The following is a 56306-nucleotide window of genomic DNA, read 5'->3' as shown; positions in this document are numbered from 1 at the left end:
CGGGCGCCGTCCCATCACAATCCCCTCCACACACCCCGCACGGAAGAACAGACATGAAGACCATGGAAACCACGATCACGCCGCTGGTCGTCCCGGCCAGCCTCCAGAGCGAGGATGCCGCCGAGTTCCTCGCCTTCGGCGAGCTCAACAGGCGCGTCTGCGATGAGCAGGTGGGCCTCCCGGACCTCGCACCGGATGCCGCGCAGATGCTGCCGAACTGGCAGGACGACACGGATGCACTCGACGTGGGCTTCGTCGCCCGTATCGACGGCGACATCGTCGGCATGGTGACGATCTCCTTCGCCCAGGAAGCCGATGCTCACGCCGCGGAGATCGACCTGCTGGTTCCGTCGGCCCACTGGGGCCGTGGCGTCGAAGAGGCGCTCCTCGACACAGCGGAGGCGGAAGCGCGCGCGCACGGTCGGAGTGTCCTGCAGATCTGGAGTCTGCACCGTCCCGAGGAGAGCGAACGGATGCTGATTCCCCGCACGGGCTGGGGGCGCGTACCGGCGACGCCGCTCTCCGACCTCGTGGAGGCACGCGGTTTCGTCCTCGAACAGGTGGAGCGCAACAGTGAGTACGACCTCCGAGGCGACTCGGACCTGCTTCGCACGGCTCTGAGCGACGCGATCGCTCTGGCTGGCGAAGACTACGCGCTGCTCGAATGGGACATGCCCACGCCTCCGGAGCTGAGGGCAGGGTTCGCCGCTGTGCTCGCCCGGCTGTCCACGGACGCACCCAGCGGCGACATGGACTTCGTCGAAGAGGTCTGGGACGCCGAGCGGGTGGTGCGGCGTGAGGCGCGACTGCTCGGCGCCGGGCAGGCTGTCTCCGTGGCGGCAGTGCGTCATGTCCCGTCCGGGACCATCGTCGCGTACAACGAACTCCTCATCGCCGCCGATCGCACGGGTGTGACGCACCAGTTCGGAACGCTGGTGAGCAAGGACCACCGTGGCCATCGTCTGGGAACCATCGTCAAATGCGCCAACCTGCTCCGCTGGCGCGAGCTGATGCCGGAGTCGACCGTCGTCTCCACTTTCAACGCCGAGGAGAACCGGCCGATGCTGAACATCAACGAGGCCATCGGCTTCGTGCCGGTCTCTTACGCCGGGGCATGGCAGAAGAAGCTCTGACGAGGGTGCGGGCACGATCTCATTCTCCGGGATGACGTCGAGCCCGCACCGTCATCCGCCCGGGCGACGACCGAGCCGGGCGGGACGGCGAGGCTGGAATCATGAACATCCCCGTGATCGAAGCCCACGCCCTCAGCAAGAACTTCGGGTCGACACGCGCCCTCGCCGGCGTCGACCTCGCCATCCATCGCGGTGAGTCCGTCGCCATCATGGGAGCCTCCGGTTCCGGGAAGACCACTCTCCTCCACGTCTTGGCGGGGATCACCGCACCTGACGCGGGCGGAGTCGTCTTCCGCCCCGCCGAGGGATCCGCTATCGAGGTCACCGCGCTCGGAGAGTCAGCGCGCTCACGACTGCGACGCGAGAAGTTCGGGTTCGTCTTTCAGCAGGGCCTTCTCATCCCCGAGCTGACCGCGGTGGAGAACGTGGCCCTCGCCTCGATGATCAACGGCATCCGACGTCAGGACGCCGTGCAGCACGCGGCATCCTGGCTGGCGGCTCTCGGACTCGCCGGGATGGAGGACCGCCGGATCGGCGAGCTGTCGGGTGGGCAGGCACAGCGCGTCGCCATCGCACGCGCCCAAGCCACCGGCGCGGAGGTCGTCTTCGCGGACGAGCCCACCGGAGCGCTGGACTCCACCACGTCCTCGGAGGTCATGGACGCGCTCCTGTGGTCCACGACCGGACAGGGCCGCACCCTCGTCGTCGTCACCCATGACGCCGAGGTCGCCGCTCGGTGCACGCGAACGATCGCAGTGCGCGACGGACGGATCATCTCGTCGGCGGTGACCGCATGAACCGCAATGTGCTCGCCCTCCTGCTTCGCCCCGCTCCCGGTCAGGGCAGCGTTATCGCTCTGCCGGTCGTCGCCTTCGCCGTGGTCACGACGCTGGTCCTCACCGTCATCGGCGGGGCGCAGTCGTTCTGGGGATGGACCGACGAGTTCGCTCCTCTGTATCAAGCCCTTGCGGCCATCGCCCTCGTGCTGCTGGTCGTCCCGCTGATGTCCGTCGGCGGAGCGGCAGCACGACTCTCCGCGCGTCGACGCGACGAACGACTCTCCACGCTCCGTCTGCTCGGTGTGTCGCCGGCGGGTGTGACCGTCGCCACCGTGGCGGAATCCGTGCTCGTCGCCGCGGCCGGTGCCCTGGTCGGTGTCGTCGCGCACGTCGCCCTCAGCCCCCTCATCGGACTCATCCCGTTCCGCGGCGAAGCCCTCGGATTCGGTGCCGTCGTCCTCCCGCCGACGCAGACGGCCCTCGTGGTGGCGGCCGTGCTCGCCCTCGCGTCGACGAGTGCGATCATCGGTCTGCGTCGTGTCGTCATCTCACCGCTCGGCGTGCGCACACGCACCGATGTTCCCAAGGTGCACTGGATCCGGGCGGTGTTCGCCGTCTGTGCGATCGCCGTCGCGTTCGTGCTGATCAAGGTCTTCCCTTCCGTGGGCGGACTCGTCCTCACGATCGTCGTACTCGCCGGCCTCTTCGGCGCCGTGCTGGCAGTGCTGAACCTCGTCGGGCCGTGGGTGCTCAAGGTGGTCGCCTCAGGGCAGCTCCGTCGAGCCGAGCGACCGGAGCGACTGCTCGCAGCCCGCATCGTGCTGGACTCGCCGAAAGCGGCCTGGCGGCAGGTCGGTGGTATCGCCATGGCGAGCTTCATGGCCGTCTTCGCCGGCACCGGAGTCGCGCTCATGAGCATGATGAGCACCTCCGATGCCGCTGCCGCCGACATCGCGCTCGCCGATGACATCCGGACCGGTCTCATCATCACGCTCATCGGCTCCTTCCTGATGGTCGCGGCGTCGGTCGGGGTCAACCAGGCCTCAGACGTCCTCGACCAGCGCGAGCTGCACCGCAGTCTGCATCACCTCGGCATGCCGCTCGAGACCGTGGACAGGGCGCGGCGGCGGGCGATCATGTCGCCGCTGCTGGTGACCGCGATCGGCTCCGCGCTCGTGGCCGCGATCCTCGTGTTCCCGTTGGTCGGCATCGCGCTGATCACGGCACCAGAGTCGCTGCTGACCATCGCGCTCGTGGTGTCCGTCGGGATCGGTGTCGTCTGGGCGACGACGTGGGCGACCCGTCCGCTCCTGCAGCGTTCCTTCGTGGCTACGTGAATACCGTGCCGCCTCGATGGGGTTTCGGTGAGCCTGCCGGGGTGTGGCGAGAACTGTCGCCGCGGGCTGTGGTATCCGTGGGGGATGACGTTCAGAGGTCGACGCCGAGCACAAGCGAGATTCGAACAGAAAGTAGCGACTCTTGCGTCGGCCATGAAGCACGAAGCAGGCAAGAACCACGCGCTGCAGCAACAAGTGGCTGGCCTGGTCGCGGAAGTCTCGAGCATCAAGAGGTCGCGTACATGGGTGTGGGTCGGCGGCGTGACCGCGATCGGCAGCGCCCTCGCTGCTCTAGGAACGCTGTTCTTCTCAATGGCTCAGCTCGCCCCCCTCTACGCTCAGGCAGAGTCAGCCCAAGCACAGACTCAAGCGCTTCAGCGCACATCTGATTGGGCGACGGTCGGTGCTGTGACGGTGTCGGTCGAGGAAGGCATGTTCGTCCTGGAGAACCGGTCCCGCAGCGCGATCATGTCCACGACGACCTGGCTCGTGGGAAGCACCGAGGGTTGGGATCGGTTCGATGCGATTCGCTTCGACCTGGAGGGGATTCCGGCCTGCAGCAGCGTCTCCGTACCGGTCGCCGAAGTCACGCGATGGCCCGAGCCGATCCGGGAGCTCACCTGGGTCGAACCACGGAAGAGCTGGGACTGGCCCGACTTCGTCGACGCCTACACGTACATCATCGCCCCTTCAGGCGGGCTGTACTCGACATCGTGACGGGGCGGCGTCGTGGATCACGGAGTGGTGGGCATGGTGGATCAGGCCTCGGCGAACTACGGAGAACGCGAGTCACCCATGCCGGTGAACGTGGACGATCCGACGACTCTCGTGTGGGTCCCGGACACCTTCTGGGAGTTCCGCGACGTCCAGGTCGCCCATGCGGGCGAGCCGCTTTGGGCAGGCGCCCCGCTCATGGGCGCTGATAACGATTCTGTGATCACGCCACTCAGCTGCTATTCCTGATGAGCCTCTCGATCCGCGCTATCTCGGAAGCCGCTGGCAGCGCGGGCAGAAGTGAGAGCCGCGGTTCATGAAGCTCTCGCGCACGATGGGCGTTCCGCACCGCGGGCAGGGCTTGCCCTGCTGCCCGTAGGCGTTGAGCGAGTGCGCGAAATAGCCGGCTTGGCCGTTGACGTTGACGTACTGCGCATCGAAGCTGGTTCCGCCCTCGGCGAGGGCTTTCGCGAGCACGAGCCGGACCTCGGCGAGCAGCCTGCGGACGGCCTGCGTCGACAGACGATCGGCCGGCGTCTCGGGGTGTATCCGCGCTGCCCACAGCGACTCGTCTGCGTAGATGTTGCCGATCCCGCTCACGACACCCTGATCGAGGAGAACACGCTTGATCGCACTCCCCCGTCGCCCCAGAGCTGCTCGAAAGCCACGGTCGTCGAATGCCGGATCCAGGGGGTCACGAGCGATGTGCGCCACCTGAGTCGGGATCCGCGATCCGCCGTCGTCGATCAGCGCGTCGACGGCGAGGGATCCGAAGGTGCGCTGATCGGCGAAGACGATCGCGAGCTCGCCGTGCCGGGGATGCTCGATTCCGATCCGCACCCGCTCATGTCGTTCGGCCCCCGCGTCGGGCGCGCGCAATAGCATCTGACCGCTCATTCCGAGATGCCCGATCAGCGCAGAATCCTCGTCATCGAGCGGCAGCCACAGGAACTTCCCGCGGCGCGATGCGTCGGTGAACATGCGTCCCTCGAGGCGAGCGACGAAGTCAGCGGCACCGGCCACGTGACGAGTGAGGGCGCGCTCATCGAACACGCTCACCGCGGTGATGGTCGATCCGATCACGGCCGGTGCGAGGCCTGCGCGGACGACCTCGACCTCGGGAAGTTCAGGCACGCTCGCTGAGGGTACGCCACACGCTGAGGGCTGCTGCCATCTCGGCGGTCTTCTTGCTGCTGCCGGCACCCGTCATGCTCACGTCGCCCACGCTGACCGTGGCCAGGAAACGACGGTCGTGGTCTGGTCCGCTCGCCTCGACCGAGTAGCGAGGCGGGGTGGCGCCGAGCCGGGCGGCGAGCTCCTGCAGGCTGGTCTTCGGATCCATGGCCGCACCGTAGCGCTCCGGGTCAGCCAGCAGGGGCTCCGTCAGTCGGAGCACCAGTTCCGTGGCAGCGTCAGGACCTGCCGAGAGGTAGGTCGCGCCGATGACGGCTTCCATGGTGTCGGCCAGGATGGAGTCCTTGTCCCGACCGCCGGTCTGCTCCTCGCCGCGGCCGAGCAGCAGATGGCTGCCGAGGTCGATGCCCCGAGCCACCTCGGCGAGGGCGACGGTCGACACGACGCTGGCTCGTCGCTTCGCCAGCTCGCCCTCGTCGAGATCAGGATGCGTGGTGAAGAGCATGACGGTCACCGCCTGCCCGAGCACCGAGTCACCGAGGAACTCGAGCCGCTCGTTGTGCGGGATGCCGCCGTGCTCGTACGCGTAGGAGCGGTGGGTGAGGGCCAACTCCAGAAGCTCCGCGTCGATATCGACGCGGAGCTTTTCTGGGAGAGGTCTCGTCCCCCCGGGGACCTCCGTCACGGTACGCGACTCAGACGTCGGCGACCTTGCGGCCCTTGTACTCCAGGAAGAGCTCGGTGCCCTGCGAGTCGGTGACGACCTTGGCCTGGTGAGGACGGCTGTAGACGACCTGGCCGTTCTCGATGGTCTTGACGAGCGCGACGGGCGCCGCCTTCCACTGCGCGCGACGCGAGCGGGTGTTCGAACGGGATACCTTGCGCTTCGGGGGGTTACCAGCCATGACTAGCTCTCTTCTTTCTCGGCGGCACGAGATTCTTCCGTGCCGTCTTGGTCTGTGATGTTCTGGAGCGCACTCCACCGAGGATCGATGGGAGCGGCCTGCTCCGTTCCGGTGCTCACGGTCAGTCGTTCACCCGTTTTCGGGTCGAGACCCGGGCAATCCGGCTGACACACCGGCTGAAAAGGAAGTGCCAGTACGGCCGCATCCCTGACGAGAGTTTCAAGATCCACGTGGTCGTCTTGAACCTCGAAGTCAGTTTCTTCCTCACCAGGATACGCGAAAAGCTCCTGGAACTCGACTTCGACGGGCCGAGTGATGTCCATCAGGCATCTTCCGCACACGCCGGCGTACTCGGCCTCGGCGATTCCCGACACGAGGATGCCCTCGTGCACCGACTCGAGGCGGACATCGAGATCGAGCTCGGAGCCGGCCTCGTACGACACGATCCCCTCACCCCATGACTCGGCGAGGGCGACGGTGAACTCGTGTTCCCGCATCTCCCCCGGACGCCGGACGATGTCACGGACGGGGAGCACAAAAGGGCCGTTCATTCGAGAGCGCACACTCCCATGCTACCGGCCGCTGCACGCTGTCGTCCTGAATCCGCGTCCAGGCGAGAGGTTCAGATCCCTCGGGATCCCGTGTCCAGGAATGCAGCGACCGCGGGCGGAACGAAGGGACTCACATCGCCACCGAGAGACGCGACCTGGCGGACGAGGGAACTCGAGACCATGGCGTGCGAGGGGTCGGGAAGGAGGAAAACCGTCTCGATGCCGGCGAGGTGTCTGTTGACGATCGCCATCGGTGACTCATACGCGACATCGATCTGCGAGCGGATGCCCTTCACGAGCACTCCCGCGTTGACGTCACGGGCGTAGTCGACCAAGAGCCCCATGCTCCACGAACCGATCACGATCTCGCCCTGCATGCCGTCGTCGGCGATCGACCTCTCCAGCAACGAGAGCCGCTGCGCGATGGGGAGCATCGCCTCTTTGCCCGGATTGTGCACGACCAGCACGTGCAGCTCGTCGTAGAGGGCCGCGGCGCGCCGGATCACATCGAGGTGACCCAGGGTAGGCGGATCGAAGGAACCCGGGACGACGGCGATCCGGCTGCTCATGGTTCCAGCCTAGGGCACGCCGGTTCCCCGTCAGTTCTTCGCCAGCGCCGCCCGATCCTCGTCGCTCACCCGACGCCCGATGGCCTCGCGGAGACCCGGGTGATCAGCCAGCTGCGGGTCGGCGGCGAGGATACCTTCCGCGACCTCGCGTGCACGGGTGATCAGCCCTGCGTCCTTCACCACCCTGAGCAGCTTCAGAGAGGAGCGAACGCCCGCCTGCGCGGCGCCCAGCACGTCGCCTTCGCCGCGCAGCTCGAGATCGACCTCCGCCAGGGCGAACCCGTCGAGAGTCGCCGCCACCGCGTCGACGCGCTCACGGGCCAGCGTGCCCGCCTCGGCCTCGGTCACGAGCAGGCAGAGCCCTGGCACGCCGCCTCGACCGACCCGGCCGCGGAGCTGATGCAGTTGAGAGACCCCGAACCGGTCCGCGTCGAGGACGATCATCGTCGACGCGTTCGGCACGTCGACGCCCACCTCGATCACGGTCGTGGCCAGGAGCAGATCGATGTCACCGCGTGCGAACGACTGCATCACGGCATCCTTCTCATCCGCTGGCATACGACCGTGGAGCACGGCACGCCGCAGTCCGCCCAGTGTCGGATGGGTCGCCAACGCCTCATCGAGCTGCACCACGCCCCAGCGCGGCCCTGACGCTCCCTCCGGAGCGAGTGCCTGCTGCTCCCCCGCCTCTGTCGTCTTCTTGGCCGTGTCGATCGCGGCGCACACCGCGAAGACCTGCCGTCCCTGGGCGATCTCCTCGGCGGCGCGCTCCCACACACGGTTGAACCACCCCGGGTGTTCTGCGAGCGGGGCGACGAAGGACTCGATGCCGGCACGCCCGGCTGGCATGGTGCGGATCACGGAGGTGTCGAGATCGCCGAAGACGGTCATCGCGACCGTTCTCGGGATCGGAGTCGCGGTCAGCACCAGCGCGTGCGGACTCGATCCCTTCGCGCGCAGCGCCTCGCGCTGCTCGACGCCGAACCGATGCTGTTCGTCGACGGCGACCAGACCGAGATCGGCGAAGGTGGTCTTCTCGCCCAGCAGCGCATGAGTACCCACGACGATCAGTGCCTGACCCGAGGCGACCCGCAGGGCTGCCTTGCGGCGATCGGCCGCCGGCATCTGACCGGTCAGGAGTGTCGGCATCAACAGCGGCGCGAGATCGGGACCGAGCATCTTGGTGATCGAGCGAAGGTGCTGCCCCGCGAGCACCTCCGTCGGCGCGATCAAGGCGGCCTGGCCGCCGCTCTCCGCCACCTGCAGCATCGCCCGCAGAGCGACCAGGGTCTTGCCGGAGCCTACTTCTCCCTGGACCAGACGGTTCATGGGCCAGGCGCCCACGAGGTCCGCGGCGATCTGTCGTCCCACCGTCTCCTGGTCGGCGGTGAGCGTGTACGGGAGGCTTGCATCGAAACGTTCGAGCAACCCGCCGGGCATCGAGGGGCGAGACGTGGCGGCCAGCGCCCGGATCGCGTCGCGCTGCTGCAGGAGCGCCGTCTGCAGGGTGAGGGCCTCATGCATTCGCAGCGTCCGCACGGCCGGATCGATGTCGTTCCGTGTCCGCGGTCGATGCACGAGCTCCAGCGCCTCGCGCGCGGTGAGCAGTTCTTCGCGCTCCCTGATCTCCGCGGTCAGGGGATCGGGCGCGTCTGCCAGGTCGTCGAGAACCCGACCGACGAGTCGGGCGATCTGCCATGTCTGGATCGCGGACGTGGCGGGGTAGATGGGGATCGGCACGGTGGCGCGCGCGTCGGCGCTGCGACGGGCGGCGTCCTCATCATCGAACAGCTCGTACTCGGGGTGGGCGAACTGCGTCACGCCGTTGAACTCCCCGACCTTGCCGGAGAACACACCGCGACGACCGACTGCCAGATCCTTCGAGCGCCACTCCGCCGCGCCGACGTTCTTCGCGAAGAACGTGAGAGACATGCGTCCGATGCCGTCGCCGATCACGACGTCGACCATCGCACCGGGACGGTTCCGCATCCGTCGGAAGCTCGAGGAGAGCACCTCGGCCACGATGGTGACTGTCTCGCCGAGCGGGAGGTCACGGATGGGCGTCAGCTCTCCCGGATCGGCGTAGCGGCGAGGGTAGTGGGACAGGAGGTCGCCGACGCTCTTCATGCCGAAGGCCCGACCGAGCGTCTTGGACGACGCCGCACCGATGGCGTCCTCCAACGAGGAATCGAGCGTGAGCGACATGCTCCGAGTCTAGGGAACACGACGGACACGGCAGGCACTCGAGCTGTCGTATCGTGAACGGGTGACGAGGATCATCGCAGGCAGCGCCAGAGGGGCCCGGCTCGAGGTTCCGGGCTCGGGAACCCGACCCACGAGCGACCGTGTACGCGAATCGCTGTTCGGCGCGCTGGAGTCCCTGAGCGCCATCGCCGGCGCACGGGTTCTCGACCTGTACGCCGGTTCGGGCGCCCTCGGACTCGAGTCGCTCAGCCGTGGAGCAGCGAGCGTCGAGTTCGTGGAACGCGGCCGCCAGGCCGCAGCCATCGTCCGACGCAACGCGGAAGTCGTCGCGAAGGCGGGGAGCCTCCCGCTCGGGCGCGTTCACGAGAGCACGGCGCATGCCTTCCTGCATCGCGCCGTCGGACCCTACGACCTCGTGTTCAGCGATCCGCCCTACGACCTCGACGACGCGGCCATGACGGCCGACCTCGTCGCTCTCGCACCGCTGCTGTCCTCGGACGCCGTGGTGGTGGTGGAACGAGCTCGTCGGTCCACGCCTCCGGACTTCGGCGCCGCGAACCTGGAGCAGTTCCGCGAGAAGTCGTACGGCGACACCACCCTGTGGTGGGCCGAGCCGGCGACGGAGGACGAGGACCCTGGCCCCGTGGGTCAGCCCGCGGCCGAGTCCCAGTCCCGATAGGGATCCCAACCGCTGAGGTCGACCGGCTGCTCATCGCACAGCAGGTCCTCATCGCCGGCGGCGCGCACCCTGCCGATGGCTCGGAACGCCGGCGGCAGGAGCCCCTCGGGAAAGGTGGCGAGCAGCGCGTGATCCTCTCCCCCGGCGAGAGCTCGCGCCGGATCGGTGCCGAGGAGCGCACTGTCGAGGGCGATCGATACGCCGGACGCGGCAGCCATCCGTCGCGCATCGAGTGCCAGCCCGTCGGAGATGTCCATCATGGCGGTCGCGCCGGCCGTCGCCGCCACCGCGCCGAGACCGATCGGCGGCGACGGGCGCAACTGTGCGTTCACGGCTTCGCGCTCGCCCGCAGCGAGAGCGGCAGGATCGACGGGCACCGGCACCTCCCCGTCCCGGAACCTCCCGAACAGAACGGCGAGACCGCGTGCCGCATGACCGAGCTCCCCGGCGACGGCGACCACGTCACCGGGACGTGCGCCGCTCCGCGACACCGCTGCGCGTCCCTCCAGGTCACCCAGGGCCGTGACGGCGACGGTCAACGTGTCGGAGACCGTGAGATCGCCGCCGACGACCGCGCAGCCCGGCGCGAGCGCGGCACAGGCATCCCGGAAGCCATCGGCGAGTCGCTCGACGAAGGAGAGCCGCATTTCACGCGGCACCGCGAGTGCGACCAGGAGCGCCGTCGGGCGCGCGCCCATGGCAGCGACGTCCGCGAGATTCACCGCCGCGGACTTCCAGCCGAGGTCGTATCCGCTGGACCAGGCGAGGCGAAAGTCGGGGCCGTGCACCAGTGTGTCGGTCGTCGCCACCACGGAGCCCGACGGGGTCGCTATCACTGCGGCGTCATCGCCCGGCCCGATGAGCGCGTGCGAGGCCGCCGGCGTGCGTGACAGTATCGCGCGGAGAATGCGCCCTTCGCGCACATCTCCCAGGCGTGGATCGTCGGCGTCGGGTCGGGAGGGCATGCTGTCAAAGGTAGCCTGGAAGCATGCCCCGTTCCCGTCGCCTCGCTGCCCTCGCCGGAGCAGCGGCACTCAGCGCTGTGCTCGCCGGCTGTACGACCACCGTGCATCTCGAGCCCGCAGCGGATGCGAACAACCCCGCATGCGCGAACGTGTCTGTACTGCTCCCGGAGAGCGTCGGCGGTCTCGATCGCGTCTTCACCGATGCGCAGGCGACGGGTGCGTGGGGAGACCCCACGGTCGTTCTGCGCTGCGGCGTAGAACCCCCTGCTCCGTCCGCGCTGGTGTGCACGACCATCGGCGGAGTCGACTGGCTTGTCCTCGAGCAGGAGGAGGAGCGTCAGCGCCTCGTCACGTTCGGGCGCGACCCTGCGGTGGAGGTCACGATCAAGCGCGGCGAGCAGATCGACTTCCAGACCATCGTCGACAAGATCTCGGCCAGCATCCAGTCGGGGCTTCAGCCTGCCACCGGGCAGTGCACGGATCGCGTCGAGTTCCCCGCAGGCTGAGCCCCCGGGGAACCGGACGCTCAGCGGCGAAGGCCGGCTTCGACGAGCTCGGTGATGAGATCGCCGTAGCTCAGACCCGACGCGACCCAGCACTTGGGGAACATCGAGATGGGCGTGAACCCCGGCATCGTGTTGAGCTCGTTCACCACGAGTTCGCCGGAGGGTGTCAGGAACATGTCGACACGCGCGAGCCCGCGCCCGTCCACCGCCTCGAAGGCCTGGACGCCGATCTCCTGGATGGCGGTGCGCTCCGCCTCAGTGAGGTCCGCAGGACACACGACGTCCACACCGTCCCCACCGAGGTACTTGCCCTCGAAGTCGTAGAAACCCCGCGACGTCAGCACGATCTCCCCGGGGAGCGATGCACGGACGCCGTCGACGCCCTCGAGCACGGCGACCTCGATCTCGCGTCCGCTCACGCCGGTCTCGATCAGCACCTTGTCGTCCTCGGCGAACGCCACGGCCAGCGCCGCATCGAGCTCGTCGGCATTCTCGACCTTGGAGACGCCGACACTCGAGCCCGCCCGCGCGGGCTTCACGAACACAGGAAGACCGAGGCCTGCGGCCCGCGTGCGCACGTCGGAGGCGTCACGGTCCCAGTCCTTTCGCCGCACCGTCACCCAGGGCGCGACCGGGATCCCGGCCGCCTCCAGGGCGATCTTCATGAAGTGCTTGTCCATGCACAGTGCGGAATCGAGCACGCCACCACCGGCGTAGGGAACCTCGAGCGTGTCGAAGTATCCCTGGATCGTTCCGTCCTCGCCGTGCGGTCCGTGCAGGATCGGGAGCACGACATCGATCTCACCGAGGCCCGCGACGGAGCCGTCGGTCTGCACCACACGGAGTGTGCGATCGCCTCCCGGCTCGGGCCACAGGACACGCGTGCCGTTGTCGACGACCTCCGGGAGGTGCTCCGCGTCCAGGGGGAACTTCGCCGGGTCGTCGTCCTCGAGCACGAAAGCGCCCTCGCGAGTGATCCCGACGGGGATCACGTCGTATCGGTCGCGATCAATCGCCCCCAGAACGCCCCCCGCCGTTGCGGAACTGATCGAATGCTCGCTGGAGCGCCCGCCGAAGAGCACCACCACCGTCTGCTTGTCCATGGTTGGTCCTCTCACCCTGCGGGGTGTCGTCGTCCGTCGTCAGGTGGGGTGCGATGTCCCGCGGATCCATCTTGCCGTCGAGCACCATCTTCACCTGCTCGACGATGGGCATGTCGATCTCCGCCTCGCGCGCCAGCTGGAGGATCGGCGCGACGGACGCGAGCCCCTCTGCGGTCTGCTGCATCTGCTTCACCACGTCCTGGAAGCTGTATCCCTGTCCGAGCAGACGCCCGGCGGTGTTGTTGCGACTCAACGGGGACTGGCATGTGGCGATGAGATCGCCGAGACCCGCGAGACCCTGGAGAGTCTCCGGATGCGCGCCGTTCGCCACGGCGAAGTCGGTCATCTCCACCAGTCCGCGGGTGATGATCGACGCCTTGGTGTTCTCGCCATAGCCCACGCCGTCGACGATCCCGATCGCGACCGCGATCAGGTTCTTCAGGACGCCGCCGAACTCGGTCCCGATCACGTCGGTGTTCACGAAGGTGCGGAAGTAGCTGTTCCGTGCTGCGCGTGCGACGATCTCCGCCGTCTCCTGGCTCCGCGAGGAGATGACGGCTGCGGTCGGCTGCTCACGGGCGATCTCGAGCGCGAGGTTCGGCCCGGACGCCACGGCCACGCGATCGGGGTCGCAGCGCAGCTCCTGCTGGATGACCTGACTCATCCGCAGCCCGGTGCCGCGCTCGACACCCTTCATGAGGCTGATGATCTTCGTGTCGCTGTCGGCGATCAGCGGCCGCAGCGCCTTCAGGTTCTCCCGCAACGACTGGCTCGGCACGGAAAGGTAGACCTGGTCGACGCCGTCGAGCGCGGTCGCGAGCTCATGCGTCGCAGCCATGGTGCGTGGAAGGTTGATCCCTGGCAGGTAGCGGGAGTTCCGCTTGCCCTCGTTGATCTCCTGCGCGAGCTCGGCTCGGCGCGCCCACATCGTCACCTGCGCGCCGCCGTCGGCGAGGATCTTCCCGAAGGTCGTGCCCCAGCTGCCCGCGCCGATCACGGCGACTCGTGGACCGACCGGCGCGGTTCTCTTAGGAGTCAAGGCGTCCCGTCTCCTTCTGGCCGTAGGTTGCGGGATTCCAACGTTCGGCCGGTGCCTTCTCGTCGCGGATCTCCTCGAGGAGCGCCGTGATCGCGTTCATGAGCCGAGTGGTCGCTTCGTTGAGGGCTGCCGGCTCCCCGGCGCGCCCTCGCAGATCGGACACGTCGACCGGGTCGCCGATGAGCACCGTCACGGGCTTGCGCAGCGGCCAGAGGCTCAGACCCTTCTGGTAGCGCCCCATGATCTCCTGCGTGCCCCACTGTGCCATCGGGATCAGCGGGATGCCGTCGGCGAGTGCCAGTCGCACCGCGCCCGACTTGCCGCGCATCGGCCACAGGTCGGGATCCCGCGTCAGCGTGCCTTCCGGATAGACGATCACGCCGCGGCCGTGCTCCACGAGCTCTTCCGACTGCTTCATCGTCTGACGCGCGGACGCCGCAGAAGACGTCCGGGCGACGGGGATCATGCCCGTGCGGTGCAGGAACCAGCCGAGAACGGGAACCTTGAACAAGCTCTCCTTGGCCATGAACCGCGGCGCACGACCGGCACGCCACACGGCGACCGCGACGATCAGCGGATCGAACTCCGAGTAGTGGTTGGGCGCCAGGATGTAGGAACCCTGCTGCGGCAGCTTCTCGGCCCCGCGGATCCGGATCTTCGCGATCAGCGACACCGGGGGGATGACGAGCGCCGCGAGCGGCCAGAAGATGCTCGGACGCTTCGTCTCCGATGAACGGGACGTCACGGCGGTCACCGGATGACGTCGAAGTCGGCGCCGAGCGCGTCGAGCTTGGCGAGGAACTTCTCATACCCCCGGCTCAGGATGTCGACACCCGACACCTTCGATTCGCCCGTGGCCGTCAGGGCTGCGATCACGTGGCTGTATCCCCCGCGAAGGTCGGGGACCACGATGTCAGCACCGTGCAGCGGTGTGGGGCCGGTGATGACGGCGGCCTGTTCGAGGTCGCGACGCGGCACGCGGCGCGGTCCGTCCTGCAGACCCCGGGGGTGCACGACGATGTCGGCACCCATCTTCACGAGCGCGTCGGTGAAGCCCATGCGGTTCTCATACACCGTCTCGTGCACGACCGAGCGACCGTGCGCCTGGGTCAGTGCGACCACGAGCGGCTGCTGCCAGTCGGTCATGAAGCCGGGGTGCACATCCGTCTCGATCACGACCGGCTTGATGTCGCCGTCGCGACGGAACAGGATGCCGTCCTCCTGGATGTCGAACCAGCCGCCAGCCTTGCGGAAGATGTTGAGGAAGGTCAGCATCTCCTGCTGCTTGGCGCCGCCGACGAAGATCTCACCGTCGGTGGCCAGCGCTGCGGAGGCCCACGATGCGGCTTCGTTGCGGTCGAAGATCGAGCGGTGGTCGTAGCCGCGGAGCTTCTCCACGCCTTCGATCACGATGACCCGGTTCGGCTCGTAGGAGATGATCGCGCCCATCTTCTGCAGCACCGCGATCAGGTCCATGATCTCGGGCTCGATGGCCGCGTTGCGCAGCTCGGTGACGCCTTCGGCGCGGACCGCGGTCAGCAGCACCTGCTCGGTCGCGCCGACGCTCGGGTACGGGAGGTGGATGTTCGCGCCGTGCAGGCGGGTGCCCCCGGTCGAGAGGCGGATGCCGCTGGGGAGCTTCTCGACGATGGCGCCGAACTTGCGCAGTGCGTCCAGGTGGAAGTCGATCGGACGGTCGCCGATGCGGCAGCCGCCGAGGTCGGGGATGAACGCCTGGCCGAGACGGTGCAGCAGCGGGCCGCAGAACAGGATCGGGATGCGCGATGCCCCCGCGTGCGCGTCGATCTCCTCGAAGTGCGCGGACTCGACATCGCTCGGGTCGAACACGAGCGAACCGGGCTCATCGCCCTCTGAGACGCGGACGCCGTGTACTTCGAGCAACGACCGCACGACGGCCACATCGCTGATCGCCGGCACATCGCGCAGGGTGCTCACGGTCTCGCCGAGGAGCGAGGCGACCATGGCCTTGGTGGCCAGGTTCTTCGCGCCCTTGACGTCGACGCGTCCCCGGAGCGGGCGTCCGCCGCGAATGGCGAGGACGTCTCCGGTGAGTGCAGGGACTCCGTCCGGAAGAGCGTCGCGCACAGGTGTCGTCATTCGGAGCCTCACTTCATCTACGGATCTCGGGGGCGGGTTGCCCCTGGCTCCCCCGCCCCCACCGTCTACTGAACGGGAAGGGTTCGGGGCCGCCACGACTCGCGACGGGCCTCGAACTGCGCGATCTTGTCTTCGTTGCGCAGCGTGAGCCCGATGTCATCGAGCCCTTCGAGGAGCCGCCATCTAGTGTAATCGTCGATCCCGACCTCGGCCTGGACGTCACCGATCGACGCGGTGCGCGCCTCGAGGTCGACGGTCATCTGCGCACCGGGATTCCGGTCGATCTCGGCCCAGAACCGCTCGAGATCCTCTTCCGAGATCGTCGCGGCGAGCAGGCCCTGCTTGCCCGCATTGCCGCGGAAGATGTCGGCGAAACGCGGGCTGAGCACGACCTTGAAGCCGAAGTCGCGCAACGCCCACACGGCGTGCTCACGGCTGGAACCGGTGCCGAAATCAGGACCGGCGACGAGCACGGAGGCACCCTGGAAAGACGGCTGGTTGAGCACGAACTCGGGGTCCTGGCGCCAACCGTGGAACAGCGCGTCTTCGAAGCCGGTCTTCGTGACGCGCTTCAGGAACACCGCAGGGATGATCTGGTCGGTGTCGACGTTCGAACGCTTCAGCGGAGCGGCGATGCCGGTGTGGGTGGTGAACTTCTCCATGGGTCAGAACCCTTCCGTCAGGTCGCTCGGGCTGGACAGGGTGCCGCGGATCGCCGTCGCAGCGGCGACGAGGGGCGACACGAGGTGAGTGCGCCCTCCCTTGCCCTGACGACCCTCGAAGTTGCGGTTCGATGTCGATGCGCAGCGCTCCCCCGGGGCCAGCTGATCGGGGTTCATGCCCAGGCACATCGAACAGCCGGCGAAGCGCCACTCCGCACCGAAGTCCTTGATCACCTTGTCCAGGCCCTCGGCCTCGGCCTCCAGGCGCACTCTGGCGGATCCGGGCACCACCATGACGCGGACGCCATCGGCCTTCTTCTTGCCCTGGATGATCGATGCGAACGCGCGCAGATCCTCGATGCGACTGTTGGTGCACGAGCCCATGAAGACCGCGTCGACCGGCACCTCCTTGAGAGGAGTACCCGGAGTCAGATCCATGTACTCCAGGGCACGCTCGGCGGCCGCGCGCTCGTTCGGGTCGGCGATCTCGGCGGGATTCGGAACCGCGGCGGAGAGCGAGCTGCCCTGTCCGGGGTTGGTACCCCACGTCACGAAGGGCTCCAGCTCGTCGGCGTCGATGAAGACCTCCGCGTCGAACGTCGCCCCGTCGTCGGTCGGGAGCGTGCGCCAGTAAGCGACGGCATCGTCCCAGTCCTGGCCCTTCGGGGCGTGCGGGCGGCCCTCGAGGTAGGCGAAGGTCGTCTCGTCCGGCGCCACCATCCCGGCGCGGGCACCGGCCTCGATCGACATGTTGCAGATCGTCATGCGACCCTCCATGGAGAGCGCTCGGATCGCACTGCCGCGGTACTCCAGGACGTAGCCCTGACCTCCTCCGGTCCCGATCTTCGCGATCACGGCCAGGATGATGTCCTTCGCCGTGACGCCGGCACGCAGAGTGCCCTCGACGTTGATGGCCATCGTCTTGAAGGGCTTGAGCGGAAGCGTCTGGGTCGCCATGACGTGCTCGACCTCGCTGGTGCCGATGCCGAACGCCATCGCACCGAACGCGCCGTGGGTGGACGTGTGCGAGTCACCGCAGACCACGGTGATCCCGGGCATCGTCAATCCGAGCTGAGGACCGACGACGTGCACGATCCCCTGCTCCGCATCGCCGAGCGAGTGCAGACGCACACCGAACTCGGCAGCGTTGCGTCGGAGCGTCTCGATCTGCGTCCGGCTGGTCAGGTCGGCGATCGGCTTGTCGATCTCCCACGTCGGGGTGTTGTGGTCCTCGGTCGCGATCGTCAGGTCGAGGCGCCGCAGTGGACGCCCCTCGCTGCGCAGGCCGTCGAACGCCTGCGGGCTGGTGACCTCGTGCACGAGGTGGAGGTCGATGTAGATGAGGTCGGGCTCCCCGTCCTCGCCCTTCACGACGAGGTGGTCGTCCCAGACCTTCTCGGCGAGTGTCCTGGGGCGTGCGGAATCCGCACCGGCAGTGGTGGTCATGGCGTGTCTCCTGTGGCTGGCGGTTCGGCCCACGATGGACTCCGCGACGAGGAGGGGCTCAGAACGAGGTCTCGTCGCGGCGCCTAAGAAGAAGGAGCACGGTCCGCATGACGTCAGATTACCACCGCTCCGACATGCCCCGACCCGTCATGACACTCTGAGGACACCCGCACCAGCTGCGCATCGACCGACCGAGAGGCACCGCATGACCGTCGACACCGCCCGCTTCGCCACCCGCGCGGTCCATGCGGCGAGAAGCAGAGAGACGGCCGCCTCTCGGGCCACGCCGATCTACCTCACTGCGGGCTTCGAGTTCGACGACTTCGACCACGCGGCGGATCATTTCAGCACCGGTACCGGATTCGGGTACACCCGAACGGGGAACCCCACGGTGCGCGCGGTGGAGCGCCAGCTCGCCGCTCTCGAGTCGGGGGCGGACGCGGTTCTGGTCGCGAGCGGGCAGGCCGCCGTGGCGACGGCTCTGCTCACCGTCGCGGGTGCCGGCGATCACATCGTCTCCTCCACGCACATCTACGAAGGGACGAGGGGTCTCTTCCTCGACAACCTGGCCCGACTCGACATCGAGACCACGTTCATCGACGACATCTCCGACCCGGAGGCCTGGCGTGCCGCGATCCGCCCGAACACGCGGGCACTGTTCGCGGAGTCGCTCGCGAACGCCCGCAACGACGTTCTCGATGTGCGCGGCGTCAGCGACATCGGCGACGAGCACGCGATCCCGCTGATCGTCGACAACACGCTGGCGACGCCGGCGCTGCTGCGTCCGATCGAGCATGGTGCGGCCATCGTGGTGCACTCCGCTTCGAAGTTCCTCGCCGGGCACGGATCCGTCCTCGGCGGTGTGATCGTCGACGACGGCCGTTTCGACGCAGACCTCGCCGGCCACAATGCACCCCACCTGGTCCTTCCCGGTCGTGGTGACACGCCCAGCGTCTTCGCCCGCCACGGCGGACGCGCACGGATCGGGTACGCGCGAGAGTCCGTGGCCCCGCGATTCGGCGCTTCCCCCTCGCCTCTCAACGCCTTCCTGATCGGGCAGGGCGTGGAGACCCTGGGGCTGCGTGTGGAGAGGCAGTCACGGAATGCACTGCAGATCGCGCAGTGGCTGGAGCAGCACGCCGAAGTCGAGAGCGTGGACTACGTCGGGCTCCCCTCCCACCCGGATCACGAACTCGGGCGACGGTATCTCGATGGTGGCTCCGGCTCGATCTTCACGTTCACGTTGCGAGGAGGGCTTCCGGCGGCTCGAAGATTCGTCGAGCACGTGCAGGTCTTCACGCACATGACCCACATCGGCGACGTGCGCTCTCTGGTGCTGCACCCAGGAACGACGAGTCATGCCCAGCGCACCGAAGAGGAGCGCGAGGTCCTCGGCGTCCGTCCGGGAACTCTGCGACTCTCGATCGGCATCGAGGACGTGGACGATCTCATCTCCGACCTGTCCCACGTGCTGCAGCACGTGCGGGAGACGGTGGCATGAGCCGCCCACAGCACTTCGGCTGGTTCCTCGCGCGCGGCTTCGGGCCGCAGGGGTGGGGCTACCCCGCGCTCGATTGGGACTACGACTGGACGCGCCCCGACGTCTATCAGCACGCCGCACGCACGCTCGAACAGGCGGGGTTCGATCTCGTCATCATCGAGGATGCGCCGTCGCTGGGATCGCCCTCGACGATCGACCTGCGCGTGCGGCATGCGTTCGGCGGCCCCAAACACGACCCTCTTCTCCTCGCGCCCTACCTCTTCCAGGCCACCAGGCACCTCGGCGTGGTGCCCACCGTCAACCCGGCGGCCTACCTCCCGTACACCGCGGCGCGGCAGTTCGCGACGCTGCAGCACCTGAGCGGACACCGGCTGGGCCTCAACGTCGTCACCGACACGGGCAGCGCACGGCACTTCTCCGACGCGGCGCAGCTCGGTCACGACGAGGCATACGACCGGGCAGAGGAATGGCTCTCCGGTATCCGCGCCCTGTGGCGCAGCTGGGATGACGGCGCCTTGATCGCCGACCGTGAGACCGGTGTCTTCGCGGACGGCAGCCGGCTGCGGGCCACCGAGCATCGCGGCGAGTACTTCGCCTTCGACGGGCCGCTGAACGCCGTGCCCTTCACCGACGGGGATCCCGCGATCGTCTCACCCGGCGGTTCCGGCCGCGGGCTCGGCTTCGCAGGCGCCAACTCCGATGTGCAGCTCGCGCTCGCTCCGTTGCACGAGAAATCCGTGCGAGAGTATCGCGCCAAGGTGCACGATGCCGCGCTCGCGAAGGGAAGGCGACCCGAGGACATCAAGATCCTCTTCGCCATCCAGCCCGTGATCACGTCGTCGAGCGAGGAGGCCGATCGGATCGTCGCGGCGTCGGCGCAGCCCGACGATTCCGCCCTCGTCCAGATCGCGCGCAAGCAGTCGAGCGACCTCGAGACCGATCTGACCTCCCTCGACCTCGACGAGCCACTCGACATCTCCATCTTCGGAGCGCACGTCTCCCGTGGGAGCATCCAGCGTCTGGTCGGCGATCGCGACCAGGATGCCCCGTTGCGCGCTCACCTCACAGCCCTCGCCCGCACCGGCAGGATCACGGACCGTACGGGGTTCGTCGGGACCGCGCACGAGTTCGCCGATCTGATCGAGGAGCTCGGCGAATGGGGCAACGACGGCGTGCTGCTCTGGGGCGACTTCCATCCGGTGACCCTCCACCGCACGCTCGACGAGCTCGTCCCCGTCCTGCGTCGACGCGGCATCCTCCGGCGCGAGTACGCGGAGGGCGGCCTGCAGGCGAACCTCCACCAGTTCTGACCGATTCCGACCGAGCCTCACCAACCCCGCGAGCCGGGAACGCCCTTGAAGGGGCCGACGACCCACGAGGTGACCCAGCCGCCGTAGAACCCGCCCGGCTGCGGAGAAGCGACCTCGTCGCCGACGGTGCACTCATCCATCTGCCCCGCGTACACGGCGACCCGATCGGACAGGATCTCGAACCCGCGAGCCGGCTGCGGGTAGGTCCAGGCGGCTCCTGGGCGCACCGTGTCGCCGGCGCGCACATCGAAGTATCGTGCGGAGCCCTTGAACTCGCAGAACGACGAGCCGGCGGCGTCGACGAGAGCACCGGGGACGAAGTCCGCGATCGGAAGATAGTAGACCGGAGGATGACTCGTCTCCAGCACGCGGACGGCGTCCACCGTGTCGGCGATCAGCTGGCCGCCGAGCCGGATGGTGATGCGCACCACGACTGCCTCGACACGCGGTGGCCTCGGGTAGTCCCAGACGGATTCCTGCCCAGCGGCGGGGACGATGGGGCGCGGCGTGTGCATCTGCTCACCCTACGTCTGCTCGCGATATGTCGCGCGATGCCGTGCCACGTCATTCGACGGGGGTCGTGGTCCTCGCCGCCCGCTTCTCACGCGCGGAGGCGATGAGGCTCGCGACCGTGGCGATGGTCATCGACGCCAGGATCACGCCGAGCGAGACCATGTTGCTGATGTCGGGGACCCATTCCACGTGCTCCCCGCCGTTGATGAACGGCAGTTCGTTGACATGCAGGGCGTGCAGGATCAGCTTCACGCCGATGAAGCCGAGGATGACGGCGATGCCGTAGTGGAGGTAGCGCAGGCGATCGAGCAGATCGCCGAGCAGGAAGTACAGCTGACGCAGACCCATGAGCGCGAAGATGTTCGCCGAGAAGACGAGGAAGCCGTTCGTCGTGATCTCGAAGATCGCGGGGATCGAGTCGATCGCGAAGATCAGGTCGGTCACACCGATCGTGATGAAGACGATCACCATGGGCGTCCACATCCGCTTGCCGTCGACCGTCGTGCGGATCTTCGAGCCGTCATAGGTCTCGCTGATGTCGACTCGACGACGCAGCAGACGGACGATGAAGTTCTCGCGCTGCACCTCTCCCTCGTGGTCACCCTCCGGCATCGCCTGACGGATCGCGGTCCAGATGAGGAACGCGCCGAAGATGTAGAAGATCGGCGAGAAGTTCTCGACGATCGCGACACCGGCCAGGATGAAGAGCCCGCGCAGCACCAGCGCGATGATGATGCCGATCATGAGCACCTGCTGCTGCAGGCGCCGCGGTACGGCGAACTGCGCCATGATCAGCACGAACACGAACAGGTTGTCGATCGAGAGGCTGTACTCCAGTGCCCACCCGGTGATGAAATCGCCCGCGTTCTGCCAGCCGCCGACGTTGCCGAGGAGCACCGCGAACAGCAGCGCGAGGCCGACGTAGAACACGACCCAGAGGGTGGACTCCTTCGTCGACGGGATGTGCGGCCGAAGCCGGATGAGCAGCAGGTCACCGATCAGGATGATCGTGAGGACGACCATCGAGGTGATCTCGAACCAGACGGGGATTTCCAAGGGCGCACTGGACCTTTCGCGGAGGGGTCGGGAAGGAGTCGAAAGTCTCTCCCCCGCACGGATGTGCGTCGCGCGCCCGGAGCAACGATGACGGTGCTCGTGATGACGGACGCGTGTTTGCGGGATACTCCCTCTCGCCCGGGCAATGCTACCCGAGGCACGGGGCGAGCGGGAACGGGTTGCATTCGAATCTCATCCGCCCGCTCGGCATGGACCACCGATCTGAGACGATGGGGCGGCGATCGACACTCTCCTCGTGAGAGACACCGAACGGAACCAGGATGCCCCTGCACACAGATGATCAGAGATGGGCGGCGCAGGCCGCGGGCGGCGACGAGAGCGCCTTCCGCGAGCTGTACCGCGCTCACGTGCGACCCGTGTACTGGATCGCTCAGGGAATCCTCGCCTCGTCGGCGGATGCCGAGGACGTGACACAGGAGACGTTCGTCGTCGCCTGGCGGAAGCTGCCCGACCTCGAACTCCGGGGCGAGTCGATCCTTCCGTGGCTCGCCACGATCTGCCGGTTCCAGGCGGCGAATCGGCTCCGGCAGCGTCGGCGAGACCAGGCGCACACCGCCGAGGCCGTCGACGAGACACTGCTGGCGGACACGGTGAGCGTCGAGGAACAGGTCATCACCGCGGAGCTCGCGGCGCGGATCACCCGCGAGGTGGGCACGCTCAGCGAGTTGGATCGTGAGGTCTTCCGTCTGTGCGCCACGGAGGGATACGCCTACCAGGTCGCTGCGGATGAGCTCGGGGTGACGCACGCCGTCGTCCGGAACCGTCTCTCACGAGTGCGCACGCAGCTGCGAGGCGCCGTGACCGAAGCGAGGGACGCATGAACGACCAGACCACCAGCGGCGACCTGCCAGAGCTCTCGGACGAGACCATCGCCCGCATCGAAGATGCCGTGTTCACAGAGATCGCCGCAGAGCGGGCGCGGGCACCGCGCACCGCGAAAGAGACGCGGTCGCGGCGACGCGGCTGGCTCACGGCAGGCGGTATCGCTGCAGCCTTCGCTGTCGGAGTTCTCGTGACCCCGCCCATCCTCAGCGCGGTCGGCGGGGCGAGCTCCGTCACCGCCGACGGCGTCAGCATGTCCGAAGACTCCGCCACGGATGCCGCACCGTCGGGTCCCGAGCGGATCACGGGTCTGACCGCCGAGTCGGCACCGGACGGCGCTCTGAGCCCGGACGCGAGCGCGGGTGTGCTTCCCGGCGTTGCGGCGAACGACAGCGGTCGCGAGATCATCGCCACGGCGCAGGCGACCGTTCAGGTGAAGGACATCTCCGAAGCAGCAGCTGAGATCGCCGCTCTCGCCGAGGAGCACGGCGGCTACGTCGAGAGCACCGAGATCGGGAAGTCGGTCGCCGTCGACGGCTCGTCCGAGCCCGTTCCAGATCCCGCAGACTCGGCATACGGCTGGATCAGCATCCGAGTGCCATCCGCCGACCTCCCGAAGGCGATCGCCGCACTCGACGACACCGGCGAAGTACTCTCCTCTTCCACCTCGAAGCAGGATGTGACCTCCGTCGCGATCGACCTGCAGGCCAGGGTCGACTCCACCAAGGCGTCCGTCGAGCGGCTCACGCAGCTGATGGCGCAGTCGGGCAGCGTGTCCGAGCTGATCGAGGCCGAGGTGGCGCTCACCGACCGTCAGGCGCAGCTCGAATCGTACGAACAGCAACTCGCCGCGCTCGACGACCAGGTCGCCATGTCGTCGCTGCAGGTGCAGCTGACGAAGGCGACCGCACCGACGACTGCCGACCCTGCGGGCTTCGGGGACGGTCTGATGGCGGGATGGAACGGACTCGTCGTGTCGCTGAATGCTCTGGTGATCGCGGTCGGCTTCCTCCTCCCCTGGCTCGCGATCGCGGGCGCCGTCGTGCTGCTCGTCTGGCTCATCCGCCGCGCCCGGCGGCGCCGGCGTCGTCGCGACCAGCAGGTCCCGTCCCATCCCGAGGCCGCCGAAGGCAACTGATCGCCCGACGTGGAATGGGCCGGTTCTCCTGACGTGAGGAACCGGCCTGTTCCTTGATTTTCCGCGGTATACAAGAACCCTTGTGCGTTTGACGCCGTGAGCCTAGCGTCGTCTTCCGTGGAAGACATCTCCGTTATCACCGCTGTGCACCATCCGCTGCGCCGCCGCATCTACGACTATCTGCTCCTGTACGGAACGGCACAGGTCACGGCGATCGCCCGCGCGCTGGACAGTCAGGTCGGCAGCATCAGCCATCACCTTCGCATGCTGGAGCGCTCCGGCGTCGTCGAACGCGCCCCTGATCCCGACGGAGACAAGCGCACGAGCTGGTGGAGAGTGGCACGTCGGGGTCTCACCTGGTCGACAGACGATTACGCGGACTCGCCCGCCGATGCCCTCCTCGCCCGTGAGGCGCAGCGTCAGGGTATCCGTATGCAGATCGACCGGCTCCAGCGCTGGCATCGCCATCGTCATGACCCCGCATACGCCGAGTACGACGGATCCAACACGGAGACCACGGCGTGGGCCTCACCCGACGAGCTACGGGATCTCTCCGCGCGGCTCCTCGAGACGATCAGGGAGTGGCAGGACGGCATCGATCTCGACGACGGCCGACGCCGTGCTCCGGTCTTCGTGTTCGCGCACGCGTTCCCGACGGAGCCCTGATGTCCGCCGTCAGCGACCCGGAGGAGATCGTCGCCCCTCCCCCTTTCCGTCGCGATCGTCTCGTGCACGCCTGGATCGGAGTGAAGGCGCTGTCGGATGCCGGCGATGCGCTGTGGACCATCGCGCTCGCCTGGACGGCCGTCCAGGTGGCCTCCCCCGCTGTCGCCGGTCTGATCGTCGCTGCCGGTACCGTGCCGCGTGCCGTGATCCTGCTGTTCGGAGGGGTGATCGCCGACCGCGCCGACCCGCGCCGCATCATGCTCGTGTTCAACGTGCTGCGCGTGGGCGTGCTCGTCGCCGTGGCGCTGTGGGTGCTCGCCACCCCGCCCACCGTCTCGGTTCTGCTGTTCGCGGCGATCGCGTTCGGGGTGTGCGACGCGTTCTACGAGCCGTCCGCCGGGACGATCGCCCGTCAGCTCGTGCGAGCCGCCGACCTTCCCTCCTACGGCGCAGCAGCTCAGACGGCCTCGCGGCTGGGGACCATGGGAGGGGCGGCGATAGGCGGATTCATCGTGGCCCATGCCGGCCTTGCGGGAAGCGCGTCCGTGAACGCCCTGACCTTCACACTGGTCGTCGCCTTCATCGCGATCTGGCTCCGCCCGCGCTTCCGCCTCGCCAGAGCGGAGAAGGAGTCGGCACTGCGCGGGATCGCACGCGGGTTCGCGCACCTCGCCGAGAATCCCACGACCCGCACGCTCGTGATCGCCCTCTCCGGGCTCAATCTGGCGGTCGGCCCAGCGATCGGAATCGGACTCGCCCTCCGCGCCCATGCGGAGGGGTGGGGCGCGCAGGCCGTCGGACTCTTCGAAGCGCTGCTCGGGCTCGGTGCAGCGCTCGGCGCGATCTCCGTCGCGAAGTGGCGTCCGAGCCACGAGGCCCGCGGCGGGTTCCGAGCGCTGGTGCTTCAGGGCGCCGGGATCATCGCGCTCGGAATAGGGCCGGCGTGGAGCGTCGCTGTGGCGGCCTTCGTCATCGGCGCGACAGCTGGTTACGCATCGGTGCTGTTGAGCGCGACGTTCTCGGCCACCGTCGACACCGCCTACCTCGGCCGGATGAGTTCGCTCACGCGCCTCGGCGACGACTGTCTGATGCCGCTGGCGATGGCCGGATTCGGTGCTCTCGCGTCGTCGACGGCGCTCTGGGTGCCGTTCGCACTCTTCGGAGGAGCCATGATGGCGCTGATGATCCTGCCCCTGAGCAACCGTTCATTCCGGTCGCTGTCGTTGAGGCCCGCTGTATGAGCGACGACCACCCTGGGAAACGAGAAAGCCTCCGGCGAACCGGAGGCTTTCTCTGTTGTGTGACCCCAGCGGGATTCGAACCCGCGTTACCGCCGTGAGAGGGCAGCGTACTAGGCCGCTATACGATGGGGCCGTCTGGCGGAATGCTTCCGTTCCGCGACAACCGTTCAAGTATGCCACGGCGATTCTCACTGCGCCAAATCGACGCCTCCCCGTCACGAATCCCGGGCGTGGCGCACCGGATCCGTTTGCCGTGCGCGTTCCGAAGGAGTTGACTCTTCCCATGCGCGTCACCAAGTTCGAACATGCCGCCCTCCGTATCGATGCGAACGATGAGACCCTCCTGGTCGATCCCGGGTCGTTCACCGCTCCGCTGAACGACCTCACCGATCTGGTGGCCATCGTGATCACCCATGAGCACCCGGACCACTGGACATCCGAGCACTTCGACCGCCTCCTGCGCGACGCACCGGGGACGCCGATCTTCGCGCCGGCCGGTGTCGCCCGCGCCGCCGAGGGCTACGACATCACGGTCGTCAACCCCGGGGACTCGGTGGAAGTCGGCAGCTTCACACTGCGGTTCTTCGGCGGCACCCACGAGGTCATCCACTCCTCGCTTCCGACGGTCGAGAACGTCGGCGTGCTGATCAACGACGAGCTCTACTACCCCGGCGACTCGTACGCGGTCCCTGAGGGCGTCTCCGTCGGCACCCTCGCCGCTCCCCTCGGCGCACCCTGGCTGAAGATCGGCGAGGCCATGGACTATGTGCTGGCTGTCGCGCCGCGCCGGGCGTTCGGAACCCACGACATGACGCTTTCCGTGATCGGCAAGAACATGCATCGTCAGCGGCTGCAGTGGGCGACCGAACAGGGCGGCGGCGAGTTCTTCGTGCTGGAACCCGGCGACTCCCTCGACCTCTGAAACATGGTCGACTCCCCCGCCGCGGAGCTCACCCTGGACGAGCACGGCGTGAGACGGCTCGTTCGGACGGTGGCTCCCGAGCTCGGCGACCTCCCGCTGACGCGCTTCGCGGAGGGCTGGGACAACGTCACCTGGCGTCTCGGATCGGACCTCGCCGTGCGCATGCCCCGCCGGCTCAGGGCAGCGCCGCTCATCCGTCACGAGCAGCACGCACTCCCCCTCTTCGCGATGCATCTCGCAGCCGTGAACATCCACACGCCTCTACCGGTGTTCGCAGGCGCCCCGACGCCGGAGTTCCCCTGGCCCTGGTCGATCGTGCCCTGGCTGCCGGGGAGGCAGGCGCTCGGGCTCCCCCGCCGCGACAACACCTCGTGGGCCTCCGAACTCGCGACAGCCCTCCGCCTGCTCCACCGCGAAGCGCCCGCCGACGCACCCGTGAACCCTGTGCGCGGCGTCCCGCTGGTGGCACGCGACCAGAGCATCAGAGATCGACTCGCCGAACTGACCGCAGCGATCGCCACGCCTCTCGGAGAACTCTGGTCAGCGGGACTCGAGGCCGAGCCCGCCACGGAGCCGGTCTGGATCCACGGCGACCTGCATCCCGGAAACATCCTGATCGACGGCGACAGGCTGTCCGCCGTGATCGACTTCGGCGACGTGACCTCCGGCGACCCCGCCTACGACCTCGCAGCAGGATGGCTCGCCTTCGACGCCGAAGGTCGACATGTCTTCCGCCGAGCCACCGGCGGAAGGTACGACGACGCGACCTGGGTCAGGGCACGAGCCTGGGCTGCGGCCATGGCCGCGATCCTCTGCCACTCGAGCGATGATCGCGCGGATCTGCGCGCGCTCGGTCAGCAGACGGCCGCCGAACTGATCAGCTGACCGAAGCTGCACGCACACGGAGATCGCGCGCGAGATGGTCCCGCTGCTCCATCACGAGCCGCCGGAGGGCGGCAGGCGCTGCCGGATTCGCGGCCAGCCACGCATCCACCGGCTCCACCGACTCCGACGCGGGGAAGAGCCCGATGACCAGGCGCCGCGCGATCTCGATGCTGCGCTCTGACCAGGCTCGGCCGATCCGCACGAAATACTCGTCGTCGAACTCGGAGATGAGATCACGGCGTCCCCCCGCACGGAAGCCGCCGATCACCGCATCGAGATGATCATTGCTGAGCGAGAGGTCGTTCCACGCGGAGTCCCATGCGTCGCGCCGCACATCCGCGTCGGGCCGTGAGGCACGGGCGCGCCGTGCAGCCGTGCGTCCGTCGCCGGTGTCGTCCCGCTCCTGCTCCGCCGTCACGTCTTCGTCATCAGCCTGCCCCACGGTCACGAGCGCGGTGAGGAGCTGCCAGCGCAGGTCGGGGTCGATCACGAGCCCCTCCGGGACATTCCCCTCCAGCAGCGCGCGCACCTCTTCGTGACGACGATCGTCGAAAGCGGACGCGGTCGCGAACGCTCGGGCCCAGGAGAGCTGCGCGTCGCTGCCGGCATCGGCGGCCTCCAGTGCGCTCCACACCGTGTCGGTCCAGCGGCGCTGCTCCTCGTCGCGACTCGCGTCCGGCACGAAGTGACGGATCGTGTAGATCGCGTTCGGCAGCACGCCCGTCAACAGCCCGATGTTGGACTCGTCCGCCGCATGGCTGCGCACGATTCGGAGGTAGCGCAGCGCGTCGAGCTCGCCGTCGCGGGTCGCGTTCCACAGCGAGGACCACACGAGGGCACGTGCCAGCGGATCCTCGATCGCGGACAGGGACTCCTCGACCGTGCGGAGGGAGCGTGCGTCCAGACGCGCCTTCACATAAGTGAGGTCGTCGTCGTTGAGCAGCACCAGATCGGCGTCGGGCAGCTCGATCGCGGTGCGCTCACCGATCACGTCGAGCTCCTGCTGCTCGCGACGGAGCACACGACCGTCGAGACGTTCGTACATGCCGATGCGGAGCCGGTGGGGCCTCGGGTCGGTCTGCACCAGGACGGAGCGTCCCTCCTCGTCCGTCTCCGTCGACAGCGTCGACACTCCGGAGGTCTGCAGCCATGCCGCCGACCAGTCGCTCATGTCGCGGCCCGAGACCGCGCTCAGCTGCACCAGGAAGTCGTTCAGCGTCGTGTTGCCGAACGCGTTGGCGGCGAAGTACCGGCGGGCGCCCTCGAAGAATGCGTCATCGCCGACGAATGCCACGAGCTGCTTCAGAACAGCCGCACCCTTGGCGTAGGTGATCCCGTCGAAGTTCAGCTTCGCCGCCTCGAGATCGGTGATGTCCGCGACGATCGGGTGGGTCGTGGGCAGCTGATCCTGCTGATAGGCCCAGGCCTTCCGTCGCGCGGCGAACGTCACCCAGGCGTCCTGGTAGCGCGTCGCCACCGCCGACGCGTGCGCGCCCATGTAGTCGGCGAACGACTCCTTCAGCCAGAGGTCGTCCCACCAGGTCATGGTGACCAGGTCTCCGAACCACATGTGCGCCATCTCGTGCAGGATCGTGTTCGCCCGCGCAGCGCGCTGTGCATCCGTGGCCGCCCCGCGGGAGAGATACGCCTCCGTGAAGGTCACGAGACCCGGATTCTCCATCGCGCCCAGGTTGTACTCCGGCACGAAGATCTGGTCGTACTTACCCCACGGGTACGGGTAGGCGAACGCCTCCGTGAAGAAGTCCAGCCCTTGCCGGGTGACCTCGAGGATCTCGTCCGCGTCGAGGTGCGAGGCGAGCGAACGCCGGACGAGCACGCCGAGGGCGATGTGCTGCTCATCGCGCCGCCACTCGCCGTCGACGCGCGAGTACGGACCGGCAGCGACCGCTGTGATGTAGCTCGAGATCGGCAGAGTCGGGGCGAACTCCACACGCTGCACGCCGACACCCAGGTCGGTGTGCGCAGGCGACTGATTCGAGAGCACCTGCCACCCGGTGGGAGCGTCCACGACGAACGTGTACTCGGCCTTCATGTCCGGCTGCTCGAAGCATGCCATCACCCTGCGCGCGTCCGCCGGCTCGTACTGCGTGTAGAGATAGGTCTCGTCGTCCACAGGGTCATGGAAACGGTGCAGTCCCTCACCGGATCGGCTGTACGCCGCGACCGCCTCGACCCGCACGACGTTGGCGGCCGCGAGACCGGAGAGCGAGATGCGCGCGCCGTCGTAGACGACCTCCTGATCGACGCCGTTCATCGAGACACTCCGGACCTCTTCGCCGATGAAGTCGAGCCAAGTGCTCTCCCCCGTCGCATCGAACTCGAGGGTCGTCACCGTCGGGAACCCGGTACGGGCGCGCTCCGGCGCACCGGTCAGGTCGAGCTCGACGCGGATGCGATGCACGGTGACGGCGGCGGATCGCGCGGCCGTCTCCTCGCGGGTGAGGTTGGCTGTGTCCATGCATCCATCCTGTCACCCGGATGCCCGACGGATCGTCCTCACGCTCACGTCGGTCGGAGCCGGTGTCCGATCGCCGAGTACACCTGTGCGGACGCGTGCGACCGGGCCGCTGCTGCGTCGTCGTCGTGACGTGCGAACGCGATGCGCGACAGGATCGCGTCGCTGCGTGCGACTTCGGCGCGATCTCCGGTCGCCTCCGCGACGCTCCGCGCCTCTTCTGCGTGCCGCTCGGCCTCGGCGAGGAGATGCGGGGACGCGGAGTCGCTCGCCGCAGCGAGGACCAGGATCTCGGCGAGCGAATTCGCAGCCTCGGTGGCGATCAAGGGCGACCCCGCGCGCTCCGACTCCCGGAGGATCCGCTGCGCCGTCGTCCGCGCGCGGTCGGACTGGCCGTTCCGCCCGTCGATCCGGGCGCCGAGGAGTTCGAGATCGGCCGATGTCGCGAACTCTCCTGCGGACTGCAGGGCGCCCATCGCGTCGGCGCACAGTGCACGGGCCCGCAGGTCGTCACCCCGTGCTTCCGCGATGAGCGCACGCGTCCGGCGGACGAACGGCAGCGGTTCACCGTTCGATTCGTCCATCAACTCCTGCAGTTCCTCGTCCGCAGCATCGAGGTGTCCGATCGCGAGGAACAGCAGCGGGCGATTGCCGCGCACGACAGCCACGTTCAGCTCGTCCCCCTCCGCCTTCGCCATGCTCAGCGCAGCGGTGTAGCCCTGCAGCGCCTCCGGGTAGCGGGCGAGGATGCGAAGGGTGTCCGCATGGTTGCCGGTTGCCCGCCCTTCGACGACCCTGTCCCCCGCGTCGCGCGCGTGTGCGATCGCCCGTTCATAGGAGACCAGCGCCTGCTCGAGATGACTCATCCAGCGCTGCACGTTGCCGATCTGGTTCCAGGTGCGGGCGAGAGCCGCGCCCGAAGCGATACGACGCACGCGGTGCAGGATGATGAGCGCTTCGTCCAGCCGCCCGAGCTTCTCCGCGCAGTGCGCCACGCCGAGAGCGATGTCGGGCACCAGGTCGAGGCCGTCTCCGCGGGCTGCCAGATCGTGCAGCTGCAGCGATTCGCTCCAGAGCGACCAGCGGGACAGCACCGGGTGCGATGTGATCGCCAGCCGTTCCACTTCGGAATCGAGACCGTGCTCGCGAGCCGCCGACGCCACCGCGAGCACCGTCCCCACCTCACGCGCGGCGAAGTCGGGATCCTCTTCCATCCGGACCAGCACGGCGGACGCGGAGTCGCGGACGAAGTCCCTGCGGACGGATGACGGGCGGAGGGAGCGCGACCGCTCTGCGGCGAAGGAGAACACCGTGTCGTGCATCCGCACCCGTCCCTGGCGCAGCTCCACGAGGTGCCGGGCATGCAGACGGTGCAGATCGCGTGCGGCGGCGGGGCCTCCGGCTGCGATGAGCACACCTTCCTCCACCTCTCGGTCGAGCAGCGCGGCGTTCGCGAGGAGATCGGCTTCGCCCGTCGGCAGGGATCGTGTCGCCGCCTCCAGAACAGGTCGGATGCGCACGTCGCGTGGCTCATGCTCGAACCGCGATGCCAGGTCCGCGAACGACCACCCCTCGTGTTCACGGATGATCCCGGCGAGCATCACCAGATCGAGCGGCAGGCCACCCGCCACGGTGACGATGCGCCGCAACGCCGCCGCACGCTCATTGCTCCCTCTGATCACGGTCGAGGAGGCCCCGTCGAGGGAGAGGAGGTGATCGAGCAGGCGCTCGGCTTCTGCGTGCGACATCGGCGGGACGACGACCCTCTCCACGCGCAGAGCCGTCGGGGACAGACGCTCCTCGAGGCCCCCGAGGTCGACGCGCGCCGTCACGATGAACCGCACACCGGGAACCAGCAGCGCAGCCAACCGCACCGGGTCACCCGCGTCCTCGATGACGACCGTCAACTCGCGCGCGCTGATCCGCAGCTGCTCACGAAGACGCGGCAGCTCGTAGGGAAGGGAGCGGACTCCGAGAGCCCCCAGCATCCGCCGCAGGACGTCGATCGGATCCGCCGGAGGGCGTTCGGTGTCGGATTCGCGCAAGTGCACGGTGAGCACCGGCGAACGGCCGGCCAGCGCCGAGGCGAGAGTGGTCTTCCCCGCCCCCGGCAGACCGGTGAGAACCAGCACGTCGGCATCGGGAAGAGCGGTCAGCAGCTCTTCGCGTCCGATCTCCGCGCCCGCGGGATCCCGGATTCCGAGTGCCACCTCGACGTGCACCCCCGATCGCGCACCGTTGAGAAGCCGCGCGGTCTCCCGCCACCGCGCAGCCTCCTCGTCGTCGCCCCCGAGCACGCGGACGATATCGCCCACCAGACGATGGTCCACGCGTCGCCGTCCCGGACGGAAGCAGTCGTAGACGGTCACCTTCGGCGGTTCGGCACCGTGACGCACCCCGCCGATCCGACGGGCGATCTCGGCATACGACGGCGAGCCCGCGTCCACACGCATCCGCCCGAGGCCCAGGCAGAGCTCGTCGAGGGTGCGGGGCACGGGCATGAGTCGAGCCTAGGACACGCGGTCGGCGGGTTCGGCGCCGTGCGTTCGGGCTCGTTCGGACTCCGACGGGCCCGCCCAGCGCACACCTAGGCTCTCTCGACGGAGAGGCCACCCGACCTCCCGGAAGAGGAGAGAATCCCCATGACGACACGTGCAGAGATCGCGGCCAAGCTCGACGACTTCTCGTACCAGAAGCTGAATTTCGGCGGGTTCCTGATGAACAAGCGCGCCAAGAACTCGCATGCCCTGTGGACCCGCACCGCCGACAAGGGCGTCACCGAGCTGGCGCTGCTCGCCACAAGGGACTTCGGCGAGGGGAACGTCTACGACGTCGCCGCCTTCACGCTCGAAGGGGCCATCCCGACCGAGGTCCTCGACGAGCTGAAGCAGCAGGCCGAGGCGCTCGTCGACCGCGTCAATCTGCGTGCACACGGATACGTGTACACCTGCCTGGAGCCGTGGGACGGCGGCGGCACCATCTGGATCTCCAAGAAGCCCGAGTTCCGCGAGCTCAGCCGCCTCGATCAGGGCATCCACGTCGTGCCGATCCAGCGGCTCACCGGTCCGGGCGAGCCCCGGTGGCTCGCCTGGGCGCGCGAGGGCGGACAGCTGAACATCGCCATCGTGTACAAGCCCTGACGTGGCACCCTTCTCGGCCGGTCGGGCCGCCCCACTCGCGACGGCTCGCGGATGGGGCAGCCTGACACTGGTCGCGTCGTCGGTCGCAACGCTCGTCATCGCCGGAGCCCTGGCCTTCTATCTCCTGCCGGTCGGATTCGCGCTGTCCGGGACGACGCTCGTGTACGCCCAGGTCGCGACGATGCTGCTCGGCGCCGCACTCGTCGCGTGGTCGACGATGTCCATCAGTCGGCATCGTCGACGGCGCACCGCCCTCGCCGAGATCGCCGCGGCTTTGGGCTGGCGGTATCGCGCTGACATCGGCGACCACCCGTGGGGCGGCTCCATCGACGAGCAGGTCGATCGCGGCGACCGCACCGCGCAGGACCACCTGGACGCCCGACACAGCGCCGTCCCCTTCGACAGCGTCGAACGCACCTTCGTGGTCGGCGATGGAGAGGGCGCGACGATGCACACCGTGCGCGCTGTCCGCATCCCGCTGCCGTCCGAGGCTCCGAGGATCATGCTCCGGTCGCGGCGCGGTGGCGGGGCGCTCAGCGTGCTCCCTCGGCGTCCGACCGGCCGAACCCGCATCCGGCTCGAGGGGGACTTCAGCGACGTGTTCGACGTATCAGTGCCGCCGGGATACGAGACGGACGCGCTCTATGTGCTCACCCCCGACCTCATGGCGATCCTCGTCGACGAGAGCGCCGACCTCGACCTGGAGATCGTGGACAGCACGTTGCATGTCTACTTCCCCGCCGTCGATCTGACCGATGGGGAGGAACTGCGGCGCTTCCTCACCGTGATCGCGGCGCTTCACGATCGCGTCGGGCGACGAACCCTGCTGTACCGCGACGAGGCCGCGACGCCTCTCGATCCGGGGACCTACCGGCGTGACGGCGACACGCTCGCCGGTCGCGCACGCCACGTCGACACGCGTACCCGGTGGTGGCCCGTGATCGCAGCCGTGGCCACGCCCCTCGTGCCGATGCTCATCGCCGTCGTCTGGCTCCGGATCGCCGGGTGACCTTCCTCGAGATCTCCGGACCACCGAGGAGTCTCCTGATGGCGGTCTCAGGCGTCACGGAGAGGTCGAGCGTCCGTCCGCGTCCGTATTGGCTGAAGACCCGAGGATCGATGTAGCTCGCTCGTGCCACCGCGGTCGTGTTGCCGAGCGCCGTCGCCGCCGCCTGCACGGCAAGGCGCTCTGCCTGACTCCGGTGGTTCCGGCTGTCGAGCTCGCCGATCCGGGCGAGGGCGTCCGCGGCGATGATCGTGCCGTGCAGCGTGCGGAAGTCCTTCGCCGTGAAGGACTCCCCCGTGACCTCCCGGAGATAGGCGTTGACCTCTGCGGGCGTGAGACGCACGCGACGCCGGCCTCGGCGGTACGCGAGCAGGAAAGCGCCCGACTTGCCCGCGGCGAAGTCGGTCAGGGCATCGGCCAGGGATTCATCCGTGATCTCGATCGACGCCGTGCGGCCGCTCTTGGCGGGGAACGACAATGCGACATCACTCCCCGCCACACGCACATCTCGTCGTCGCAGTGTCGTGAGACCGCGGCTGCCGTGTCGCACCAGGTAACGCTCCGACCCGATACGGAGGGCTGCGTCGTCGAGAAGGCGGAAGGCGATGGCGAGGGCGCGCTCCTTCGTCTGCCCCTCCTGGGCCAACGCCCGGGTCACCTGCGCTCTCGCGCGCGGCAGCGCGGCGGCCAGATCGAGGGCGCGCACGAACTTCTTGCGATCTCGGCTCACCCGCCACAGGGGGTGGTACAGGTACTGCTTGCGGTCGGCGCCGTCCACGCCCACCGCCTGAATGTGAGCGAGCGGGTCCGCGGCGATCCACACATCCCGCCATGCGGGTGGGATGACGAGGTCGTTGATCCGCTCGCGATCGGCCTCGGGCGCCGTGTTCCCTGCCGGATCGACGTACCGGAACCCCGATCCCGATCGCACGCGCCGGAACCCCGGATCCTGCCCCGGGACAACTCGGATGAGTTTCGCCATCGTGAGCCCTTCCTCGACTGCCTGCGCTCGAGGATGCCCCGTGGCACGGATCCGTGGAAGGGAGTGGCGCTGTACCCGGCCCCCGTGCTATTCGCTCCCGGCTTCCGCGCGCGGCGCCGCGAAGGCGCTGCGCATGTGGTCGCTGGTGAGGAAGTCGGCGATGCCGATCATGATCAGGCTGAAGACGATCTGCTCCGACACCATCCAGAGCGGGTAGAGCCCGGGGATCGCCGCCATGACGAGCGTGATGACGGGGAAGATCTGCGCGAACAGACGAAGGCGCTGATACGCCCACCGCCAGCCACGCTGTGCACGCCAGGCGAAGTAGAACAGCGTCGCCGTCATCGCGAGCACCACGAGCGTGCGCATCCAGACGGCGAACGAGACCGACTCGCCGTCGACCGCGAGCACCAGCGCGACGACGACGGCCCCGACGCCGATGACGAGCTCGACGATGAGGAGCCAGATGATCCAGGTGAACGCACGCACCGTCTTGGGATGCGTGCGGTCGGTCTCGCTGATGGCGATGCCGGCCTGCCGCCCACCGGCGATCCGATCCAGTCGGAGGAAGAGGGACTCCAGAGCCATCCTCGGAGCCTATTGGGTCGGGAGCCGGTCCGCCTCGTCCGTTCGATGGATGCCGGTGACGCCGTTGGCGGTCGGGGAGACGACCCGCTCGAGGACGATCGCCAGCACTCCGACGGCGAGACTGCCCGCGATCATGACGCCGATGAATCCGGCATCGAGTCCTCCTCCGAGCATCACACCCGCGACGAGCGGCCCGAGGATCGCCCCTCCCTGGAACGCGGCCGAGTTGATGGCGTTGTACCGACCACGCGTGCGATCGGTAGCCAGATCGTTGTAGATCGCGGGAACCGTCGGCTGGAGCATCGTCTCGCCGAAGGCGAAGACACCCATGTAGGCGATCACGCCGATCGCCGAGGCGAGGGTGCCAGGCAGGAATCCGGTCGCCCCGAGGAGCACCCATGACAGCGCCCAGATGAGTGCCATCACCTGCATCACCCGCGTACGACGCTTGCCGGAGATGAGTCTGAGGACGGCGAACTGCAGCAGCACGATCACCGCGGTGTTGACGGCGCACGAGATGCCGACCACCTGCGTCGAGACCTCCGACACCTGTCGGGCGAAGGCAGGGAAGCCCGCCTCCATCTGCCCGTAGCCGATGAACACCGAGAGGAACGTGAGCAGCGTCAGCCAGAGCACGGCGGGGCGACGCAGGATCTCACGATATCCACCGGCGGGCGGTGCGTCTTCTTCGGCCTCATGCTGAGTGCGCACACGTCGGAGCGGGCCCAGGAGCAGGGCGAGGGGAACGAGGCTGCTCGCGGCGTCGACGAGGAAGATCGTGGTGAACGTCGCGGGGTCGCTGACGTCGACGAAGAAGCCTCCGATCACTCCGCCGGCCCCGATGCCGAGGTTGACGAGAGCGAAGTTGACGCCGAAGTACTGCTGGCGCACCTCGCCTTCCACCACCGACGCGATCAGCGCGTTGAAGCCCGGCCACGACACACCGAAGTTCACGCCGATCAGCATGACGGCGATCGCGGCGACGACAGGGTGCGTGGCGAATGCCAGAAGCGCGCACCCCACGATCATCGACAGCAGCCCGACGATCAGCACCCGGCGTGCACCGAACCGATCGATCAGTGTTCCTCCCGGGCCCGTCACCACGAGTCCGGTGATCGCGATGAGGCTCATGAGGGCGCCGGAGACCCCGAGGTCGAACCCACGGACCTCGTGGAAGTAGATGATCGTGAACGGGAGCGTCATGCCGCGTCCGAGTGTCTGGATCGCGACCGTCGACAGCAGCCAGCGCCCCTCCGTTGGCAGGGCGTTCCAGAAGCTCCTCATACCGATCACCTCGACATTCTTCCGGATGCCGGGGACATCGCGATCCACGAGCGGATTGTCCGCCGAGCGTGGTTTCTGCCATCATCGCCAGCATGGCGCTGTCTCTCGACGAATTCCGCACCTCGCTGCAGGACCCCGGTGCCCGGCCGGGCCTTGGCCTCCCCCTCACGGATGCGGAGGCGCAGCAGGTGGCCGCCGACGCGCAGGCGACCCTGAGCTGGTACGAGTACTGGCTGGCCGTGACAGCGCAGGCCGCGCCGCTCGGCACCCACGACTTGGTGCACGCCGCCGCCTTCGCTGCCGCTCCCCCGGCCTATGGCGGCACTCCGCCTGCCGCGGGACCGCATGTCACGCCAGGCGTCGGGCCGGAGAAGAAGAGCCGGGTCGGGCTCTGGGTGACGCTGTCGGTGATCGGCGCACTCCTGCTCATCGCCCTCATCGTCGTGGTCGTCGCCCTCACCACCGCCCGGCACTGGACGAAGGTGGATTCGCCGGAGAAGCCCGAGACCTTCCACAGCGAGGAGTACGAGACCGGCCTCTACCTCGTGGCCGACGACGGTGTGAGCCCGTGCGCCGTCGATCAGGACTGGACCGACTGCATCAACGCGATGGAGGCCCAGTACGCCGGAGCCTGCGCCGGGGTCGAGCTGGTCCCCGCCGCGGCTACCCTCTGCGGACAGCATCGTGCCGAGATCGACCGTATGCGCGCCGAGGACTCGGAGGGATCGGTCGTGGCCTCGCTCGGCGACTTCGGGCACCTCACGCGCACCCCGGAGATCGCGACGCGGCAGGTGTCCAACAACGACTACGAGGCGGCTGTCACCCACGAAGCCGTGTGCTACCTCGGCTTCCTCGGCCAGTGCGAGTAGGCAGGCGGACCCTCCTGCCCCGCACCGCCGCGCTCAGATCGCCGCGTCCGGCAGACCCACCTTCGCCTTCGCCCAGGAGCGCCCGCGGGTGTCCTTGAGGATGTCGTACTCGACGTCGACGTGCGGCTCGATCGCACTGTACTTGTCGTTCGGCGCGCCGATCACGAGCTGGAAGCCGAGTCCACGCCATGCGCCGATCGCGCGCTTCGTGAAGTGGGCATCCGCCTTGATGAGCGCTTCGTCCATGAAGACGGGGGCGTAGCGCGGCCGGGCAGCGCCCGCATCTCCGAGCTGGTAACGCAGCGCTGCTCCCACGATGAACGCGACGAGCTCCTGCGACTCCCCTCCGGACTTCTCGCCGATGTGGTCGTAGAGCGCGACATGCTCCCGCGTCGTCGCTGTGACCCGCTCGGCACTCACGCGCACGTGGTTGCGCACGTCGATGAGCTCGGCGAAGTCGGGGGCCGTACGGCGCATCCGTCCGATCAGACGGCTCATCTTGCGGTACACGGCCTCGCGCTCGGCGTCGGTCTCGGCAGCGTCGATCAGTCCCCGCACCTCGCGGAGCTCGCGGCGGAACCGCTTGCGTGCCTCGCTCTGATTCTCGCGCGGGGTGATCTGCAGACGATGGTCGTCGTCGTAGAACGGCAGCTCCTCCATGATGCGGTTGATCGGGTCGATGCGATCCTTGATCTCGCGGAGCGACCGGCTGAGAGTCGAGTCGAGGCTCGTCAGGTCGTTCCCCGAGAGCTTGAGCAGACTGTCACGCCACTCGGTCTCCAGCTCGTGGAGCCCGTTGGTCTGCAACGCCTCCAGAATGCTCTCGAACTCGCCGACGGACTCGTCGGGGTCCGGCAGGATCGTGAGGTTGTCCCAGCGCTCGAGGAACCCCGTCATCAGTCGCCGCATGCTCTCGCGCTGCTGCTCGTGGGCCTCCGCGGCCTCACGACGGTCCTCGTGCAGGCGCTGAGCGGCGGTCCTGAGCGCGGTGTCCAGGTGCGTGAGCCGCTCCGACGCGGTTACGCTCGCCCCGCTCTCGGCGTGCAGGAAGCGGCCGTCCAGGAACGACGCATGTGTCTCGCCGAGCGAGAGGTCCGTGGCTGCCGCGGAATCGATCACTCTCTGACAGGCGTCGACGTCGTCGGTGACCTGTCCCCAGTGCTCCTGGGTCTGGGCGAGTTCGTTGCTGAGGCGCGCCTCCTCGTCCCGGAGCATGCTCGCGCGAGACCGCAGATCCTCCGCCTGGCGCTTGAGCTGCGCGATCTCGGGGCTGGCTGTCGTGACCTCCGCTTCGACGGAGAGCCAACGTTCCCGTTCGGCCTCGACCGCATCGACATCGATCTGCTCCCACGTGAGGTCCTCGATCTTCGCGAATGCGGTCGATCGTGCCTCGATGCGGTCGAGGGCGGCTTCGGCGTCCTGCGCCGCCGATGCGTAGCCGTCGTGACGATCGGTCAGCAGCCGCAGCTGGTCATCGATCTCGCGAAGCCGACGGTCGTTGGTGAAGCCGAGCACGTTGGCGCGTCCCTGACCGCCGTGGGCTCCCCTGCTGCCCTGCGACACCTGGCCGTTGATGGTGAGCGCCTTCTGATGGGCGTCCAACTGGGACGATGAGTCGACGCACACGTATCCGAACCGGTCCTGCAGCCGCTGCTGGAGCCACCCGGTGAAGGGGGTCGGCAGGTAGTCGAGCCTCCCGGGGAGGGTCTGCGGATCGGCGTTGCGCACCTCGAGGAGTCCGGTGGGGACGCCCTCGTAGTTCAGGCGCTCCGGGGTGCGCGTGGAGTTGATCGCCGCCCGGAAGGACGACAGCTTCTCCGCGTCGACGAGGAGCGTCCTGGCGAAGCCGCCGAGGGCGAGGTTGAAGGCCTCGCGCCACGGCTCGAACTCCGTCCGCACCTCGATGAGCTCTCCCACGAAGGGAAGCTCCGAAGGGTCGAGACCAGCCGCCTCCGCGAGCATGGCGCGGGACTCGTCGAGGTGGGAGGGAATGCTGCCGCGCACCAGACCGGTGCGCTCGCGCTCCTGACGCAGTCGTGAGATCTCGAGCTCGGTCGTCCTGCGGGCGGTCTCGGCGTCGGCGAAGGCCGCGCGCGCGTCCCGGATCCCCGATCTCGGCGATGACCCCCGACTGTCGGCCACGAGGGCCTCGAACTGGGCGGCGTTCTCCACTTCCGCACCGAGATCCCGCACGATGGCGTCGAACTTCGCGCGTTCCCGCCGCACGTCGTCCAGGCGACGTTCGGCGACGCGGAGCTCCCGTTGCGCTGTCTCGAGGCGGTCACCGCCGGACTGCCGCAGGACATCGAGCAGACCCTCCCGCTCGGCATCGGCGGCGTCGACGAGGGCGCGCTTCTCCCGCACGGCGAGGCTGAGGGCGCGGGAGCGGTCCCCCAGCTCGACCTCGACCTCGCGCAGCAGATCCAGGCGGCGCTGAGCGTTCCAGAGCGCGGCGAGGGACGACGGATCGGTGAAGACTCCGACTTCGTCGATGATCCGCACCCGTTCGGCTGAAGCCGCGATGCGCTCCTTGATTCCGCGGATGGGTTCGAGTGCGCTGACCTGCTGCTTCGCCGTCAGCATCCGGGTGCGCGTGCTCTCCAACTCATCGAAGTGCGCCACGACGGCATCCGCTGTGGCCATCGTCTCCGGCTCTTCCAGCACGAGCTTCTTGTACAGATCGTCGACCGTGGTGATCTGCTGCCCCGCTTGGATCCTGGCCAGCAGGCTGATCGCCTTCGCCCCGGACCCGGCCGCCCCGATCCCGAGCACCGCCTGCAGCCGGGCAGAGAACTCCCGGTCCGTCGCCAGCGTCTCCAGTCCCGCTGCCCGCACCGACGCATCGGAGAGCCGCTGCGTCGCGGCCTTCTCCAGCTGTGCCAGGTCGAACGCCCCGTTCACGGTCGCTCGAACCCGGGTCGTGTCCTCCAGCACGCGGGCATCCGCCGGGATGTACCAGGCCCGCACGGCGGTGAACCGCGACCCGTCGTGGTCGAGCCAGGTCGTCGCGATGGCACTCCACGTGTCTTCACCGTCGCCGCGGAGGACTCGCAGCTTGGTGCCGTCCTCCGTGCGGGATTCGTCGATCTTCCCTCGCCCGTACGAGAGGATGTTCCGCTGCTCCTCGCCGCGCGGTCGGCCGGTCACTCCGCCGTTCGACGCACCGTTGAACGGCGTCGTGTGAGGCATCATCAGGGCGATGTACGCGTCCATCAGCGTCGACTTGCCGGAGCCGGAGCCGCCGCACAGCAGCGTGGCGTTCGGCGAGAAGCGCACCCGGTGCGGGCCCCCGTCGTATCCACCCCAGTTGATCAGCTGCAGCTCGTCCGCGATCCACTGCTGTCCCCGCGAGCCGGCGGGGATGAGCCCGAAGAGCGTGTCGACCATCGTCATCGTTGCACCGCTTCCTGCGACCGCAACCAGTCGCGGAGTTCCTTCAGGGTCTCGGCGCTGAGGACCACCTCGACGAGCGCCGTGATCCGATAGCGCCCGCTGGTCTCCTCCTGCACGATCCCCTCGCGATCCAGTCTGTCCATCGCGTTCCTGATCGCCTTCTGCTGCCGTGCCGTTCCGCCATCGACATCGGTGAAGTAGCTCAGCACGGTCTGCTCGAGATCCTCGATGTCGATGCGCACCGACGACTCTCCGGCCGCGGACTCCCGCTGGTAGACGGTGCGCAGATGCACGAGCACGAGCGTCTCCGCACGTGTGTACGGGGAGTCCTTCAGCAACACCGGCATGTCGATCTCATCGGAGCGCAGCTGCTGCTTGTAGGCGAAACCACGACCGTGGTCGACGACAAGTCGGAGGTACAGGTCGTTCAGACGCGACTCGATCACGTGCTGATGATCGAGCAGCAGCGTCCACTCCTTGCGGTTGCGCTCCGCGGCGATGAAGCGCCGCTGAAGGACGTGGGCGAGCAGACGGCGGATCTCCGGATCGAGGGTGCCGCGGTCGCCGGCGAAATGCTCCTCGATGTCTTCTTCCATGGGGACGGGAGCGATGAACGGGTCATCGACCGCTGCTTCCGGCGCGGGGCTCTCTTCAGGCATGTGCGTCTTCCTTCGTGTTGCGCGCCGTGACGGCACCGAACGCGAAGCGTCGCGTCGAGCCGTCGGGGCGCAGAGCTTCGACCACCGACACCGTCTCGCTCTCGGTCATGCCGTTGCGGTGGGCGATCTCGAGCAGTCCGACGAGGTCGACAGGGCGCCGGGTGTCGTCGTCGCTCTCGGCGAATGCGGCGGCGAGATCGAACTCGGGTCCGAGCCCCGCGACGTACTGCTCGAGCTCCGCATACCTCGGACCACCCCACGCGCGGGAGTCGACGTCGGCGAACTCGACGTCCCCGGCGTCGGCCAGAGGGGCGGGGACCGCGGGTGGACGGATGCTGCTCACGGTCTGCCTGAGGTGCCCCAGGTCGGCGAGCGGAAGACTGCGCACCGGTGCGTCGCTCGCCCCCGTCCCGTCCCACACGTGCAGCGCGGCGATGACGTCACGCAGCAGGTCGTCGATCTGACGGTCCCGCAGCGGATCGTGCGTCTTCACCTGGCCGGTGATGACGTGCGAGGCTCGACGTTGCGCAGCCAGCACCTCCTCGACCCCGAGCTCCACGCGGCGTCCGATCGCGTCGAGCTCGGCCCGCTGCGTGCTGTCGAGCATCCGGGCGAACGGCTGTCGGAGCAGACCATGCAGTTGGTCGGTGAGGGCATCGATGCGCTCCGGATCGCCGATCAGCTTGAGAGCGCCGGCGAAGGCGCGTCCTTCCGGCGTCGAGTTCATGACATCCTGCGCACGCTGCAGATACTCGCGCAGCACCTCACCCGTGGGCCGCTCGTCACGACGCAGATGGGCGACGACGTCGCGCTGCATGAGTTTGAGGGATTCGGCGACCCGGGTGAAGTCGGCGGGAAGCTCGCGCGCCAGATGCAGCACGTTCTCCGCTTCCTCGAAGAGCTCTTCATCATCGAGTGGATCGGCTCTGCCCGACTCCTCGATCCGATCGATCTCGGCATCGAGTGCGGCGCGCTCCTCCCGGAGGCGGGCGAGTCGACGAACGGGGTCTGCCTCGGCGCTGTCGGCCAGATGCTCCACGGCCTCGAGGAGCGTGCGCACTCGGGAGTTGGATACGCGCGTGCGCCCGCCGCCCGTGCGCCCCGCGATCTCCAGAGCCTCGACAGCGTGCGCGGAGAGTCGATACACCTCGACGTCCTCGTCGATCTGCTGCACCAACCAGCCCAGGCGGACCCAGTTCCTCGCGACGTCGCGGCCGGTCCCCGAAGGGACCCGGCGATCGTCGTCATCGTCGCCCGCATCCCTGAGTTCATCGAGGATCTCCGCGAGCTCGGCCTGGGCGTCGGCGATCGGGATGGAGACCCGGTCCGCCGTGAACAGAAGAGACAGCGATGCCACGACGAAGGGGGCGAAACGGCCGTGCAGCAGGTCGAGAGTCGGAGTGCTGAAGGCGGTGACGGCGCGGGAGAATGCCGCTTCCACTCGAGTGCCTGTCACACCTTCCAGAATAGTCGGCGCCCTCGTCGTACCTCGACGCGACGCGATGGTCTCGGAAACGAAGAAACCCCCGCCTGAGCGGGGGTTTTCATCTTGCTGGGGTACCTGGACTCGAACCAAGAATAACGGAACCAGAAACCGTCGTGTTGCCAATTACACCATACCCCAAGGGCGAAACCAGGGCCTCGCACCGAGAGTCAAGCCTACCCGAGCGGCGGCGGAACACCAAAACCGGTGGACCGAGGACCGCTGCCCGGGCGCGTCGCGACTCAGCCGGCCAGGAACACCGAGAGCGAGCGGAGCCGACGCAGCGACTCCTCCTTGCCCAGCAGCTCCATCGATTCGAACAGCGGCGGCGAGACCCGGCGGCCGGTGATGGCGACACGGGGCGGACCGTAGGCGATGCGCGGCTTGAGCTCGAGCCTCTCGACGAGCTCCGCGGCGAGGGCCTCCTGGATCTTCTCCGGGGTGAAGTCGTCGAGGGGCTCGAGAGCCACGACGCACGCGTCGAGCACCTCGGCAGCATTTGCCGGAAGGCCCTTGAGGGCGTCCTCCGCGTACGAGACCTCATCGGTGAACAGGAAGCCCACCATGCCGGGCACCTCGCCGAGCAGCTGCACCCGTTCCTGCACGAGAGGCGCGACGCGGAATGCCGTCACCAGCTGTTCGTGCGTCGGCTCGTCGAAGAGTCCGGCTGCGGCGAGGTACGGGATCGTCCGCTCGGCGAAGTCCTTCTCGCCGAGCATCCGGATGTGGTCGCCGTTGATCGACTCGGCCTTCTTCTGGTCGAAGCGCGCCGGGTTCGGGTTCACGTCGACGATGTCGAACGCGGCGGTGAACTCGTCGAGCGAGAACACGTCGCGGTCATGTCCGATCGACCAGCCGAGCAGGGCGAGGTAGTTCAGCAGTCCCTCGGGGATGAAGCCGCGGTCGCGGTGCAGGAACAGATCCGCCTGCGGGTCGCGCTTGGAGAGCTTCTTGTTGCCGGTCTCCCCCAGCACCAACGGCATATGCGCGAACCGCGGGACGAACGTCGTCACACCCGCATCGATGAGAGCCGCATACAGCGAGAGCTGCCGGGCGGTGGACGGCATCAGGTCTTCTCCACGCAGCACGTGCGTGATGCCCATGAGCGCGTCGTCGACCGGATTCACGAACGTGTACAGCGGCACACCGTTCGGGCGCACGACCACGAAGTCGGGGAACGATCCTGCGGGGAAGGTCACCTCGCCGCGGATGAGGTCCACATACGTGACGTCTTCGTCCGGCACCCGAAGGCGCAGCGCCGGCTGACGACCCTCCGCACGGAACGCCGCCTTTTGCTCGTCGGTGAGGTCGCGGTCGAAGTTGTCGTAGCCGAGCTGCTTGGCGCGCCCGGCGGCCTCGTTGCGCGCGTCGATCTCCTCGGCAGTGGAGTAGCTCTCGTAGAGGGCTCCCGTGGCGATGAGCTTGTCGATCACCTCGCGGTAGATGTCGTGGCGCTCCGACTGCCGGTACGGAGCGTGGGGTCCACCGACCTCGACACCCTCATCCCAATCGATCTTGAGCCAGGTGAGCGCGTCCACCAGCTGGCGGAAGCTCTCCTCGCTGTCACGGGCGGCATCGGTGTCCTCGATGCGGAACACCATCTTCCCGCCGTTGTGACGGGCGTACGCCCAGTTGTAGAGAGCGGTGCGGACCATGCCGACGTGCGGCAATCCGGTCGGCGAGGGGCAGAAGCGGACGCGGACGTCGGCACCACTGACGGTCGTGGTGAGGGGGTGAGGGGTAGCCATAGCCCTTCGATTCTACGGGGACCGCGCGTTCGCCCGTCGGCGGGCGCGAGGGCTCAGCCTCCTGGGCAGTCGCAATCGCCACCGCTGTGACACTGGCAGATCGGAGGCGGGTGATCCGCCGCCGTCACCGTCTCCCGCACCTGAAGGTCTGAGAACGGGACGACCTCGTCGTAGCTGGCCGCATCAACGGCGTCACCGCAGGCAGCGCCCTCCGTCCGGATCTCGGCGGCAGCCTCAGGGAAGACGAAGTCGACGCACGTGACGGCGGTCGACTGCTGGTACCAGAGCCCTCCGCCGGTCTCCGCCCCGCCTTCCACCGCGAGCGTCAGGGCCACGCCGTCCCCGGCCTCCTCGACGGCCAGCAGGGTGTAGAGGTGGCTGCCGGTGTCCGCCCCGCCTCGCGCATCAACGATGAAGTCGAGTCCGGCGACGGTCGCTTCCGGATCCTCGACCATCTGGTCGCGGTACTCCCACAGCACGTCCTGCGCATCTTCCACGGAGTCGGCGAGGCTGTCCCTCATCAGGGTCCCGATGCTCGGCGCGCACCCGGCGAGAACACCGACGGTGGCGGCGAGCACGGCACCTGCGGCGATCCGTCCGGCGAGAGAGGACATGGCTCTGACCGTAGCGCAGTGCGCAACGCATCCGCCGGAACCCAGGGCGACATGCTCAGGGCGACATGCTCACGGCGACCGCCGCACGATGCTCCAGGGGCAGGAGGCCTTCGACGCTGCGCTCGTCCACGACGAACTCGAACGCTGCACGGAATCGCCGACGATCATCGTGTCCGAGCCGGGCGTAGAGAGCACCGGCACCGGCCACGCCCCCTTCGACCGAACGCCAGAGTGCATTCGGGTCCGCGTGCCAGGTCCAGCCGTGCTCGGCGGCGGTCACGCGCTCCAGGCCCGCGTCCCGCAGCATCTGCGCGAAGCCGGCGGCGCTCCGCTCGAATTCCTCGTCGACAGGGAGCTTCGCACCGACGAACGGCGCCACTCCCGCGCGTTCAGCGACCTCCGCCCAGAACCATGAGGGCGACAGCGTCCAGATCGTCGCGACCACGGGGCCACGACTCACGCGCCGCAGCTCGGCCGCCGACCTGCGTGGGGAGCCGACATGGTTCAAGATGAAGTTCGCGACGACCACATCGACCGCGCCGTCGGCGAACGGCAGATCCGGCAGCCCCGCATCGATCGTGACGATCTGCGGACGGTCGCGGCGCGACACCGCGCGCATGGACGCCTCCGGCTCGCACGCCTGCACGCGCCATCCCGCGTCGGCCCAGGCTGCAGCGAGCCTGCCGTCACCCGCGCCGACGTCGAGCAGACTGCGCCCTCGCGGTGCGCCGAGGGCGAGCTGCATCGCCGGGAAGGTCCCTGCGCAGAGCGCGGCGTACGATGCGGAATACGCCGCGCCGACGCCGGCCCAGTCCTTCATCGGGAGCCGGAGCGGGCGAGCGGGGACAGCGCCACGATCGCGATGACCAGGACGAAGGCCGCCACGCCGAGTCCCGCGTACTGGAAGTTCGCCAGCACCACGCCCGCCAGCACCGATCCCGCCGCCGCGGACAAGCTCATCAGGGAATCGCTGCGCCCTTGCCTCCGTGTGCGGAGCTCTGGTGCGGACGACTCCGTGAGAAGGGCGGCACCGGCCACCGTCGCCGCGCTCCATCCCAGTCCGAGCAGGATGAGCGCGACCATCACACCCCAGGCCTCCGTCCCCGTGAACACCGCGAACGCCAGAGCACCGGCGAGCAGCACCTGTCCGAGCAGCACCACCTGGAGCCTGCCCCAGCGGTCGGCCAGCACGCCGAAGACGGGCGAGAGGGCGTACATGCCGCCCACGTGCAACGCGATCGTGATCCCCACGAGCGCTGACACATCGGCGGGGGTCGCTGCCATGCCCCCGGCGCCGTGCGCCATGTGCGAGAGATGCACCGGAGTCATGGCCATGACCGAGGCCATGACCACGTGGGATCCGGCGATCGCGAAGATCGCGTACCGGGCGACGCGCGGCCGATCCACGGCCACCGCCCCGTCCGTCGAAGCCGAGGCCTTCGCGAGACGCTGCGCCGCGAGCAGCGGATCCGGACGCAGAGCGACGACGTACAGCACGAGCGCAGCGCACTGCGCGACGAAGGAGAAGAGGTACGAACCCGTCTGCGCCGGCATCCCCACCGCCTGGCCGACGATCTCCCCCGGGCCGAGAAGCAGCGGACCGGCGACCCCGCCGATCGTGGTCGACCAGACGACGATGGACAGGTCTCGTCCGCGGTGCTGCGGCGCGGCGAGATCGGTCGCCGCGAACCGCGACTGCAGGTTTCCCGCGTTGCCGGCCCCGATCATCAGGATGCCGACGAGCAGCATCGGGAAGATCCGCAGAGACGCGGCGAGGATGACCACCGCGATGCCCACCAGGGCGAACAGGTTGCCGAGAGTGAGCGCACGACGACGCCCGACGCGGGCGGCGAGACGTGCGAGCGGGATGGCGCACGCGGCCGCTCCCAGTGTGACGGAGGCTGTCGCGAGACCGGAGAGGGCATCGTTCCCCGAGATGTCCGCCGCGAGGAGGGCGCCGAGGGAGACGGTGGCACCGAAGGCGATCCCGCCGAGCACCTGCCCCAGCGACAGGACCAGGACGGTACGTCGCTGAACCGCCTGCTGCTGCGTCGCCGTCAGGGCGACATCGGTCATGACGCGGGTACGGCGTCGCGCACGGTGTTGCGAAGGATGCCGAGTCCGGAGATCTCGACCTCGACGACGTCTCCCGCCACGAACGTGCCCACGCCCGCCGGAGTCCCCGTCATGATGACGTCGCCCGGAAGCAGCGTGAACACCGCCGACGCGTACTCGATGATCGCCGGCACCGAGTGGATCATGTCGGTGAGTGGCGCCTGCTGCCGCACCTCGCCGTTCACCCGTGTCTCGATCGTGGCCTGCGCCGGATCGAAGTCCGTCTCGATCACGGGACCGAGCGGGCAGAAGGTGTCGAAGCCTTTGGCCCGCGACCACTGACCGTCCTTGCGCTGGAGGTCACGCGCGGTGACGTCGTTGCCGATCGTGTATCCGAGCACGTAGTCGAGTGCGTTCTCTGCCTTCACGTTCTTCGCGATCTTGCCGATCACCACCACGAGCTCACCCTCGTACTCGGTGCGCTCGGAGAGCGCCGGACGCACGATCGTGTCTCCGGGCCCGATCACCGAGGTGTTCGGCTTGAGGAACAGCAGCGGCTCCTCTGGGGCCTCTCCCCCCATCTCCGCCGCGTGATCGTGGTAGTTCTTGCCGACGCAGACGACCTTGGACCGCGGGATCACCGGAGCGAGCAGAGCGGCATCCGCGAGCGGCACGCGGGCACCGGTGGTCTCGTACCCCGTGAACATCGGGTCTCCGGCGAGCACCACGAGCTCACGCTCGTCGATGATCCCGTACATGATGGCTTCGTCGTGACTGAACCGGGAGATCTTCATGGGATCAGCCTATCGAGCGCCTCGCCAGGCCTGGAGCCCCAGCAACCTCCGAGACCCCCTGCTCGCGACGAGACCCACGGCCCCGGGCGGACGACAGCATGGGTGTCGGCGGGGGGCGTGGGTCTCGGCAGCAGGAAACTCAGGCGTCGAGGCGGAGGAGCCAGCCGTGCTTGTCCTCGCGGCGCCCGTACTGGATGTCGGTGAGTTCTTCGCGGAGGGACAGCGCCAGCTCGCCCAGCGGCTGGGGCTCGTCGAAGTCTTCGCCCACGAGCGCGCCGATCGGGGTCACGACCGCGGCCGTGCCACAGGCGAACACCTCGACGATGTCGCCGGAGGCCACGCCCTCGCGCCACTCGTCGATCGAGATCGGACGCTTCTCGACCGTGTAGCCGCGGTCCTCGGCCAGCTGCAGCAGCGAGTCGCGGGTGATGCCCTCGAGGATGCTGTCCGACTCCGGCGTGACGACCCGGCCGTCCTTGAAGACGAACACGACGTTCATGCCGCCGAGCTCCTCCACGTCGCGGTTCTCGTTGAGGAACACGACCTGGTCGCAGCCCTTCGCACTGGCCTCGGCCTGGGGAAGGAGGCTGGAGGCGTAGTTGCCGCCTGTCTTCGCTTTGCCGGTGCCACCGCGACCCGCGCGGGCGTAGTCCTCGGAGAGCCAGATGCGCACAGGCTTCACGCCCCCGGTGAAGTAGGCACCGGCGGGGCTCGCGATCACGTAGTAGGCGACCTTCTGCGCCGCCCGCACACCGAGGAAGGCCTCCTTGGCGAACATGAACGGTCGCAGGTACAGGCTCTGGTCGGCACCGGAGGGCACCCACCGACCGTCGACGGCGATGAGCTCCCGCAGCGACTGGATGAAGTACTCGGTCGGCAGCTCCGGCAGCGCGAGGCGGCGGGCGCTGGCCTGCAGACGCGCGGCGTTCCGGTCGGGACGGAAGGTGTGGATCGTGCCGTCGGCGTGCCGGTATGCCTTGATGCCCTCGAAGATCTCCTGTGCGTAGTGCAGCACGGAGGCGGCGGGGTCGAGCGGGATCGGACCGTAGGGCTGCACGCGCGGACGGTGCCATCCACCCTTGGCGGACCAGCAGATGTCGACCATGTGGTCGGTGAAGACGACCCCGAACCCGGGGTTCTCCAGCACTTCGGCGACGCGTGCCGGCGAGGCCGCGTTCAGGTTCTTCGTCACGGCGAACTCCAGAGGAGCCACGCTCGTCTCGGCGTCGATCGTCGTCATGTCATCATCCAATCCTCGTGGGGCGGGCGCATCCTCGCGCCCTGTCAGCCTACGCCCGCTGTTCAGAGACGGGCAGCGATCGCGGAGCCGATCTCCGCGGTGGTGCGGGCACCGCTCCGGGCGGCGATGTCCGCCTCGACCGCGGCGCTCACCCGCGCCGACTCGACCGTGAGGCCGAGGTGGTCGAGCAGCAGCGCGATGGAGAGGATCGCGGCGGTCGGGTCGGCCTTCTGCTGACCCGCGATGTCCGGAGCCGAGCCGTGCACGGGCTCGAACATCGACGGGAAGGCGCCATCGGGGTTGATGTTCCCCGATGCGGCGAGGCCGATGCCGCCCGTGACGGCGCCGGCGAGGTCGGTGAGGATGTCACCGAAGAGATTGTCGGTCACGATCACGTCGAAGCGCGAGGGATCGGTGACCAGGAAGATGGTGGCGGCGTCGACGTGCAGATAGTCGACGGCGACGTCGGGGTGTTCGGAGGCGACCTCGTTCACGATGCGCTGCCAGATGGCGCCCGCATGCACGAGCACGTTGGTCTTGTGCACGAGGGTCAGCTTCTTGCGACGACGCTCCGCGAGGGCGAACGCGTAGCGCACGACCCGCTCGACACCGAAGGCCGTGTTCACGGAGGTCTCGTTCGCCACCTCCTGCGGCGTCCCCTTCCGGATCGCCCCGCCGTTGCCGACGTAGGGACCCTCCGTGCCCTCGCGGACGACGACGAAGTCGATCTCCCCCGGGTTCGACAGCGGACCGGATGCGCCGGCGAAGAGCTTCGAGGGGCGCAGGTTCACGTAGTGGTCGAGAGTGAACCGCAGCTTGAGCAGCAGTCCGCGCTCGATGTTCGCGTCCTTCAGCCGCGGGTCGCCCGGCGTGCCGCCGACGGCACCCAGGAGGATCGCGTCGTGTGCGGAGATCGCGGCGAGGTCGTCATCCGTGAGCGTGTCGCCGGTCTCGAGGTACCGGCCGGCACCGAGCGAGAAGCGGGTCTTGTCGAACGTCACGTCGCTGTCGACGGTGACGGCGTCGAGCACCTTCTCCGCCTCGGCGATGACCTCGGGACCGATGCCGTCACCCGGGATGACGGCCAGCTTCACGACACGCGACATGAGACTCCTTGCGCACTGCACGGGGGTGGACCGACTCGTTCCCGCCCGAGAGCAGGAGAGCCGGTCCCCCCAGCGTACTGGTCAGTGCGTGGGTGCCTTGCGCAGTGTGACGGCCGCGATCACTCCGGCCGCGACCACGAGGCCGGCACCGATGAGCGAGGTGACAGTGACGCCGGAGCCGAACGCGTCCGACGCGGCCTGCCACAGCGCATCACCGAGCTGCGTCGGCAGAGCCTGCGCAGCGGTGTAGGCGCCAGCCAGAGTCTCCTCCGCTGCATGCGCCACGTCGGCGGGAAGACCCGCAGGAAGAACGAGCGCTCCGCGGTAGAAGGCCGTGATGATGCCGCCGAGCACAGCCGTTCCGAGCACCGCTCCGAGCTCGTACGCCGTCTCGGACACCGCGCTGGCCGCTCCTGCCTTGGCCGCAGGAGCGCTCGACAGGATGAGCTCGTTGGAGATCGTCTCGGCCGCGCCGATTCCGATGCCCAGCACCACGAACGCGATCACCAGCGGCAGGACGCCGTGCTCGTGCGTCGTGAGAGCGACGATCAGGTAGCCGGCGACGGAGAACGCGAGCCCGGCGGGGATCACGATGTGCGGCGGGATCCGGCGCGAGATCGGCACGACCGACAGCCCGGCCACGATCATCGCCACCATTCCCGGCACCAGCGCGAGACCTGCCGTCATCGGCGACAGCCCGAGGACGAGCTGCAGATGCTGCGACACGAAGTAGAGGAAGCCGACCAGAGCCACGACACTGAGCAGGTTGACCAGGATCGCCCCGGAGAACGACCCCCGCTTGAACAGCGCCATGTCGAGCATCGGCGTCTTGGCACGCAGCTGGCGCCGCACGAACAGGAAACCCATCGCGAGGCCGAGAAGTGCCCACGCACCGGCCTTCAGACTCGGACCATCCACGGCCAGCGACTTGATCGCGTAGACCACCGGGATCATCGTGGCCATCGACAGGACGATGCTGATCAAGTCGATGCGACCGGGGTGGGGGTCGCGGCTCTCCGGCACCAGCAACGGCGCAGCGACGAGCAGAGGGATCAGCACCGGCACCGCGATGAGGAAGACGGACCCCCAGGAGAAGTGCTCGAGGAGGAAACCGCCGACGATCGGTCCCAGCGCCGATCCTGCGGAGAAGGCCGAGGCCCACACCGCGATCGCCATGCGGCGCTGGTCGCGGTTCTGGAAGATCGAGCGCAGCAGGGACAGGGTCGACGGCATGAGCATCGCCCCGAAGAAGCCGAGCAGAGCACGAGCGGCGATCAGCAGACCGGCCGTGGGCGCGAAGGCTGCGAGGGCGGAGACCGCCGCGAAACCGGTGGCTCCGATCAGCAGCATCTTCCGACGCCCGAATCGGTCACCCAAGGTACCCATGGTGACGAGCAGGCCCGCGAGCACCAGGGGGTACACGTCGATGATCCACAGCTGCTCGGCCCCTGTGGGCGCGAGCGCGATGGAGATCTCGGGGAGCGCGAAGCTCAGCACCGTGTTGTCCACCGACACCAGCAGCACCGGCAGCATGAGGACGACGAGCGCCGCCCAGCCGCGGGCTCCGACGCGGGGAGCATCCGTCTCTGTCGTCGGGATCGACGCAGTACGGGTCATGGAACACCTCTCAGGATCTTGATCGCACGGTTAGTGAACCGTCCAGATGGTATAGTAACAGAAGTCCCGCCCCCGAATCCGCAGAGGATCCACGATGCCCCGACCTCCGCTCGCCCGCGAGAAGGTGCTCGACGCCTTCGAAGCGATCCTCATCGAAGACGGCGAACGAGCCGCGACGCTCGACGCCACGGCGAAAGCGGCCGGTGTGTCGAAGGGCGGCCTGCTCTATCACTTCGGCTCCAAGGACGAGCTCGAGGCCGGCCTCGTGGAACGGCTCGATCGCCTCACGACCATGGACCTCGAACGGATGGCCGCCGCGGAGGAAGGTCCCGTCGCCTACTACGTGCGCACCTCCGTGATGGAGGACGACGCACTCGATCGCGTGCTGATCGCGACGACGCGCCTCGCCCAGGGCGGGTCGATCCCTGCAGCGGACATGCTCCGCGACACGAGGCGCCGCTGGGCGGAGACGATCCGCCCGCACGTGCGCGACAACGCGAGCCTCGATCTGGTGATGCTGGTGAGCGACGGACTCTACTTCAACAACTCGCTCGACGTGCACGGCCCCGAGCGACTCGTGCCCCGCAGCGATGAACTCGCGGAGCTGATCACCCTGGTTCTGAAGGCGACCGCCTGAGGATCACCGCAGACACGAGAGAGGGCGGAAGCTTCACGCTCCCGCCCTCTCTGCTGCGTCTGCCGATCAGATCTCGGTGATCTCGATCTGACGGAACAGGTCGGCGTCGATGGCACCGCGCACGTCGTCGAGCAGCTCGTCCGAGACGGGCGAGTCGAGCGTCAGCACACTGAGCGCCTGGGCGCCTGCCGCCTGACGGGCGATCTGCATTCCGGCGATGTTGATGCCGGCCTCGCCGAACTTCTGGCCGTACACGGCGACGATGCCGGGGCGGTCGGTGTAGAGCATCACGACGTGGTGCTTCTCGATCGGCAGCTCGAGCCGGTGGTCGTTGATGCCGACGAGCTTCTCCGTCTGCTTCGGACCGGTGAGCGTGCCGGACACCGAGAGCTGAGTGCCGTCGGACAACGCACCGCTGAGAGTGATGACGTTGCGGTACTCGTCGCTCACATCGTCCTTGAGCAGCCGCACCGCGATCCCGCGCTGGTCGGCGAGGAGCGGAGCGTTGACGTAGGACACCGTCTCACTGACGATGTTGGTGAACACGCCCTTGAGCGCGGCGAGCTTGAGCACGCTCACGTCGTAGTCGTTCAGCTCGCCGTGCACCTCGACGTCGAGGCTGGTGAGAGGCGACGTCGCGAGCGCGGCGAAGATCTGGCCGAGCTTCTCGACGAGCGAGATGCCGGGACGCACGTAGGGGTCGATGACGCCGCCGGCCACGTTCACGGCGTCCGGGACGAGGTCACCGCCGAGGGCGAGGCGCACAGAACGAGCGACCGAGACGCCTGCCTTCTCCTGCGCCTCCTCGGTGCTCGCGCCGAGGTGGGGCGTGACGACCACGTTCGGGAGGTCGAGCAGCGGACGAGCCGTGCCGCCCTCAGCGGGCGGCTCCGAGGTGAAGACGTCGAGACCGGCTCCCGCGATCTCCCCGGCGACGAGCGCCGCGTGCAGGGCCTCCTCGTCGATGAGGCCGCCACGGGCCACGTTCACCACGAACGCGGTCGGCTTCATCGCCGCGAACTGCTCGGCGCCGATCATGCCCGTCGTCTCCGGGGTCTTGGGCATGTGGATGGTCAGGAAGTCCGACTCGGCGACGAGTTCGTCGAGGGAGAGCAGCTGCACGCCGAGCTGCTGGGCGCGTGCAGAGGTGACGTAGGGGTCATAGGCGACGACACGCATGTCGAAGGCCGCGAGGCGCGCGGCGACGAGAGCACCGATGCGACCGAGGCCGACGATGCCGACGGTCTTCTCGAAGAGCTCGGCTCCGGTGAAGGAGCTGCGCTTCCACGCTCCGGCGGAGAGAGAGGCATGCGCGGCAGGGATGCGGCGGGCGAGGCTCAGGATGTGGCCGACCGTGAGCTCGGCGGCCGAGACAATGTTCGAGGTCGGGGCGTTGACGACCATGACCCCGGCAGCCGTGGCCGCCTTGATGTCGACGTTGTCGAGGCCCACGCCGGCGCGGGCGACGACCTTGAGCTTCGGCGCGTGGCTCAGCGCCTCCTCGTCGATGCGCGTGGCCGAGCGGACCAGCACGGCGTCGGCGTCGGCGAGTGCGGCGAACAGCGCCTCGCGGTCGGTGCCGTCGACGTCGCGGACGTCGAAGTCGGGACCGAGAGCGTCGATCGTGGCGGGAGAGAGTACTTCGGCGATGAGCACGACAGGCTTCGGCACAGTGGATCCTTCGGGGCAGCGCGGCAGGGGCCGATGCGCCGCACACCATGGGGGCGCGATCGCCACAACTCTACCGGAGCGCCGACAGCGCTCCGTGCCGTGTGACGCGTCTCGACGGGCGGCTCAGGCGCTCGGCATCGTGAGGCTCAGCGCGATCAGACTCATCCAGAACACGGCGACGACACCGAGTCCGGCGAGGAAGACGAGGGCCAGCTCGCCCACCGTGCGACGCCGTCCGATGACATACGCGAAGGCGAACACGATCGCGGGGAAGACGACTCCGAACAGCAGGGTCGCCCAACCTCCCCCGGTCAGCCCCGTCTGAGCCATCGCGATCAGGTGCGCCACGGCGTTCCACACGGCGTAGGCGTAGAAGAGTCCGGCCAGTCCGGTGACGAGCCCGATGAGCCAGCGGGGAGAACCCGCCGACGTCGATGTTCCGACCGCGGAAGCCATCATGATCCGATCACCCCCACGGTGACGAACGGCCAGGGAACGAGCAGGACGACGCCGGCGAGCAGCACGGCGACGCGGATCCAGCCTGCCTTCCGCCGCGTGAGCACCCAGCTCGCGAGGAACCAGAGGGCCGGGGCGGCGATCGCGAGGAAGAACCACGGGAGGAACATCACATCGGAGACCAGGAACGACGCGAGGGGCTGCAGCCGCAGTCCGCCGACGATCCAGCCGATCGTGTAGAGGAGATAGATGCCCCCGACGATCCCGACGAGCAGCAGCATCGGCGTGCTCAGGCCCGCCTGCTCCTCGACAGCCGCCTGCTCCTCGACAGCCGCCTGTTCCTCTGCCGGCACCTGCTCGAGTGTTGGCGCCTGTTCGGCGGTGCCGCCTTCCTCGATCGTCCCCACCTCGTCGCTCCCCCGTCCGACGGCCTTCCAGCCGCGCGGTAGGGCGCGCTCCTTGGGGTTCGAGGCCTCGTCGCCGTCCCAGCTGAGGGCGTCGTCGGAATCGGAAGTCATGTCCCCAGCGTAGGACACGCGGTCCACTAGGATCGGGGTTGCCTCGAGCC

Annotated in this window: 53 protein-coding genes and 2 tRNA genes; 19 read left to right on the top strand and 36 right to left on the bottom strand. The window is 68.3% G+C overall.

All coding sequences use genetic code 11. The annotated features are described in order from the left end of the window. The first annotated feature begins 53 nt into the window (after positions 1–53). The 5 genes from AX744_RS14630 (at position 54) to AX744_RS21065 (ending at position 4212) form a co-directional block, all read left to right on the top strand. Entirely contained in the window at positions 54–1133 is a 1080-nt protein-coding gene (locus tag AX744_RS14630; RefSeq protein ID WP_061017648.1) for a GNAT family N-acetyltransferase, read from the top strand. A gap of 101 nt (positions 1134–1234) precedes the next feature. Then, positions 1235–1930: an ABC transporter ATP-binding protein gene (locus tag AX744_RS14625; protein ID WP_046748454.1), complete on the top strand. Its 696-nt coding sequence runs from the start codon at positions 1235–1237 to the stop codon at positions 1928–1930. Next, positions 1927–3249 (top strand): permease, encoded by a 1323-nt coding sequence (locus AX744_RS14620; protein ID WP_061017646.1) that lies wholly within the window; start codon positions 1927–1929, stop codon positions 3247–3249. The genes AX744_RS14625 and AX744_RS14620 overlap by 4 nt, the downstream gene beginning before the upstream one ends. A 27-nt stretch (positions 3250–3276) precedes the next feature. Further along, positions 3277–3966: a hypothetical protein gene (locus AX744_RS14615; RefSeq protein WP_197429243.1), complete on the top strand. Its 690-nt coding sequence runs from the start codon at positions 3277–3279 to the stop codon at positions 3964–3966. 24 nt (positions 3967–3990) lie between these two features. Next, positions 3991–4212, top strand: coding sequence for a hypothetical protein (locus AX744_RS21065; RefSeq protein ID WP_061017642.1), 222 nt, complete (start codon positions 3991–3993; stop codon positions 4210–4212). Between the two features lie 18 nt (positions 4213–4230). Here the strand turns inward: AX744_RS21065 and mutM are convergent, their stop codons facing one another. The 6 genes from mutM to AX744_RS14580 form a co-directional block, all read right to left on the bottom strand. Continuing rightward, complete coding sequence (mutM, locus tag AX744_RS14605) at positions 4231–5097, bottom strand: bifunctional DNA-formamidopyrimidine glycosylase/DNA-(apurinic or apyrimidinic site) lyase (RefSeq protein ID WP_061017640.1); 867 nt, start codon at positions 5095–5097, stop codon at positions 4231–4233. Further along, positions 5090–5782 carry a ribonuclease III gene (rnc, locus tag AX744_RS14600; protein ID WP_046748452.1) on the bottom strand — a complete coding sequence of 231 codons (693 nt, stop codon included), beginning with the start codon at positions 5780–5782 and terminating at the stop codon, positions 5090–5092. The genes mutM and rnc overlap by 8 nt, the downstream gene beginning before the upstream one ends. A 10-nt stretch (positions 5783–5792) precedes the next feature. Further along, positions 5793–6002: a 50S ribosomal protein L32 gene (gene rpmF / locus AX744_RS14595; protein WP_017830754.1), complete on the bottom strand. Its 210-nt coding sequence runs from the start codon at positions 6000–6002 to the stop codon at positions 5793–5795. 2 nt (positions 6003–6004) lie between these two features. After that, positions 6005–6553 (bottom strand): YceD family protein, encoded by a 549-nt coding sequence (locus tag AX744_RS14590; RefSeq protein WP_046748451.1) that lies wholly within the window; start codon positions 6551–6553, stop codon positions 6005–6007. Between the two features lie 71 nt (positions 6554–6624). Next, a complete protein-coding gene (gene coaD, locus AX744_RS14585; RefSeq protein WP_046748450.1) occupies positions 6625–7122 on the bottom strand; it encodes a pantetheine-phosphate adenylyltransferase in 498 nt (165 codons plus the stop codon). 30 nt (positions 7123–7152) lie between these two features. Further along, positions 7153–9327: an ATP-dependent DNA helicase RecG gene (locus AX744_RS14580; RefSeq protein WP_061017638.1), complete on the bottom strand. Its 2175-nt coding sequence runs from the start codon at positions 9325–9327 to the stop codon at positions 7153–7155. 61 nt (positions 9328–9388) lie between these two features. Between AX744_RS14580 and rsmD the strand changes: the two genes are divergently transcribed. Further along, a complete protein-coding gene (rsmD, locus tag AX744_RS14575; protein WP_058630593.1) occupies positions 9389–10006 on the top strand; it encodes a 16S rRNA (guanine(966)-N(2))-methyltransferase RsmD in 618 nt (205 codons plus the stop codon). On the opposite strand, the gene thiL is transcribed toward rsmD, so the two are convergent. Then, entirely contained in the window at positions 9976–10971 is a 996-nt protein-coding gene (thiL, locus tag AX744_RS14570; RefSeq protein WP_061017636.1) for a thiamine-phosphate kinase, read from the bottom strand. The two genes, rsmD and thiL, sit on opposite strands and share 31 nt — an antisense overlap. A gap of 23 nt (positions 10972–10994) precedes the next feature. Here thiL and AX744_RS14565 point away from each other — a divergent pair, with 23 nt between their 5' ends. Continuing rightward, a complete protein-coding gene (locus AX744_RS14565) occupies positions 10995–11477 on the top strand; it encodes a DUF3515 domain-containing protein (RefSeq protein WP_061017634.1) in 483 nt (160 codons plus the stop codon). A 20-nt stretch (positions 11478–11497) separates the two neighbouring features. Here AX744_RS14565 and AX744_RS14560 read toward each other — a convergent pair whose 3' ends face one another. The 6 genes from AX744_RS14560 to leuC all read right to left on the bottom strand — a co-directional run bounded on the left by AX744_RS14560 (position 11498) and on the right by leuC (position 17845). Next, positions 11498–12580, bottom strand: coding sequence for a D-alanine--D-alanine ligase family protein (locus tag AX744_RS14560; RefSeq protein ID WP_046748445.1), 1083 nt, complete (start codon positions 12578–12580; stop codon positions 11498–11500). Further along, the gene (locus tag AX744_RS14555) at positions 12486–13619 is read right to left on the bottom strand and encodes an NAD(P)H-dependent glycerol-3-phosphate dehydrogenase (RefSeq protein ID WP_046748444.1); all 1134 of its coding nucleotides are present in this window, start codon (positions 13617–13619) and stop codon (positions 12486–12488) included. The genes AX744_RS14560 and AX744_RS14555 overlap by 95 nt, the downstream gene beginning before the upstream one ends. Beyond that, on the bottom strand, positions 13609–14373 hold the full coding sequence (locus AX744_RS14550; RefSeq protein WP_061017631.1) for a lysophospholipid acyltransferase family protein: 765 nt from the start codon (positions 14371–14373) through the stop codon (positions 13609–13611). The genes AX744_RS14555 and AX744_RS14550 overlap by 11 nt, the downstream gene beginning before the upstream one ends. Next, complete coding sequence (gene murA, locus AX744_RS14545) at positions 14370–15737, bottom strand: UDP-N-acetylglucosamine 1-carboxyvinyltransferase (RefSeq protein ID WP_061017630.1); 1368 nt, start codon at positions 15735–15737, stop codon at positions 14370–14372. The genes AX744_RS14550 and murA overlap by 4 nt, the downstream gene beginning before the upstream one ends. 65 nt (positions 15738–15802) lie before the next feature. Beyond that, entirely contained in the window at positions 15803–16399 is a 597-nt protein-coding gene (leuD, locus tag AX744_RS14540; RefSeq protein WP_058630588.1) for a 3-isopropylmalate dehydratase small subunit, read from the bottom strand. A 3-nt stretch (positions 16400–16402) separates the two neighbouring features. Then, positions 16403–17845, bottom strand: a complete 1443-nt coding sequence (gene leuC / locus AX744_RS14535; protein WP_061017628.1) for a 3-isopropylmalate dehydratase large subunit — start codon at positions 17843–17845, stop codon at positions 16403–16405. Positions 17846–18050: 205 nt separating this feature from the next. Between leuC and AX744_RS14530 the strand changes: the two genes are divergently transcribed. Beyond that, positions 18051–19346 (top strand): O-acetylhomoserine aminocarboxypropyltransferase/cysteine synthase family protein, encoded by a 1296-nt coding sequence (locus AX744_RS14530; RefSeq protein WP_058630586.1) that lies wholly within the window; start codon positions 18051–18053, stop codon positions 19344–19346. Then, complete coding sequence (locus tag AX744_RS14525) at positions 19343–20656, top strand: LLM class flavin-dependent oxidoreductase (protein ID WP_061017627.1); 1314 nt, start codon at positions 19343–19345, stop codon at positions 20654–20656. Before AX744_RS14530 ends, AX744_RS14525 begins: the two co-directional genes overlap by 4 nt. 17 nt (positions 20657–20673) lie before the next feature. On the opposite strand, the gene AX744_RS14520 is transcribed toward AX744_RS14525, so the two are convergent. Continuing rightward, a complete protein-coding gene (locus tag AX744_RS14520; RefSeq protein WP_061017625.1) occupies positions 20674–21171 on the bottom strand; it encodes a DUF427 domain-containing protein in 498 nt (165 codons plus the stop codon). A gap of 49 nt (positions 21172–21220) precedes the next feature. Then, a complete protein-coding gene (locus AX744_RS14515) occupies positions 21221–22225 on the bottom strand; it encodes a TerC/Alx family metal homeostasis membrane protein (protein ID WP_046748436.1) in 1005 nt (334 codons plus the stop codon). A 281-nt stretch (positions 22226–22506) separates the two neighbouring features. Here AX744_RS14515 and AX744_RS14510 point away from each other — a divergent pair, with 281 nt between their 5' ends. The 4 genes from AX744_RS14510 (at position 22507) to AX744_RS14495 (ending at position 26113) form a co-directional block, all read left to right on the top strand. Then, the gene (locus tag AX744_RS14510) at positions 22507–23067 is read left to right on the top strand and encodes an RNA polymerase sigma factor (RefSeq protein ID WP_058630584.1); all 561 of its coding nucleotides are present in this window, start codon (positions 22507–22509) and stop codon (positions 23065–23067) included. Then, positions 23064–24206: a DUF4349 domain-containing protein gene (locus AX744_RS14505; RefSeq protein WP_061017623.1), complete on the top strand. Its 1143-nt coding sequence runs from the start codon at positions 23064–23066 to the stop codon at positions 24204–24206. Before AX744_RS14510 ends, AX744_RS14505 begins: the two co-directional genes overlap by 4 nt. A gap of 117 nt (positions 24207–24323) precedes the next feature. Continuing rightward, entirely contained in the window at positions 24324–24872 is a 549-nt protein-coding gene (locus AX744_RS14500) for a helix-turn-helix domain-containing protein (RefSeq protein ID WP_058630582.1), read from the top strand. Continuing rightward, on the top strand, positions 24872–26113 hold the full coding sequence (locus AX744_RS14495) for an MFS transporter (protein WP_058630581.1): 1242 nt from the start codon (positions 24872–24874) through the stop codon (positions 26111–26113). The genes AX744_RS14500 and AX744_RS14495 overlap by 1 nt, the downstream gene beginning before the upstream one ends. Before the next feature lie 60 nt (positions 26114–26173). Here AX744_RS14495 and AX744_RS14490 read toward each other — a convergent pair. Then, positions 26174–26246 (bottom strand) — tRNA-Glu (locus tag AX744_RS14490). Positions 26247–26396: 150 nt separating this feature from the next. Here AX744_RS14490 and AX744_RS14485 point away from each other — a divergent pair. Both AX744_RS14485 and AX744_RS14480 read left to right on the top strand, forming a co-directional pair. Further along, complete coding sequence (locus AX744_RS14485; protein WP_061017622.1) at positions 26397–27035, top strand: MBL fold metallo-hydrolase; 639 nt, start codon at positions 26397–26399, stop codon at positions 27033–27035. Positions 27036–27038: 3 nt separating this feature from the next. Then, positions 27039–27920 (top strand): aminoglycoside phosphotransferase family protein, encoded by an 882-nt coding sequence (locus AX744_RS14480; protein ID WP_061017621.1) that lies wholly within the window; start codon positions 27039–27041, stop codon positions 27918–27920. Here the strand turns inward: AX744_RS14480 and pepN are convergent. After that, on the bottom strand, positions 27913–30399 hold the full coding sequence (pepN, locus tag AX744_RS14475) for an aminopeptidase N (protein ID WP_061017619.1): 2487 nt from the start codon (positions 30397–30399) through the stop codon (positions 27913–27915). The two genes, AX744_RS14480 and pepN, sit on opposite strands and share 8 nt — an antisense overlap. 44 nt (positions 30400–30443) lie before the next feature. Continuing rightward, entirely contained in the window at positions 30444–32897 is a 2454-nt protein-coding gene (locus AX744_RS14470) for a hypothetical protein (protein ID WP_061017617.1), read from the bottom strand. Between the two features lie 141 nt (positions 32898–33038). Between AX744_RS14470 and AX744_RS14465 the strand changes: the two genes are divergently transcribed. Beyond that, positions 33039–33536 (top strand): hypothetical protein, encoded by a 498-nt coding sequence (locus tag AX744_RS14465; RefSeq protein WP_058630576.1) that lies wholly within the window; start codon positions 33039–33041, stop codon positions 33534–33536. A gap of 1 nt (position 33537) precedes the next feature. Then, positions 33538–34545: a DUF3137 domain-containing protein gene (locus AX744_RS14460; protein WP_230977881.1), complete on the top strand. Its 1008-nt coding sequence runs from the start codon at positions 33538–33540 to the stop codon at positions 34543–34545. On the opposite strand, the gene AX744_RS14455 is transcribed toward AX744_RS14460, so the two are convergent. From AX744_RS14455 to AX744_RS14445, 3 genes are all read right to left on the bottom strand, one after another. Further along, positions 34511–35524, bottom strand: a complete 1014-nt coding sequence (locus AX744_RS14455) for a DNA topoisomerase IB (protein WP_061017615.1) — start codon at positions 35522–35524, stop codon at positions 34511–34513. The two genes, AX744_RS14460 and AX744_RS14455, sit on opposite strands and share 35 nt — an antisense overlap. Positions 35525–35611: 87 nt before the next feature. Continuing rightward, the gene (locus tag AX744_RS14450; RefSeq protein WP_061017614.1) at positions 35612–36112 is read right to left on the bottom strand and encodes a hypothetical protein; all 501 of its coding nucleotides are present in this window, start codon (positions 36110–36112) and stop codon (positions 35612–35614) included. Positions 36113–36121: 9 nt separating this feature from the next. Then, positions 36122–37444 (bottom strand): MFS transporter, encoded by a 1323-nt coding sequence (locus tag AX744_RS14445; protein WP_231728827.1) that lies wholly within the window; start codon positions 37442–37444, stop codon positions 36122–36124. A 44-nt stretch (positions 37445–37488) separates the two neighbouring features. Here AX744_RS14445 and AX744_RS14440 point away from each other — a divergent pair, with 44 nt between their 5' ends. Next, complete coding sequence (locus AX744_RS14440; RefSeq protein ID WP_157543619.1) at positions 37489–38265, top strand: hypothetical protein; 777 nt, start codon at positions 37489–37491, stop codon at positions 38263–38265. Positions 38266–38298: 33 nt separating this feature from the next. Here AX744_RS14440 and AX744_RS14435 read toward each other — a convergent pair whose 3' ends face one another. The 12 genes from AX744_RS14435 to AX744_RS14380 all read right to left on the bottom strand — a co-directional run bounded on the left by AX744_RS14435 (position 38299) and on the right by AX744_RS14380 (position 52974). Beyond that, positions 38299–41658 carry an ATP-binding protein gene (locus tag AX744_RS14435; RefSeq protein ID WP_061017610.1) on the bottom strand — a complete coding sequence of 1120 codons (3360 nt, stop codon included), beginning with the start codon at positions 41656–41658 and terminating at the stop codon, positions 38299–38301. Continuing rightward, positions 41655–42317: a DUF4194 domain-containing protein gene (locus AX744_RS14430; RefSeq protein WP_061017608.1), complete on the bottom strand. Its 663-nt coding sequence runs from the start codon at positions 42315–42317 to the stop codon at positions 41655–41657. The genes AX744_RS14435 and AX744_RS14430 overlap by 4 nt, the downstream gene beginning before the upstream one ends. Then, positions 42310–43773 (bottom strand): DUF3375 domain-containing protein, encoded by a 1464-nt coding sequence (locus AX744_RS14425; RefSeq protein WP_061017605.1) that lies wholly within the window; start codon positions 43771–43773, stop codon positions 42310–42312. Before AX744_RS14425 ends, AX744_RS14430 begins: the two co-directional genes overlap by 8 nt. Before the next feature lie 96 nt (positions 43774–43869). Next, positions 43870–43941: transfer RNA gene (locus AX744_RS14420), tRNA-Gln, on the bottom strand. 101 nt (positions 43942–44042) lie between these two features. After that, positions 44043–45548 carry a glutamate--tRNA ligase gene (gene gltX / locus AX744_RS14415; RefSeq protein WP_046748420.1) on the bottom strand — a complete coding sequence of 502 codons (1506 nt, stop codon included), beginning with the start codon at positions 45546–45548 and terminating at the stop codon, positions 44043–44045. A 53-nt stretch (positions 45549–45601) separates the two neighbouring features. Next, positions 45602–46162, bottom strand: a complete 561-nt coding sequence (locus AX744_RS14410; RefSeq protein WP_058630570.1) for a hypothetical protein — start codon at positions 46160–46162, stop codon at positions 45602–45604. A 55-nt stretch (positions 46163–46217) separates the two neighbouring features. Continuing rightward, entirely contained in the window at positions 46218–46982 is a 765-nt protein-coding gene (locus tag AX744_RS14405) for a class I SAM-dependent methyltransferase (protein ID WP_061017603.1), read from the bottom strand. Beyond that, positions 46979–48238, bottom strand: coding sequence for an MFS transporter (locus AX744_RS14400; protein WP_061017602.1), 1260 nt, complete (start codon positions 48236–48238; stop codon positions 46979–46981). Before AX744_RS14400 ends, AX744_RS14405 begins: the two co-directional genes overlap by 4 nt. Continuing rightward, on the bottom strand, positions 48235–49011 hold the full coding sequence (locus AX744_RS14395) for a fumarylacetoacetate hydrolase family protein (protein WP_061017600.1): 777 nt from the start codon (positions 49009–49011) through the stop codon (positions 48235–48237). The genes AX744_RS14400 and AX744_RS14395 overlap by 4 nt, the downstream gene beginning before the upstream one ends. 139 nt (positions 49012–49150) lie before the next feature. Continuing rightward, the gene (locus AX744_RS14390; protein ID WP_061017597.1) at positions 49151–50251 is read right to left on the bottom strand and encodes a branched-chain amino acid aminotransferase; all 1101 of its coding nucleotides are present in this window, start codon (positions 50249–50251) and stop codon (positions 49151–49153) included. Between the two features lie 62 nt (positions 50252–50313). After that, positions 50314–51357 carry a 3-isopropylmalate dehydrogenase gene (locus tag AX744_RS14385; protein WP_061017595.1) on the bottom strand — a complete coding sequence of 348 codons (1044 nt, stop codon included), beginning with the start codon at positions 51355–51357 and terminating at the stop codon, positions 50314–50316. An 81-nt stretch (positions 51358–51438) separates the two neighbouring features. Beyond that, positions 51439–52974, bottom strand: coding sequence for an MFS transporter (locus AX744_RS14380; RefSeq protein WP_046748413.1), 1536 nt, complete (start codon positions 52972–52974; stop codon positions 51439–51441). Between the two features lie 94 nt (positions 52975–53068). Between AX744_RS14380 and AX744_RS14375 the strand changes: the two genes are divergently transcribed. Then, a complete protein-coding gene (locus tag AX744_RS14375) occupies positions 53069–53611 on the top strand; it encodes a TetR/AcrR family transcriptional regulator (protein WP_046748412.1) in 543 nt (180 codons plus the stop codon). A gap of 66 nt (positions 53612–53677) precedes the next feature. Here AX744_RS14375 and serA read toward each other — a convergent pair whose 3' ends face one another. The 3 genes from serA to AX744_RS14360 form a co-directional block, all read right to left on the bottom strand. Beyond that, positions 53678–55282, bottom strand: coding sequence for a phosphoglycerate dehydrogenase (serA, locus tag AX744_RS14370; protein ID WP_058630564.1), 1605 nt, complete (start codon positions 55280–55282; stop codon positions 53678–53680). A gap of 123 nt (positions 55283–55405) precedes the next feature. After that, complete coding sequence (locus AX744_RS14365) at positions 55406–55741, bottom strand: hypothetical protein (RefSeq protein WP_058630563.1); 336 nt, start codon at positions 55739–55741, stop codon at positions 55406–55408. Next, complete coding sequence (locus AX744_RS14360) at positions 55738–56256, bottom strand: hypothetical protein (protein WP_061017672.1); 519 nt, start codon at positions 56254–56256, stop codon at positions 55738–55740. The genes AX744_RS14365 and AX744_RS14360 overlap by 4 nt, the downstream gene beginning before the upstream one ends. Positions 56257–56306: the final 50 nt, after the last annotated feature.

Origin of the sequence: Microbacterium sp. CCH5-D1 (genome assembly GCF_001557335.1) — a bacterium.
Classification (GTDB): domain Bacteria; phylum Actinomycetota; class Actinomycetes; order Actinomycetales; family Microbacteriaceae; genus Microbacterium; species Microbacterium oxydans.
The sequence above is the reverse complement of the archived record's forward strand: the minus strand, read 5'-3'. Positions and strand labels throughout refer to the sequence as shown.

Coding starts and splice junctions, on each gene's coding strand:
- AX744_RS14630 (WP_061017648.1), top strand. CDS start 54: ATGAAGACCATGGAAACCACGATCACGCCGCTGGTCGTCCCGGCCAGC.
- AX744_RS14625 (WP_046748454.1), top strand. CDS start 1,235: ATGAACATCCCCGTGATCGAAGCCCACGCCCTCAGCAAGAACTTCGGG.
- AX744_RS14620 (WP_061017646.1), top strand. CDS start 1,927: ATGAACCGCAATGTGCTCGCCCTCCTGCTTCGCCCCGCTCCCGGTCAG.
- rpmF (WP_017830754.1), bottom strand. CDS start 6,002: ATGGCTGGTAACCCCCCGAAGCGCAAGGTATCCCGTTCGAACACCCGC.
- AX744_RS14590 (WP_046748451.1), bottom strand. CDS start 6,553: ATGAACGGCCCTTTTGTGCTCCCCGTCCGTGACATCGTCCGGCGTCCG.
- coaD (WP_046748450.1), bottom strand. CDS start 7,122: ATGAGCAGCCGGATCGCCGTCGTCCCGGGTTCCTTCGATCCGCCTACC.
- AX744_RS14580 (WP_061017638.1), bottom strand. CDS start 9,327: ATGTCGCTCACGCTCGATTCCTCGTTGGAGGACGCCATCGGTGCGGCG.
- thiL (WP_061017636.1), bottom strand. CDS start 10,971: ATGCCCTCCCGACCCGACGCCGACGATCCACGCCTGGGAGATGTGCGC.
- AX744_RS14565 (WP_061017634.1), top strand. CDS start 10,995: ATGCCCCGTTCCCGTCGCCTCGCTGCCCTCGCCGGAGCAGCGGCACTC.
- AX744_RS14560 (WP_046748445.1), bottom strand. CDS start 12,580: ATGGACAAGCAGACGGTGGTGGTGCTCTTCGGCGGGCGCTCCAGCGAG.
- murA (WP_061017630.1), bottom strand. CDS start 15,737: ATGACGACACCTGTGCGCGACGCTCTTCCGGACGGAGTCCCTGCACTC.
- leuD (WP_058630588.1), bottom strand. CDS start 16,399: ATGGAGAAGTTCACCACCCACACCGGCATCGCCGCTCCGCTGAAGCGT.
- leuC (WP_061017628.1), bottom strand. CDS start 17,845: ATGACCACCACTGCCGGTGCGGATTCCGCACGCCCCAGGACACTCGCC.
- AX744_RS14530 (WP_058630586.1), top strand. CDS start 18,051: ATGACCGTCGACACCGCCCGCTTCGCCACCCGCGCGGTCCATGCGGCG.
- AX744_RS14525 (WP_061017627.1), top strand. CDS start 19,343: ATGAGCCGCCCACAGCACTTCGGCTGGTTCCTCGCGCGCGGCTTCGGG.
- AX744_RS14520 (WP_061017625.1), bottom strand. CDS start 21,171: ATGCACACGCCGCGCCCCATCGTCCCCGCCGCTGGGCAGGAATCCGTC.
- AX744_RS14510 (WP_058630584.1), top strand. CDS start 22,507: ATGCCCCTGCACACAGATGATCAGAGATGGGCGGCGCAGGCCGCGGGC.
- AX744_RS14505 (WP_061017623.1), top strand. CDS start 23,064: ATGAACGACCAGACCACCAGCGGCGACCTGCCAGAGCTCTCGGACGAG.
- AX744_RS14495 (WP_058630581.1), top strand. CDS start 24,872: ATGTCCGCCGTCAGCGACCCGGAGGAGATCGTCGCCCCTCCCCCTTTC.
- AX744_RS14485 (WP_061017622.1), top strand. CDS start 26,397: ATGCGCGTCACCAAGTTCGAACATGCCGCCCTCCGTATCGATGCGAAC.
- AX744_RS14480 (WP_061017621.1), top strand. CDS start 27,039: ATGGTCGACTCCCCCGCCGCGGAGCTCACCCTGGACGAGCACGGCGTG.
- pepN (WP_061017619.1), bottom strand. CDS start 30,399: ATGGACACAGCCAACCTCACCCGCGAGGAGACGGCCGCGCGATCCGCC.
- AX744_RS14470 (WP_061017617.1), bottom strand. CDS start 32,897: ATGCCCGTGCCCCGCACCCTCGACGAGCTCTGCCTGGGCCTCGGGCGG.
- AX744_RS14465 (WP_058630576.1), top strand. CDS start 33,039: ATGACGACACGTGCAGAGATCGCGGCCAAGCTCGACGACTTCTCGTAC.
- AX744_RS14455 (WP_061017615.1), bottom strand. CDS start 35,524: ATGGCGAAACTCATCCGAGTTGTCCCGGGGCAGGATCCGGGGTTCCGG.
- AX744_RS14450 (WP_061017614.1), bottom strand. CDS start 36,112: ATGGCTCTGGAGTCCCTCTTCCTCCGACTGGATCGGATCGCCGGTGGG.
- AX744_RS14440 (WP_157543619.1), top strand. CDS start 37,489: ATGGCGCTGTCTCTCGACGAATTCCGCACCTCGCTGCAGGACCCCGGT.
- AX744_RS14435 (WP_061017610.1), bottom strand. CDS start 41,658: ATGACGATGGTCGACACGCTCTTCGGGCTCATCCCCGCCGGCTCGCGG.
- AX744_RS14430 (WP_061017608.1), bottom strand. CDS start 42,317: ATGCCTGAAGAGAGCCCCGCGCCGGAAGCAGCGGTCGATGACCCGTTC.
- gltX (WP_046748420.1), bottom strand. CDS start 45,548: ATGGCTACCCCTCACCCCCTCACCACGACCGTCAGTGGTGCCGACGTC.
- AX744_RS14410 (WP_058630570.1), bottom strand. CDS start 46,162: ATGTCCTCTCTCGCCGGACGGATCGCCGCAGGTGCCGTGCTCGCCGCC.
- AX744_RS14405 (WP_061017603.1), bottom strand. CDS start 46,982: ATGAAGGACTGGGCCGGCGTCGGCGCGGCGTATTCCGCATCGTACGCC.
- AX744_RS14400 (WP_061017602.1), bottom strand. CDS start 48,238: ATGACCGATGTCGCCCTGACGGCGACGCAGCAGCAGGCGGTTCAGCGA.
- AX744_RS14395 (WP_061017600.1), bottom strand. CDS start 49,011: ATGAAGATCTCCCGGTTCAGTCACGACGAAGCCATCATGTACGGGATC.
- AX744_RS14390 (WP_061017597.1), bottom strand. CDS start 50,251: ATGACGACGATCGACGCCGAGACGAGCGTGGCTCCTCTGGAGTTCGCC.
- AX744_RS14385 (WP_061017595.1), bottom strand. CDS start 51,357: ATGTCGCGTGTCGTGAAGCTGGCCGTCATCCCGGGTGACGGCATCGGT.
- AX744_RS14380 (WP_046748413.1), bottom strand. CDS start 52,974: ATGACCCGTACTGCGTCGATCCCGACGACAGAGACGGATGCTCCCCGC.
- AX744_RS14375 (WP_046748412.1), top strand. CDS start 53,069: ATGCCCCGACCTCCGCTCGCCCGCGAGAAGGTGCTCGACGCCTTCGAA.
- AX744_RS14365 (WP_058630563.1), bottom strand. CDS start 55,741: ATGATGGCTTCCGCGGTCGGAACATCGACGTCGGCGGGTTCTCCCCGC.
- AX744_RS14360 (WP_061017672.1), bottom strand. CDS start 56,256: ATGACTTCCGATTCCGACGACGCCCTCAGCTGGGACGGCGACGAGGCC.